The sequence below is a fragment of the Alteromonas sp. S005 genome (genome assembly GCF_036864475.1).
Classification (GTDB): domain Bacteria; phylum Pseudomonadota; class Gammaproteobacteria; order Enterobacterales; family Alteromonadaceae; genus Alteromonas.
This window is the reverse complement of sequence record NZ_JAZETN010000023.1, coordinates 1-44,427: the sequence shown is the minus strand read 5'-3', so window position 1 is coordinate 44,427 and position 44,427 is coordinate 1. Positions and strand designations below refer to the sequence as shown.

At 44.2% G+C, this 44,427-nt stretch carries 44 protein-coding genes, 1 tRNA gene and 1 pseudogene; 23 read left to right on the top strand and 23 right to left on the bottom strand.

What is annotated here, in order from left to right:
* The coding region (locus V7R55_RS18435; RefSeq protein WP_334060738.1) for an IS110 family transposase at positions 1 to 292 on the bottom strand (292 nt) is incomplete at its 3' end.
* 233 nt (positions 293 to 525) lie between these two features.
* Here V7R55_RS18435 and V7R55_RS18430 point away from each other — a divergent pair.
* From V7R55_RS18430 to V7R55_RS18390, 9 genes and pseudogenes are all read left to right on the top strand, one after another.
* Positions 526 to 759 (top strand): ribbon-helix-helix domain-containing protein, encoded by a 234-nt coding sequence (locus tag V7R55_RS18430; protein WP_012517122.1) that lies wholly within the window; start codon positions 526 to 528, stop codon positions 757 to 759.
* Positions 746 to 1,009, top strand: coding sequence for a type II toxin-antitoxin system RelE family toxin (locus V7R55_RS18425; RefSeq protein WP_012517121.1), 264 nt, complete (start codon positions 746 to 748; stop codon positions 1,007 to 1,009). The genes V7R55_RS18430 and V7R55_RS18425 overlap by 14 nt, the downstream gene beginning before the upstream one ends.
* Positions 1,010 to 1,130: 121 nt before the next feature.
* The gene (locus V7R55_RS18420) at positions 1,131 to 1,499 is read left to right on the top strand and encodes a hypothetical protein (protein WP_334060737.1); all 369 of its coding nucleotides are present in this window, start codon (positions 1,131 to 1,133) and stop codon (positions 1,497 to 1,499) included.
* 136 nt (positions 1,500 to 1,635) lie between these two features.
* Positions 1,636 to 1,959 (top strand): hypothetical protein, encoded by a 324-nt coding sequence (locus V7R55_RS18415; protein WP_334060735.1) that lies wholly within the window; start codon positions 1,636 to 1,638, stop codon positions 1,957 to 1,959.
* 106 nt (positions 1,960 to 2,065) lie between these two features.
* Positions 2,066 to 2,236, top strand: a complete 171-nt coding sequence (locus tag V7R55_RS18410; protein ID WP_334060733.1) for a hypothetical protein — start codon at positions 2,066 to 2,068, stop codon at positions 2,234 to 2,236.
* Positions 2,224 to 2,310 (top strand): annotated as a pseudogene (locus tag V7R55_RS18405) (type II toxin-antitoxin system YoeB family toxin); the annotation flags it as partial. The gene V7R55_RS18410 and the pseudogene V7R55_RS18405, both read left to right, overlap by 13 nt.
* Positions 2,311 to 2,396: 86 nt before the next feature.
* On the top strand, positions 2,397 to 2,834 hold the full coding sequence (locus tag V7R55_RS18400; RefSeq protein WP_334060731.1) for a hypothetical protein: 438 nt from the start codon (positions 2,397 to 2,399) through the stop codon (positions 2,832 to 2,834).
* A gap of 124 nt (positions 2,835 to 2,958) precedes the next feature.
* Positions 2,959 to 3,414: a GNAT family N-acetyltransferase gene (locus V7R55_RS18395; RefSeq protein WP_334060729.1), complete on the top strand. Its 456-nt coding sequence runs from the start codon at positions 2,959 to 2,961 to the stop codon at positions 3,412 to 3,414.
* Positions 3,415 to 3,438: 24 nt separating this feature from the next.
* Complete coding sequence (locus V7R55_RS18390; protein ID WP_334060728.1) at positions 3,439 to 3,768, top strand: zinc ribbon domain-containing protein YjdM; 330 nt, start codon at positions 3,439 to 3,441, stop codon at positions 3,766 to 3,768.
* A 17-nt stretch (positions 3,769 to 3,785) separates the two neighbouring features.
* Here V7R55_RS18390 and V7R55_RS18385 read toward each other — a convergent pair whose 3' ends face one another.
* On the bottom strand, positions 3,786 to 4,643 hold the full coding sequence (locus V7R55_RS18385; protein WP_334060726.1) for a LysR family transcriptional regulator: 858 nt from the start codon (positions 4,641 to 4,643) through the stop codon (positions 3,786 to 3,788).
* A 236-nt stretch (positions 4,644 to 4,879) separates the two neighbouring features.
* On the opposite strand from V7R55_RS18385, the gene glyA reads away from it, so the two are divergent.
* On the top strand, positions 4,880 to 6,136 hold the full coding sequence (gene glyA / locus V7R55_RS18380) for a serine hydroxymethyltransferase (RefSeq protein WP_334060723.1): 1,257 nt from the start codon (positions 4,880 to 4,882) through the stop codon (positions 6,134 to 6,136).
* Between the two features lie 74 nt (positions 6,137 to 6,210).
* Here glyA and V7R55_RS18375 read toward each other — a convergent pair whose 3' ends face one another.
* The 3 genes from V7R55_RS18375 to V7R55_RS18365 all read right to left on the bottom strand — a co-directional run bounded on the left by V7R55_RS18375 (position 6,211) and on the right by V7R55_RS18365 (position 9,596).
* Positions 6,211 to 7,482 (bottom strand): NRAMP family divalent metal transporter, encoded by a 1,272-nt coding sequence (locus tag V7R55_RS18375; protein WP_334060722.1) that lies wholly within the window; start codon positions 7,480 to 7,482, stop codon positions 6,211 to 6,213.
* A 181-nt stretch (positions 7,483 to 7,663) separates the two neighbouring features.
* On the bottom strand, positions 7,664 to 8,461 hold the full coding sequence (locus tag V7R55_RS18370) for a substrate-binding periplasmic protein (RefSeq protein WP_334060721.1): 798 nt from the start codon (positions 8,459 to 8,461) through the stop codon (positions 7,664 to 7,666).
* Positions 8,462 to 8,480: 19 nt separating this feature from the next.
* Positions 8,481 to 9,596, bottom strand: coding sequence for a porin (locus tag V7R55_RS18365; protein ID WP_334060719.1), 1,116 nt, complete (start codon positions 9,594 to 9,596; stop codon positions 8,481 to 8,483).
* Between the two features lie 353 nt (positions 9,597 to 9,949).
* On the opposite strand from V7R55_RS18365, the gene V7R55_RS18360 reads away from it, so the two are divergent.
* From V7R55_RS18360 to V7R55_RS18345, 4 genes are all read left to right on the top strand, one after another.
* On the top strand, positions 9,950 to 10,204 hold the full coding sequence (locus V7R55_RS18360) for a Rho-binding antiterminator (RefSeq protein WP_334060717.1): 255 nt from the start codon (positions 9,950 to 9,952) through the stop codon (positions 10,202 to 10,204).
* A gap of 44 nt (positions 10,205 to 10,248) precedes the next feature.
* The gene (locus V7R55_RS18355; RefSeq protein WP_334060715.1) at positions 10,249 to 10,635 is read left to right on the top strand and encodes a VOC family protein; all 387 of its coding nucleotides are present in this window, start codon (positions 10,249 to 10,251) and stop codon (positions 10,633 to 10,635) included.
* A gap of 100 nt (positions 10,636 to 10,735) precedes the next feature.
* Complete coding sequence (locus V7R55_RS18350; RefSeq protein WP_334060713.1) at positions 10,736 to 11,047, top strand: hypothetical protein; 312 nt, start codon at positions 10,736 to 10,738, stop codon at positions 11,045 to 11,047.
* Positions 11,048 to 11,281: 234 nt separating this feature from the next.
* Positions 11,282 to 11,974, top strand: coding sequence for a YitT family protein (locus V7R55_RS18345; RefSeq protein ID WP_334060712.1), 693 nt, complete (start codon positions 11,282 to 11,284; stop codon positions 11,972 to 11,974).
* 349 nt (positions 11,975 to 12,323) lie between these two features.
* Here V7R55_RS18345 and alr read toward each other — a convergent pair whose 3' ends face one another.
* Complete coding sequence (gene alr, locus V7R55_RS18340; RefSeq protein ID WP_334060708.1) at positions 12,324 to 13,400, bottom strand: alanine racemase; 1,077 nt, start codon at positions 13,398 to 13,400, stop codon at positions 12,324 to 12,326.
* Positions 13,401 to 13,588: 188 nt separating this feature from the next.
* Here alr and murQ point away from each other — a divergent pair, with 188 nt between their 5' ends.
* Positions 13,589 to 14,584, top strand: a complete 996-nt coding sequence (murQ, locus tag V7R55_RS18335) for an N-acetylmuramic acid 6-phosphate etherase (protein WP_334060706.1) — start codon at positions 13,589 to 13,591, stop codon at positions 14,582 to 14,584.
* A 55-nt stretch (positions 14,585 to 14,639) separates the two neighbouring features.
* Positions 14,640 to 16,070, top strand: coding sequence for an exo-beta-N-acetylmuramidase NamZ family protein (locus V7R55_RS18330; RefSeq protein WP_334060704.1), 1,431 nt, complete (start codon positions 14,640 to 14,642; stop codon positions 16,068 to 16,070).
* A gap of 158 nt (positions 16,071 to 16,228) precedes the next feature.
* On the opposite strand, the gene V7R55_RS18325 is transcribed toward V7R55_RS18330, so the two are convergent.
* Together V7R55_RS18325 and V7R55_RS18320 are read right to left on the bottom strand one after the other, a co-directional pair.
* On the bottom strand, positions 16,229 to 17,299 hold the full coding sequence (locus V7R55_RS18325) for a mechanosensitive ion channel family protein (RefSeq protein ID WP_334060702.1): 1,071 nt from the start codon (positions 17,297 to 17,299) through the stop codon (positions 16,229 to 16,231).
* Positions 17,300 to 17,417: 118 nt separating this feature from the next.
* Positions 17,418 to 19,391: a glycoside hydrolase family 3 N-terminal domain-containing protein gene (locus V7R55_RS18320; protein WP_334060701.1), complete on the bottom strand. Its 1,974-nt coding sequence runs from the start codon at positions 19,389 to 19,391 to the stop codon at positions 17,418 to 17,420.
* 220 nt (positions 19,392 to 19,611) lie between these two features.
* Here V7R55_RS18320 and V7R55_RS18315 point away from each other — a divergent pair, with 220 nt between their 5' ends.
* Together V7R55_RS18315 and ggt are read left to right on the top strand one after the other, a co-directional pair.
* Positions 19,612 to 20,988: a Na+/H+ antiporter NhaC family protein gene (locus V7R55_RS18315; protein ID WP_334060700.1), complete on the top strand. Its 1,377-nt coding sequence runs from the start codon at positions 19,612 to 19,614 to the stop codon at positions 20,986 to 20,988.
* Between the two features lie 76 nt (positions 20,989 to 21,064).
* Complete coding sequence (gene ggt, locus V7R55_RS18310) at positions 21,065 to 22,783, top strand: gamma-glutamyltransferase (RefSeq protein ID WP_334060698.1); 1,719 nt, start codon at positions 21,065 to 21,067, stop codon at positions 22,781 to 22,783.
* 128 nt (positions 22,784 to 22,911) lie between these two features.
* Here ggt and V7R55_RS18305 read toward each other — a convergent pair whose 3' ends face one another.
* Positions 22,912 to 23,382, bottom strand: a complete 471-nt coding sequence (locus V7R55_RS18305) for a LabA-like NYN domain-containing protein (protein WP_334060696.1) — start codon at positions 23,380 to 23,382, stop codon at positions 22,912 to 22,914.
* 164 nt (positions 23,383 to 23,546) lie between these two features.
* Between V7R55_RS18305 and V7R55_RS18300 the strand changes: the two genes are divergently transcribed.
* On the top strand, positions 23,547 to 24,167 hold the full coding sequence (locus tag V7R55_RS18300; RefSeq protein ID WP_438823608.1) for a PepSY domain-containing protein: 621 nt from the start codon (positions 23,547 to 23,549) through the stop codon (positions 24,165 to 24,167).
* A gap of 36 nt (positions 24,168 to 24,203) precedes the next feature.
* On the opposite strand, the gene V7R55_RS18295 is transcribed toward V7R55_RS18300, so the two are convergent.
* From V7R55_RS18295 to V7R55_RS18275, 5 genes are all read right to left on the bottom strand, one after another.
* Positions 24,204 to 24,623, bottom strand: a complete 420-nt coding sequence (locus V7R55_RS18295) for a VOC family protein (protein ID WP_334060692.1) — start codon at positions 24,621 to 24,623, stop codon at positions 24,204 to 24,206.
* An 11-nt stretch (positions 24,624 to 24,634) separates the two neighbouring features.
* Positions 24,635 to 26,041 (bottom strand): aldehyde dehydrogenase family protein, encoded by a 1,407-nt coding sequence (locus V7R55_RS18290; RefSeq protein WP_334060690.1) that lies wholly within the window; start codon positions 26,039 to 26,041, stop codon positions 24,635 to 24,637.
* Positions 26,042 to 26,355: 314 nt separating this feature from the next.
* Complete coding sequence (locus V7R55_RS18285) at positions 26,356 to 27,654, bottom strand: adenylosuccinate synthase (RefSeq protein ID WP_025256721.1); 1,299 nt, start codon at positions 27,652 to 27,654, stop codon at positions 26,356 to 26,358.
* A gap of 282 nt (positions 27,655 to 27,936) precedes the next feature.
* Positions 27,937 to 28,119 carry a DUF2065 domain-containing protein gene (locus V7R55_RS18280; RefSeq protein WP_071816877.1) on the bottom strand — a complete coding sequence of 61 codons (183 nt, stop codon included), beginning with the start codon at positions 28,117 to 28,119 and terminating at the stop codon, positions 27,937 to 27,939.
* A 96-nt stretch (positions 28,120 to 28,215) separates the two neighbouring features.
* Positions 28,216 to 29,394, bottom strand: a complete 1,179-nt coding sequence (locus V7R55_RS18275) for an aminotransferase class V-fold PLP-dependent enzyme (protein WP_334060689.1) — start codon at positions 29,392 to 29,394, stop codon at positions 28,216 to 28,218.
* 262 nt (positions 29,395 to 29,656) lie between these two features.
* Between V7R55_RS18275 and V7R55_RS18270 the strand changes: the two genes are divergently transcribed.
* The gene (locus tag V7R55_RS18270) at positions 29,657 to 30,076 is read left to right on the top strand and encodes a hypothetical protein (RefSeq protein ID WP_334060687.1); all 420 of its coding nucleotides are present in this window, start codon (positions 29,657 to 29,659) and stop codon (positions 30,074 to 30,076) included.
* Between the two features lie 152 nt (positions 30,077 to 30,228).
* On the opposite strand, the gene trxA is transcribed toward V7R55_RS18270, so the two are convergent.
* The gene (trxA, locus tag V7R55_RS18265) at positions 30,229 to 31,098 is read right to left on the bottom strand and encodes a thioredoxin (RefSeq protein ID WP_334060685.1); all 870 of its coding nucleotides are present in this window, start codon (positions 31,096 to 31,098) and stop codon (positions 30,229 to 30,231) included.
* 250 nt (positions 31,099 to 31,348) lie between these two features.
* Between trxA and V7R55_RS18260 the strand changes: the two genes are divergently transcribed.
* Both V7R55_RS18260 and V7R55_RS18255 read left to right on the top strand, forming a co-directional pair.
* Positions 31,349 to 31,681 (top strand): DUF962 domain-containing protein, encoded by a 333-nt coding sequence (locus V7R55_RS18260; protein ID WP_334060683.1) that lies wholly within the window; start codon positions 31,349 to 31,351, stop codon positions 31,679 to 31,681.
* A 305-nt stretch (positions 31,682 to 31,986) separates the two neighbouring features.
* The gene (locus V7R55_RS18255; RefSeq protein ID WP_334060681.1) at positions 31,987 to 34,098 is read left to right on the top strand and encodes a S9 family peptidase; all 2,112 of its coding nucleotides are present in this window, start codon (positions 31,987 to 31,989) and stop codon (positions 34,096 to 34,098) included.
* An 89-nt stretch (positions 34,099 to 34,187) separates the two neighbouring features.
* Here the strand turns inward: V7R55_RS18255 and V7R55_RS18250 are convergent, their stop codons facing one another.
* The 6 genes from V7R55_RS18250 to purE form a co-directional block, all read right to left on the bottom strand.
* Positions 34,188 to 35,369, bottom strand: a complete 1,182-nt coding sequence (locus V7R55_RS18250) for a PQQ-dependent sugar dehydrogenase (protein ID WP_334060679.1) — start codon at positions 35,367 to 35,369, stop codon at positions 34,188 to 34,190.
* 210 nt (positions 35,370 to 35,579) lie between these two features.
* Complete coding sequence (locus V7R55_RS18245; RefSeq protein ID WP_334060678.1) at positions 35,580 to 36,053, bottom strand: Dps family protein; 474 nt, start codon at positions 36,051 to 36,053, stop codon at positions 35,580 to 35,582.
* Positions 36,054 to 36,239: 186 nt separating this feature from the next.
* A complete protein-coding gene (locus V7R55_RS18240) occupies positions 36,240 to 36,785 on the bottom strand; it encodes a copper chaperone PCu(A)C (protein WP_334060676.1) in 546 nt (181 codons plus the stop codon).
* A 66-nt stretch (positions 36,786 to 36,851) separates the two neighbouring features.
* A tRNA-Thr gene (locus V7R55_RS18235) sits at positions 36,852 to 36,927 on the bottom strand.
* A 60-nt stretch (positions 36,928 to 36,987) separates the two neighbouring features.
* A complete protein-coding gene (locus tag V7R55_RS18230) occupies positions 36,988 to 38,124 on the bottom strand; it encodes a 5-(carboxyamino)imidazole ribonucleotide synthase (protein ID WP_334060675.1) in 1,137 nt (378 codons plus the stop codon).
* Positions 38,121 to 38,615: a 5-(carboxyamino)imidazole ribonucleotide mutase gene (purE, locus tag V7R55_RS18225; RefSeq protein WP_334060673.1), complete on the bottom strand. Its 495-nt coding sequence runs from the start codon at positions 38,613 to 38,615 to the stop codon at positions 38,121 to 38,123. The genes V7R55_RS18230 and purE overlap by 4 nt, the downstream gene beginning before the upstream one ends.
* A 275-nt stretch (positions 38,616 to 38,890) precedes the next feature.
* Between purE and nhaA the strand changes: the two genes are divergently transcribed.
* Positions 38,891 to 40,165 carry a Na+/H+ antiporter NhaA gene (nhaA, locus tag V7R55_RS18220; RefSeq protein WP_334060672.1) on the top strand — a complete coding sequence of 425 codons (1,275 nt, stop codon included), beginning with the start codon at positions 38,891 to 38,893 and terminating at the stop codon, positions 40,163 to 40,165.
* Here the strand turns inward: nhaA and V7R55_RS18215 are convergent.
* Together V7R55_RS18215 and V7R55_RS18210 are read right to left on the bottom strand one after the other, a co-directional pair.
* Positions 40,127 to 42,943, bottom strand: a complete 2,817-nt coding sequence (locus V7R55_RS18215) for an ATP-binding protein (protein WP_334060670.1) — start codon at positions 42,941 to 42,943, stop codon at positions 40,127 to 40,129. The two genes, nhaA and V7R55_RS18215, sit on opposite strands and share 39 nt — an antisense overlap.
* A 22-nt stretch (positions 42,944 to 42,965) precedes the next feature.
* Positions 42,966 to 44,264 carry an amidohydrolase gene (locus tag V7R55_RS18210; RefSeq protein WP_334060668.1) on the bottom strand — a complete coding sequence of 433 codons (1,299 nt, stop codon included), beginning with the start codon at positions 44,262 to 44,264 and terminating at the stop codon, positions 42,966 to 42,968.
* Between the last annotated feature and the right edge of the window lie 163 nt (positions 44,265 to 44,427).

Genomic DNA, 44,427 nt, shown 5'->3' with positions numbered 1-44,427 from the left:
TTTGTGCAATGGCCAATGCATCATTTTTATCCGTCTTTTGGTTCTGCCTAACAGCTTTGACCAATTTGGCACTAATCAGTCGAGCATCATGACCAGCTTTAATGGCCTGTTGATACCAATAATTTGAAGTAGAGCAAGCTTCAAAGGCTACAGTGACGGGTTTAGATTGAGCTAACCAAAGTGAAAACTCATCGGTACTCATCTCTACATTAGACGTAGCTTTCTTACCGTTTAATGTACAAACCTGAATTATATTTTTTGCTAAATCAACGCCGACTTTAGTACGATATATATTAAGGACTCTCCTTAATATATTTTGTGTGGTAACAAAAATATTACCCCAAACCCTCAGGTGCGGGGGAGTCCAATTATCTCGCTGGGACGCTAATACGCAGGGCCGCTTCGCTATTATGCCCTACGCGTTATCGCCCCTTATTTAAAAGTTAGGTACTCTTGAGTAAAAATTAGCCCAACTGACATTTTAACGCTATAATGTTTTAATGTTACTTAAATGGAGGCTTATTCATGAGTACTTTATCAAAACGATCAACCGTCTACTTCGAGCCAGCAATTCATAATGCTTTGAAACTGCGGGCGGCATCATCAGATACCTCAATATCAGAACTGATTGATGAAGCAGTAAGACTCCTTATGAAAGAAGATCAAGAAGATTTGGCTGCGGTAAGACAAAGGGCCAAAGAGCCCGAAATCTCCTATGAGGACTTGCTAAACACTTTGGAAGCTGATGGAAAAATATAGCGTCACTTTCAAGAAGTCAGTAGCAAAAGATTTTAGGGCAATTCCCAAGTCGGACGTTAAAAAGATCCTCGCCAAAATTGACTTATTAGCTGAAAACCCGCGAAGGGATGGAGCAATTAAACTTAGTGGACTCGACTTGTATCGTATCCGGCAAGGTCTTTATAGAATAATTTATGAAATCCGAGAAAACGAGCTTGTAGTACAGGTGATAAAAGTCGGGCATCGATCCGATGTTTATAAACGTACCTAACAACCCAGTCAACACTTTCACTTCGTTCGTTGGGACGCAAACATGCAGGGCGGCTTCGCCATTATGCCCCACATGCCTGCGCCCGTTACTGGAAAGTTATATGCTAATTGGTACTTAACTCATGGAAGAATTTTTCGCTGGTCTAAGAAAAATCAAGCTTCGTTCTGACAACGTACATGCTGCTCGCTGGCCATGCTTTTATTTAGTATCAATAGGTATCTTTCTTGGCTTATTATTTCCGCCACTAGGATTCATTGCCCCACTATTCATCTACCTTTTTCTCTTTTTATTGCTTCGACTGTCATTATCAACCTGCCCACGTTGTGGTAAACGCTTTTATTCCTTGTTAAACATCATATTCAACGGTAGTTTTTATTCAAAATCAGGTATGTGGGCTGTCTCATGTAATTCATGTGGCTTAAAGTTGAGCGAACTTCCAGAGGTCGACGAAGTTACAATCAAGTCACACAAAGACGAGTGGTTTAAATGAGAAACGCATACAACCCAATCAACTCACTCACTGCGATCGCTGGGACGCATACACGCGTGGCGGCTTAGTTATTATGCCCCACGCATTCGCGACCCATAGCTTAAAGTTATGTTTTTCGAGAAAAGTTTAAATTAATATGTGTCGTATCAAGTTTATCTTAGTTTTAGGTCTTTTTTGTTATGGATGTGCTAGCCCACAGACGAAAACCAATTGGGAGGCCACTCTTACTGATATAGATTTGCTGGCATCTAAAGCGACCCGTTGTCTGGATTCAAAGTCTCAAAAAAGTATATTTTGTAATGATTTTGCTTTTTCATACAAAAATGGAGGCTTAGAAAGCATAGAGGATTTCACCGATAGCCTCTCTAAAATCTATAAAGAAGATTTTGACGCTGGCGCTAAAGCAACCGAACAAATTTTAAAAATTATAGAAGCGTTTGTATTTTTGACACAAAAATAACAAACAACTCTAGCCATTCACTGGGACAATAACACAGGCTCTGGCGCTTCACTCGGTATTATAGCCTACGTATTTTTGCCCGGTATGCGGGCCGTTAGGTGTTTCTGTGATATCCGAATATTTTGATAATTGGGAAGTAAGAGAAGAGTTTTCTCAAGAATTCATTTCCTTATGGGATGGTTGGCTTGGTCAAAATGAGTGTTATAAACTTGATGAAGTAACCGAATATGAATGGGAAAGATTTAATCAACTAATAAGATTGCTTCATACAGAATAGATGACACTAACCGTTTGGTATATGCTGTAGACGATACAGCAATTACGATTATCTCATGTCGTTATCACTACTAGTAGCTGGCAGCTAACAGTCCAATAAACTCACTCGCTTCGCTATTTGACCTACGCGTTTGGGGTGTTATGTGCCAAAAGGAATTTGAATGCACAAGAATAATCAACTAATAATCGCTGGCAGTTTAAGCATCTTCGCTGCACTACTTCATATCAGTTGTATTTTTGGCGGTCCTGACTGGTATCTCTTTTTTGGTGCTGGTCAACGCATGGCTCAACTCGCTGCTCAGGGCGACCCTTACCCCACAACCGCAACTTTGGTTATTGCTTCAATTCTTACTGGCTGGGGCTTATATGCTTTTTCTGGTGCAGGCATCATCGTCAAATTACCACTCCTAAAAACCTGTTTATCTTTAATTACTGCCATTTACTTGTTGCGTGGTGTCGCAGGCTTAGTTGGACCCTTTTTAACTTCAGATCCTGTGGTGCACCAAAATTCAATAACCTTTTGGTTAGTCAGCTCAATTATATGCTGTATTTATGGTACGTTTTATTTATTGGGCACAGTAAAGTTATGGCAGCAGTAAAAAGTGTGCTGGCACATACACAAAATCAAGTACGCTCGCTTTTATAACATGGTTAAACCTTTAAGCATTTAACCACCAGGCTTTTATAGTCGCCTATTCCCAAAACATCTGAAGGACAAAGTACATGAAGATTATAATTGATGATCTTGACGGAGGAGATGTACTAGCGCTCTTGGAAGAGCATTTGTCAGATATGTATGCAACGTCGCCGCCAGAATGCGTGCACGCGCTAGATGTTAATGCACTAAAAGCACCTAACATTACTTTTTTTAGTGGTTGGAAGCAGCAACAGCTAGCAGGTTGTGTCGCTATTAAAGCTCTTGATGCGCAAAGCGCAGAGCTGAAATCTATGAGAACGGCAAAACCCTATAGAGGGTGTGGCGTGGCTTCTCAGTTATTACTTTTTGCCTTAGAACATGCGAAAATGAAAGGGTTTAGCTCGGTAAGTTTAGAAACGGGAACACAAGACTACTTTTTAGCGGCAAGAACGCTTTATAAAAAGTTCGGTTTTGTCGACTGCGGCCCTTTTGGTAGCTATTCGCTTAACCCTAACAGTCACTTTATGACCCGAGCGCTTTAATTTAGTATTTTAAGAGAATTCCACATGTCACTACCTCCTTGCCCGCATTGCCAGTCTGAATATGTATATGAAGACCAATCTTTACTTATTTGCCCCGAATGTGGCCACGAGTGGAACCCAAATGAGATTGAAGAGGAAGTCTCTGCAAAAGATTATAACGGTACGCCGTTAGTTGCTGGTGACAAGATAACACTGGCAAAAGATTTGAAAGTAAAAGGCAGCTCGCTTGTGCTTAAAATTGGTACCAAAGCGGTTATCCGTCATGTAAAAGATGCCAAAGACCACCAGCTAGACTGCAAGGTAGACGGTGCTGGTGAAATGATGCTTACCGCGCAGTTTGTTAAAAAGGCATAGACAAACAAGATATCACTTTAGAAGTTAGCAACCTCGTTAGTAATAGTTTCGGTCAGCAGGCTAATCGCTTTAGATGACACTTTTTGAGGGTTAACTAAGCAAACGCCTACATGTCCAAGTTCGGGTAAGTTTTCTGAATTAGATAAAATATGTAATCCTGACGGTACTGAGCTTTTTGCCAGTACCGTAATGCCTAGCCCTTCATTAATAGCAGTTTGAATACCGTTCAAATCTGCAATGGTGTATACCACCTGCCACGGCTTTTTAATTGCGGATAAAAGATTAGTGGCGCGCTTGCGATAAATACACGGTGAAGGGGCTGCAATAATAGGGAGTTTAGCAGGCACACTGTTAACAAAGCGCTGACTGCCTACCCATACCAGTTGATCTGAAATGATAAAGCCATCCTGCTGTGGATTTGGTGTTTCCTGTAGTGACAAAATTAAGTCGAACTGACTTTTTAACGGTTCGCTCAACAAATCTTTGCTTAGCGCGCAATGTACTTCCAGCGATATTTCCGGGTAAGTTTGTGTGAACCGTCGAATAATTTTAGGCATAAGCGTGGTGCTAAATTCACTGGGAATGCCTAACTTAATATTTCCAGTCACTTGAGGCTTACCGAACTCAGCCATAGCTTGGTCGTTAAGCGCTACTATTTTCTCACCATATGACAATAAGCGACTACCAGCGCCGGTAAGCGTTAAACGATTTTTGTCGCGAGAAAATAACTTCTCACCAATCATTTCCTCTAGTTTTTTAATTTGCAGGCTAATTGCAGGTTGAGTACGTTGCAGCTGCTCGGCACATTGTGTGTAGCTTCCCGTCTGTGCGATAAGCACAAACGAACGCAGGAAATCTATGGACAAGTTTTTCATTACTTTACCTTACACCTTCTTTATAGCGTCAACTAGACACTGACCTTTCACCAACGAATTTTAAAAGCTCACTCAGTCGGTCGCCCCACATCGGACAATACTCAAATAGGCAACACCGTGCCAAAAGCACAGCCCACACATTTAATAAAATTATAATGCCATATTATTTATTAATTTTATTTATTCATTTTGCACTTCTAGTATCGAACACACAACAACGAAAATTAGGAGGCAGCATGAATACGCTAAACCAAAACCTTAACCAGCAAGACCCAGATATCGCCCAATTTGTTGCACAAGAAAACGAACGCCAAGAGCATCACATTGAGCTAATCGCATCAGAGAACTACACCAGTAAAGCCGTTATGCAGGCTCAAGGTAGTCAATTAACGAATAAGTATGCAGAAGGCTATCCGGGTAAGCGCTATTACGGTGGCTGTGAAGCTGTGGATAAAGTTGAGCAGCTTGCTATCGACAGAGCCAAAGCCCTGTTTGAAGCTGATTATGTTAATGTTCAGCCCCATTCTGGTTCGCAAGCGAACACTGCGGTTTACATGGCACTGCTAAGCCCTGGCGATACCATACTCGGGTTAAGTCTTGATCACGGCGGTCACCTAACCCATGGTGCAAAACCCAATTTTTCAGGCAAGCTGTACAACGCCATTCAATATGGGCTAAACACCGAAACCGGTGAGATTGACTACGACCAAGTGGAAGCGTTAGCTAAAGAGCATAGCCCAAAGATGATCGTGGCAGGGTTTTCAGCTTACTCTCGCGTTGTCGACTGGCAAAAGTTTAGAGAGATTGCCGATAGTGTAGGCGCGTATTTGCTGGTAGATATGGCGCACGTAGCAGGTCTTGTCGCAGCGGGTGTTTACCCCTCGCCAATTAATGCTGCGCACGTGGTCACTACCACGACTCACAAAACATTACGTGGCCCTCGCGGCGGGCTTATTATGTGTAAGTCTAACCCTGAACTTGAAAAGAAGTTTAACTCACTTATTTTCCCGGGAATTCAAGGTGGCCCGCTTATGCACGTTATCGCGGCTAAAGCTGTAGCGTTCAAAGAAGCCATTACAGCAGAATTTAAAGCATATCAAAAGCAAGTGATTACTAATGCGCGCGCTATGGCGGACGTATTTATGAAGCGCGGATTTGATGTGGTATCTAACGGTACTGACAACCACATGTTTTTGCTCAGTCTGGTTAGTAAGGGAATGACCGGTAAAGAGGCAGACGCCATTTTAAATAGTGTAAACATTACCGTTAATAAGAATACTGTGCCTAACGATCCACAGTCGCCTTTTGTGACAAGTGGCATTCGAATAGGTACACCAGCGGTGACTTCTCGTAATTTTAGCGAAGACGATTGTGCTCAGTTAGCCAGCTGGATTTGCGATGTGCTATCAGCACCTGAAGACAATGACCTTATTCAGCAAGTTAAAGACAAGGTTGCTACGCTAACTGCTGCCCGCCCAGTTTATACTAAGTAAAACTTAGCGGTTAACAAAGAGCGAACTCGTGTGTTGCAGGTAGCTACCATCACCCGTCACACGAGTTTAGCTCGTTAGCTAAACCACTTCCACCAAACGAATATCAGAAGAAACCCAAACAGGTAGACCAGGCCTAGCAAACTAAGTAACTTTACTACTTTATTGGGCGCTGCATCAGGATGCAGCTTAGTTTGCGCCACTAGCTTATGATTTAACCAAGCAAACATGGGCGTGGTCACAAAAGCTAACGTCATCGCGAAGCCTAACATGGCTAATAGAGCAGACTTGAAAAAGAGCACAATGATAAAGCTGAATATTGCCATGAAGATTAATACTGGTGTCACAAGTGTATTGCGAGTTGCCTTATCTTTGTTAAACAGTAGCGCAATTGCTTCTGCAACCACTCGCGCATAGCCGTCATATACGGTTAGCGCCGAGCCGAAAATACATAAAAACGCTACCACCGCGATAAGCAGATGCGCCCACTCCCCGATGGTTGAGGAGTACATACTGATAAGCTGATGAGAGAAACCGATTCCGCTAGTACTGAGTTCTGTGCCGCTGCCATACAGGATTAACGCACCTAGCCCCAAAAACAACAGGGCAAGTAATACGGTTACCGTGTAGCCCAAGTTAAAATCGAAAAGGGCAGACTTCGGCGTCACCGCTTGACCCTTGCACTGTCGCTTTAACCAAAGAGAAGTAATAGACGATATTTCGATAGGTGCCGGCATCCATCCCATTGTTACCACCAAAAAGCCTAATGTGGCGAGCGTCCACGGCGAAGGTTGCCCTTCGGCAGGCAAGGCTGGCGCGGAATATTTATTAAGTGCAACGATAAACACTGCGATGGTTGCCACCACAAGCACGCCCATTATGCCTTTAGCAATATTGTCGAGCCCTTCAAAATGCCCTGCCAGTAAAATTAGTAATATTAGCGCTAGCACTACAGAGGCAGACACCGCTATAGCAATATCAAATGGAATAAAGTAAGACAACAAACTTGCTGCAAACAGTAACAGTGCCGCAGCATTAACTACCGACGCAATAGTGTTTAGGCACAAAGCAATGGCTAAATAGCGTTTACCCATTATTAGATACCCTTGCTGCAGGGTTTGTTTCGTGCTGATGGTGTAACTTACGCCAGCCCTGAAAAACGGGTATTTAAGTAGGTTTACCACTAATATGAGAAGCGCTAACTGCCATCCGAACTTCGCACCCGCCTGAGTTGAGGCCACTAAATGGCTTCCACCTACCGCCGCCGTTGCCATAAGCACACCAGGACCGAGTAATTTTAGCAAGGCGGTAACGCGGGCAAGGAAGGATGTTTCAGCTGAGTACGACAAGGCAACCTCTAAATGGGCATTAGAAAATAGCCGTTAACCATATCAGGTTACTAATCAGCAGAAAAGATACTAAGCGATGAGAAAGCAGCATGAATAAAGGTTGCGAACCACATTTGATTCGCAACCTCTTTTTCAACTTGAAAAGTCGTGGATTAGCACGCGTTTAAAACACGGCTGTGTGTTAGCGTCGGTCGAAATTCACCTTTCTCTGCGGATGCTGATAATAACCCTCTTTTAGCAGCCGCTTGAAGCGAGTTAATTTTCCTTCCAACGTTAGCTCTTCTAGTCCTTTATTAAATAAAGACAAAATAAGCTGGCTATCGCCTTGCCCCTTAGGTACTAACAAATGCGTAGTTACAGTGGAAATAAAGGGTTTAATAGGCATAACGTCACGACGGTCGCCACTGTTGAAGTCTCGCTGTAGCAAATACCAGCCGGAAAGCTCATCAATAGGAAAAACATCGATATCACCGTTTATCAAAGCTTCCAAGTTTGCTTTATCAGTCTCGCGCTCAACAACGTTTTTGTTATCTTTAATGAAGGCAGCAAGCTCATCATTATACAAATACCCTTCCGTCACACCCATTTTAAGGTCTTGCATATCGCTAAGGTCACTCCAACTATCGGGGCCTTTTTCGGCGTTAACATAGAACACCAAGCTTTCTGCGCTTATCGGGTTGCTGTGGAAAAATTCACTTTCTCGAGAACGTACAAAGTTGCCGTAAGAAACTGCATCATATTCGCCCTTTAAGGTAGCTTCTAAGGCTTCTTCCCATGGTAAGGATACGAACTCCACCACAACGCCCGTCTCTAAGAACGCATCGGCGATAATATGGTTTATGTAACCTTCGTGCTGCATTGCGGTTGACGTATAAGGCGCATATTCTGTGGTCGCTATGCGCAGTTTCATCCATGAATGGGCAAAACTTTGCATTGGAATTAGCGCTAGTATAAATGTCGCTATAAGTAATGATCGCATGTCAAAGTCCTGTTAGTGATTAGAAGTAAATGCCAAGGTTAATGTTCAAGCGGTGAGTAGTTTCTTGTCTACCGCCTAAGTCTAGCCCAACGCCTGGGCCTCCTGAAAACCACATGTTTTTTCCTTGAATGCTATCTACATATACAAACAATTTATCCCAGCCAAAGCTACAGCCATTTATCCACTGTGAAGAGTTTTTCCCCTCATTTCCTTCGCCTTTAGCCACACTGTATTCTGAATAGCAAGTGAGTGATTCTATGTGCGTAAACTTATATGGCACAGAATACACAAGGTTTGCTGAATAAGTTTTACCATCAGCAGCCGCCAGAAAGGGAAAGGTAAAGGAAGATAGCGCGATACGGTCGTCTGCCTGCCCTTCAGGTGCAGCCAAATCGTACTCGTAGTCGATATACTGTAACTCAACTTTCACGTCACCTTGGGTGTGACGCATATGAACGGCATAAGCATTCATATCACCATCGTCTAACGTATCTAAGTTTAGAATGTTACCGTACTGATACGACACACCGATATCGGTAGTCGCACCGCGAATAAAATTGGCTGAGTAATTAGCACGTAGATTGTACTGCCCATCTTCTTTATTTCGGTACTCTCCGTCATCTGCAACATCAAACGAGTAACGTCCAAACTCGGCAGCGTCATTGTACTCATCATTCATAAAGTAAGCGGCTTGAAAATCCCAATTGCTCCATTCATGATTTATTTTAACTCCAGCATCGTAGTCATCTTCGAAGCCTAGATAGTAGTTAACTGAAAACCAAAAGTTGTTGCTGGCAAAGGGCTGTAGGCCAAACGGGGTTTGTGTTATGCCTGCGGTAATTTGGGTTTGTTCATCAAAATGGTATGTAAGGTCAGCGAAGCGAACAGTATCGAAATCAGTATTTTCGTACCAACGGTATTCTGCTTTATAGCTAAACTGGTCCGACTCGCCCGCCACGCCAAGTTTGAATGATTCAAATTCGAAACCATCTCGAAACTCGGGGATTTGCCAGTCTTGATGACCGTAATTAACTCTAACGTGACCGCTTAAATTAAAGGGAAGCTCGTCGGCTTTTAAGACGCTCGAAGTGCATGCAATTGAAACTAAAGAAAATGCGGATAGTAGCTTGTTCATTACTGTTCCTGTATTGAATTTTTGGCGGGAACCCTTTGCTAAAAATTGCCTCTAATGAGCAGAGGGACGTCTAAGCGCTTAGGTATTTCGCGCACCAAAATAAATCCTTCAGTATTAACAATACTGAGCAAACCTTAAAAAAAGATCATTTGTTAAGATTTGACTTCTGTGGTTTTTAGCTGAGAAAGTTTGATGCCTTCAAAGGCGGCGGCATTTAAACATTGGTCGCTAAATGTTTAAAGCAAAGTGGAATGAACGTACGATAAATCAATAATTTTTTGCCGTGAACGCCAATACTAATTCAAAAATTGAGCACTGCCTCAAAAGCGATTATTCCAATATTAGGAAAGCCTGTGAATATAGCCTGTCAGCTTTATGACTATATAGAAATAGCCTGCATGTATAAACTTGAAGTGAGCGCAATTTTAAAAGATGGTGAAATGAAAAGCGGCCATGCACTGAACACTGCTATAGATAGACGCAGTGATGTGCCGATAGAATGCATACAAATGCGTATTAACGGTAATGTAGAAAACGTTGCCCTTAATGAAATCGCTCAGCTTCATGCAATAACTGATAACCCGCATTTCAGTTCGGTGAGCTTTTAGGTAGTATGCCGAGCACGCTAGCCTTTTTGAACTGAACCACATTTATGACACAACACCTTTCGGCTATTACATTCTTTGTAGACGATTACGACACCGCAATTGAGTACTTTACAAGGATTTTAAATTTTACCCTAACTGAAGACAAAGCGACCGGCGAAGATTCGCGTTTTGTATTAGTAACGCCGCCAACCAGTAAAACCAGCTTGTTACTAGCGCAAGCTAAAAATGACGTTGAACTAGCGCTTATTGGTAACCAAGCTGCTGACAAAGTATTTTTAATTTTAAATACCAATGATTTTTGGCGAGACTTTAACGAGATGAAAAATAAAGGGGTGGTGTTTTTAGAAACTCCCCGTGAAGAGGCCTATGGTACAGTAGCCATCTTTAAAGATAAGTTTGGCAATAAGTGGGATTTGATCCAAACCACTTAATAGCGCTTTATACATATGCGCCTTGCTAATACCGTCTTTGGCGCGTTCCGTGCAACAAGGTTTAATCACAGCCAGTAAAAACGTAGAGGAGAAGTAAAACGTGCAGGCCATGAAACGTTCTATTATTGCTGACGTTGTCGCAATAGCGGCAATAGCACTTTTGATCACTATTACGTTTTACTGGATTGAAGCAAGACGCGAAGTGATTATCCTCTGTGACAACTTTACACCAGGGGTGTCGAAGAAAAGCGTCGAACGCCAGCTAGGCACCGCAGATTTGTTACTTTGGGATACTGAGTTTATTGCAAATGGCAGCAAGATTGAAGCATATAGCCCACTGCATTTGGGCATAATGAAGTGCAGTGTAGAATTCAATAAACAAGATATTGTGGTGTTTTCTATCGTTGAGTAACCATCCACCCTTTAGATATGAGCTAGAACGCTGAATACTTTTAGCCATAAAGCTGAACCACCCTGGTGCAACGTTTACATCGCTGCAACACCCTATTCACCCGCACGCTAAAAGTCGTAAAGGCAAACTTACCTTCACACTTTTATCCTACTGACTTAACTTTTCATCTTGCTGTCACCAGGTGTGCTGTAAACGTATAATTACGCCGTGTCTTCTTAACGCAAAATCTCTCTTATGCAAAAAACAAAACACAGTGTCATCGAGGATGTTTTCGCCCTGATAAGCGCCGGCTTGTTTGTTGCTTTTGGCGTATATCTGTTTCAGTCTCAAGATCTAATGGTAGGCGGCGCTGCAGGTCTTGCGCTATTAGGTACTTATGCTTTTGACATGGACTTCGGCTTGTTATTCTTTTTGATTAACCTACCTTTTTATACCCTAGCATGGACGCAAATCAGCAAGCGTTTCACCATCAATACATTTATTTCTGTAACCACAGTTTCTGTGTTAACTGAACAAATTCCGGCATTTGTAGATATTAGCCACGTTAACCCGTTTTTTGCGGCGGTATTTGGCGGTATTTTAATTGGCGTTGGCATGCTGATGATGTTCCGTCACAGCTCTAGTTTAGGTGGCGTTGGCATTATGGCGTTCTACTTACAACAACGCTTTGATATTAGGGCAGGGACTTTCCAATTAACCGTTGATAGCTGCATATTGCTTAGCGCGCTGTTTTTTATCTCTTGGCCATTAGTGCTTATCTCGATACTCGCGGCAGTTTGTTTAAATATGGTTATTTCGCTTAACCATAGACCTGAGCGTTACTTCCCGGTGCCGGGCGAAGACAGTTCAAAAAAGGCTGACGCGAAGCGTGTAGAAAACAATGAACACAGCAGCTTAGACAGTGAGCTTCACGCCCAAAACGGCTGATATAAGTAGTCAATAAAAAGCCCGGTTAGGCGCAACCTAACCGGGCTTTATTGTATCTTTTATTTGTATTCTTTGACGCCTACAACAAACCTATTGCTTCTTTTGAACAGGTCTTGACGGTCGACTAACTACTCCACGATTCACTCTCGGACGAGAAAACGAAGTACGCATACAAACCTCACTTATGAGTTGATGCCTAGAACAGTTGGAGGCGAAATATTCACCGCAATCCTGAAACCAAGCCTTCACAGTATAGGCTTAAAGTGGGGGTAAAAGTCTCATTCTTTTAATGAATAGTGCTTCATTAAAACTTATATACAGTTTAGCCAAACTGGCACTGCGTTGATAACTAGAGGTATTTTACAATACGTGGCACACGCTGAGAAACGCGAGTCATTAATTCGTAGTCTATCGTGCCTGCATTTGCGGCAACTTCCTGAATAGACACATTCCGCCCCCACAGTTCTACTTCATCGCCCACAGCTACGTTGTCGATATGCGTCACATCAATGGTGATCATGTCCATAGATACACGGCCTACCAAGTAAGCGCGTTTACCCCTAACCATGACTGGCGTACCATTTTTACAATGTCTAGGGTAGCCGTCGGCATAACCAATACCCACGGTTGCAATTTTGCTGGGTTTACTCGCCACCCAGGTTTGTCCGTATCCAACACCCTCGCCTGCCGGTATTGTTCGCACAGCCAATACGCTTGAACGAAGGGTCATAGCTGGAGTAATTTCAACATCAATGTTTGGTGACGTCGAAACCGCTCCCCCGTAAACGCCAACTCCCAAACGGTTCCACGCATTTCGACTTTCGGGCCAATTTACCGTAGCCGGTGAGTTAGCCACGCTAGTAGACAAGCCCAGCTTTCCAACCACCTGATTAAACTCATCCATTTGAGCATTAGTGAAACTGTTATCCACGTCATCGGCACACGCAAAATGGGTAGCAATAACCGTGTTATCACTTAAAAGGTGACGATATTTAACGGAAATATCTTCGATATCTGAAAGCGCAAAGCCTAAGCGATGCATACCGCTATCTACTTTCAACCAAATGTGGGGCCGCTGCTGTTCAGGGCACTTTTCTAGCCATGCAAGCTGCTCTTCGCAATGCATAACCAAAATGCAGTTATGCTGAAACGCCATTTGGCACTCTTTTGCCTGATGAGCCCCTTCTAGAACAACTATTGGCGCGGTAATTCCCGCATCGCGAAGGGCAACAGCTTCTTCGATAATAGCTACGGCAAAACGCGAAGAAACATGCTGAAGGATGCGCGCCACATTTACGGCTCCATGACCATAGGCATCAGCTTTTACCACCGCCATAGACTGACTTGATGGCGCTAGCGCGGCAAGGGCTTTAAAATTATGGAGAATGGCATCAGCATGAATAATAGCTTGCGTTTGTCGGCTCACAGAAAAACACGTTCCTTAAATGTTTAATGGGGAAACATATAAAGTCGAAGTGTACCACGAGAAGCGCACTTGGGGCGCAGGATTAATATTGAAAAACCTGATGTATAACGCAAGGTTTCTTATGGTTTAAAATACCGTTATGCTTTGCGCTTGCTTATTATGATAATTTCGTAGCTTCAAGGTTCCTCATGTCTTCGCATCCTCATTCTACTTCTGCACCTTTCGCAAACGCCAGTATTAAAAATAACGCGGCAGGTGATAAGCCTACCGTCAACGAGTTAGCTCAGTCACTGAATAAAATTGTTTCAGAGGGCAGAAACCCAGACACTTTGGATATAGATACGCTAGGTACCGAAGGCATTCTTACCCGCCTTAACAACGAGGACGCGAAAGTCGCAAACGCGGTAGCACTTCAAATTCCCCTAATAGCAAAAGCGGTTGATGCCGCAACCATTAGTATTAAAAACGGTGGAAGGCTTATTTATATCGGTGCTGGGACCAGCGGGAGATTAGGCATTCTGGACGCTGTTGAGTGCCGCCCTACCTTTAGCGTGCCCGATGAAATGGTTGTGGGTGTAATAGCGGGCGGAGAAAAGGCCGTTCAGCACGCTGTTGAAGGCGCGGAGGATAATTTTGGTGCGGGTCGCACTGACCTTGAAAGTTTATCACTAACACAAACCGATACAGTTATTGGTATTTCAGCTAGCGGTCGCACGCCCTATGTAAGCGGAGCCTTAGAATATGCCCGTTCTCTTGGCTGTTTTACCGGCGCAATTGCGTGTAGTCCTAACGCTGCTATTTTTGAGAATGCTGACGCGGCCATATGCCCCGTTGTCGGCCCTGAAGCACTTACCGGCAGCACACGCATGAAGTCGGGTACGGCCCAAAAGCTTGTACTTAATATGATTAGCACAAGCACTATGATTAAGCTGGGAAAAACCTACCAAAATTTGATGGTAGATGTGAATGCTACTAACGAAAAACTAAAAGCTCGTGCCCTTCGCATTGTTATGCAGGCGACCGACTGTAGTGAAGATGCCGCTTTAGCAGCGCTTAGTGCATGCAACAACAAGGCAAAAGTCGCCATTTTAATGGTACTAACAGGGCAAACCGCAAAGCAGGCAGCCGCACAGCTAAGTGCTAACGATGGCTACTTACGTAAAGCCGTAGAAGAAAGCAAGTAGCTAAGGCGCTGCTCTTCAATAAGGGACTGCAATAAGGGATTCCGGTTTAACCAATATGAGTACAAATATTACACGTAATACCAAGAGCGCATTTATTATCTTGCTGGTCAGTTTTTCCTTCCTAACCTCATGTGCTCAAAACAGCTTATCTACTCATGTATATACAACCGATAGTGACAGTTTAAAAGCAAAACAGAGTGTGCTGACTAATGAAGATTCGAACGCTAACCAACTTGCTGTAGGTGCTGAGCGCTTTTCAAGATACCTCCCTGTGTTAGAAGGTAAGCGAGTTAGTTTGGTAGTGAACCAAAGCTCTTTAGTTAGAAATGATTTGGTTAGAGAAAATAACTTAACGGGTCATTTAGGGCCATCAAAAGCAAATCAACCTTATCAACATTTGGTCGATGCCTTATTGCAACGTAATGTTGACCTAGTAAGCATTATGTCGCCGGAGCACGGATTTAGAGGAGACAAAGGCGCAGGTGAAAAGGTTGGTAGCGATATTGATGCTAAGACGGGTTTACCTATTCATTCGCTTTACGGGTCAACCAAAAAGCCGACAAAGGCTATGCTGGAGGACACCGACGTAATTATTTTCGATATTCAGGATGTGGGCGTACGCTTCTACACTTACTTAAGTACCTTACACTATGTAATGGAAGCCGCCTTTGCCCAAGGCATTCAGGTTGTGGTGTTAGATAGACCAAACCCCAATGGTCGATATGTCGACGGCCCAGTGTTAAAGCCAGAATTCTCGTCGTTCATCGGTATGCACCCTATTCCCGTTTTGCACGGCATGACATTAGGTGAACTTGCTCGAATGATCGTGGGAGAACGCTGGTTAGATATTGGGGCAACAAGCTACAAGAACGCAAAACTTACCGTAGTACCGGTAGAAGATTATAAACGCACTGCGCGATATTCCCTGCCGGTGGCACCTAGCCCTAACTTGCCAAACGATTTATCTATCCAGCTATACCCCACGCTATGCTTTTTCGAGGGAACCGATGTCAGCATCGGTCGCGGCACTGATTTTCCTTTCCAGCTTATTGGCCACCCTGATGTTGTTTTCGGTGAGAACCAAATACCGGTAAAAGCAAATAGTGCTGCGCCTCATCCTAAACATGAGAATACCCTGCTTAATGCACACGTATTTACTTACGCTGATCCTAATATTTCTAAAAGCTATAGTCCTAAGCCAGTTATTAAAAACTACTCACCTAGTGATGGCTTAGTTATCGGTACCTTGATAGATGCCTTTTCTCGTTTTTCTGAATACAACAAGATGGTCAGCGCCAGTGGTGACCCTGAAGAAACCTTCTTTACTCGCCCAGATTTCTTCGACAAATTAGCGGGTACCGATGCGCTACGAATTCAAATTCAAGCCGGTAAAACGCCTACAGAAATTCGCCAAAGTTGGCAGAAAGATTTAAATAAATTTAGAGAAATACGAAAGGCCTATTTGCTTTACGACGACACGGATTGATCGACAGATAAACACCTTTAGCTTTGAGAATTTGAGGTATCATATCAAGGTAAATGTGGAAGAAGTGTTAGCGATAATAAACTTACCACATAATATGTAAGTAAATACTCACACCTACATAACCCCATATTTAATGGAAGCTAAAAAGTTAGTGAAAACTAACCTTCTTCATTTTTTGTTTTTACCAAAGCTGCGAGCTGAGCTTCAGCGGTGGCTTTTTGATGTTTAAGCTCATCTCTGTTTTCGCCGTCACTCTCAGCGATTTTTGCATCAATATCGGCGATCGTTTGCATCAGCGTTTCTTTACTTTTTTCTTTTTGCTCGGCCTCTTCAGCTTTGTCAAAAATCACGTCTTCAGGAGATGCTTCTTCTTGTTTAGTGTGGCCGGGTGATTTCGCTATCATCTTCAAACCGTCAGGCTGAGGGCGCTGATTCACAAAACTAGGAGAGACGATTTCAATATCGGCATTGTGCAAAGCGTCGAGTACAGCCTTGTGAAGTCGTGAACGCGCACTCAGCAAGCTTTTTACTTCGGTAAGGAGGCCTGAAACACGATAGCTTACTGAAAAGTCGCCTAACCCAACTACTTGTACAAAAGGCTCTGATAGCTGTGCATTTTCAGCTGCCACAAGTAAGTGCTTTTCAATAAAGCTGTGATGAATATCGTAACCTAAGCTAATATCGACATTAACAATTGCACCAGACGCTCGGGTCACTGAAACAGGCGAATTCACCATCAGCGTATTGGCAAAGGCAATCAGTTCTCTGCTCTCAGTTTGAATTTCAACATCGAGCAAGCCCATTTCGGTAACGCGACCGCTGTAGCCTTCCACCTTAATAAAGTCACCAACTCTGAAGGGTCTGTTTACCCGAAGCACTATTCCCGCCATCAGGTTGCCCACCATGGTGGTAGAAGAAAAGGCAATCACACCTGATATAAGAACGCCGATAAGTGCAATAACTTGATTTCTAGTACTCTCACTTACAGGGAGCGTCATCGCAATTACGACAGCGCCAATGATAGTAAGTACCAACATTCCTACTTGACGCGGTAACTTCTGCTCACTAGTAAGATGGCTTTGCTTGGCTAGCAGAAGGTAGTGCAGTGCGATGAGCGCGCCTATTACCAAAACAATAGCGAACAGGAGCGGAACAAAAGGGAACAACGCACTTAATACCGTATCGACTAATGAAGTTTGCGTAGCGCCTGATGTATTTGTTGTATTCACGGTATTTCCTTTTGAAATGGCTTTTGAAATGGCTTTTGAAATGACTTTTGGCTTGGCTCTTTGTTCGCACTTAAATGGGCAATATCTTTGGTTTTGGTCTCTGCTTTCGCGTGGCCACCTATTTCAACGAAACAGGTGAACGTCCCTCAGCAAGCGCGCTTCCAAGTAATACATCAACCAATGCATTAAGACTATAGCTCGTAACGTGCTGTTCTTCTTTGTTACTCTGCGGTGTAATGTTCACCGCATAACTAAATGTAGCAATAGCAACATCGGCTAGCTCTTTCACGTCATACGCTTTGTATGGCATGCGCAGTGGAGCAAAGACCACGGTTTTATTCTTTGCTTTCGCAGCAACCATTATTTTTTTGCTAAATGCCATCACCTCAGTTTCGCTTGCGCGTCGTTTTACATGCTCAGGTAAATCGACTCCTCCTAATTCATAGTTAGCATGGAGCGGGCTAATATTGCCAACCACCAGCACGTCAGCTTGTTTTAGTAGATTCATTGCTAATTGAGTTTTAGGTAACGCAGTTAACGGCAAACACGCAAACTCTAGAGGCCTATTGTTAACATTCGAACGAGCACGCGTAAGCGCGGCTTCAAATGCTAAACATCTTGCCGCATCTGGCATAAGCGCCAACCAGCGATTTGAAGTTAATGGCAACTCATCCTTCCCGAAGAGTACAGATACCGACGATTTAGAAAGCGCTTTCTCAATTTGAATCCCTCGGTTTTTCAAACTGTTAGGGTTATTCATTGAAGCATTCTCTTTCGCTTCACTGAGCCACCATGACATGGGCTTGGAAATAAAATTTTGCAAAGTAAAGCGCTGCTTTGCTTTAACAATACGATTATGAGACGTTTTCAAGAAAGCGCTTTCCAACATTCGATTTGCAGCATTATCCAAAAGTAACGCGAACTTTTTTATGTCGTCTTGGGTTCTTATGGTGAACGGCATAAGCGCAATATCAGCACCTGCGCTGAATGCACTGACTAGTGCTTCTTCATGGGAGAAAAACTGAGTAATACCTGCCATGTCTAACGCGTCAGTAACGATAAGTCCTTGATATCCTAATTGGTTGCGAAGCAAATTGCTTAATATCTTCTTCGACAAAGTAGCAGGAGCTATTTGTGACTTACCATGCTTATCAATAATTGTCGTATCATCTAAAGACGGGTACTGAATGTGTGCACTCATTACCATTGCAGGAGGCGTTGCACTATTAATAATATTTGCAAAAGGAAGGATGTCACCCGCCATAGCTTGCGCTTTGCTATGCACTACTTGCGGCAGGCCACTGTGGCTATCTACATGGGTATCACCATGGCCTGGAAAATGTTTGATAGCACTCATTACACCGTTACTTTGCATAGCACTGACAAATGTCTGCCCGAGTGCGGCTACCTGCTCTGGACTTTCCGAAAAGCTGCGTACGTTAATAACGGGGTTCTTCGGCTCGCTATTTACATCAACCGACGGCGCAAAATTGGTGTTTATTCCCAGCGGTAAAAGCGTTTGGCCAATATGCGATGCCACACTTTGCGCAAATGCGCTGCCTCGCTGATGAAAAGTGGCGCCAATGGCCATGTTACCCGCAAAGGGCGAGAGCATGTCTGAAGGCAACCTTGCTACTCTGCCCCCTTCTTGATCGACAGCAATAAATAACGGCTGACGACCTGCTTTTACCATATGCTGCTGCATGGTGTAATTGAGCGTAATTAACTGCTCAGTATTTTGAATGTTCTCTGAAAACAAAATAACACCGCCGATGTTGTGCGTACTGAGCACATTTAAGAGTGACGGTGGAATTACGGTCATGGGCGTACGGCAGCGCGAAGACGGCGTATTGTCTTCACAGAAATAGCGAAAATCCAAAATGATTTTTTGCCCTAGCATGTTTTTTACAGCGCGAATTGTTTCGGCATCAGCGCTGGGCTTAGGATTATTCGAAGCGTTAGCACTTCCAGATTGAGGGGTTGCGCTAGCAGTAAACAGTGAAGCACTTAATAAAATGAGTATGCCTGACAAAATAGCGCTAAGGCCCATCAACGAAGCACGTTTTTTACAAATAACTTGCTGGAATAACAATGTTTATCTAATCCTTGGTAACACGAAGCACAATACGGTACGCTAGCATAAATGAGAGAAGCATGTTCGCCAACTTTGAACTGTATTCACACCTTCTCTTACGCGTTAGTTTATATAATTTGCTACGTGAAAAGACATACCTGTAGGGCACGCTGAACTTTAGAAAAAGATCCAAAGCAGCAGGTCCTAAGCACACATAAATTTAAGTTTGGAAAGAAGTATGGATTGGATGTCAGTCATCCCCCCTCTTGTGGCTATTGCCGTCGTTTTTTGGAAAAAAGAAGTCATTTTAGCATTGGCGCTAGCCGTTCTGTCTGCCGAAGCCTTAATTCTAGTAAATGCTGATATCGCAACCAGCTACATGGCCCCGATTAATGCCATAGAGCGTGTAGTTGATACCGCTGCCAGCCCAGGTAACACGCGGGTGCTTATTTTTTCTGTACTAGTAGGCGCATTACTGGCTTTCATTCGTGATTCTGGTGGCGTAACGGCAACGGTCAATTTTCTGGTTAACAAAGGCGTGGCGAAAAGCCGCAAACAAGTAGGCGGTTTAACCATGTTTACTGGTATTGCCGTCTTCATAGAATCGAACTTAAGTGTGCTTACTGCTGGTATTTTCGCCCGAGGTCTGTTTGACCGTTTCGGCATGAGCCGCGCGCGCTTAGCTTATATTATAGATTCCACCAGTGCGCCCGTTTGTATTTTGATTTTATTGAACGGCTGGGGGGCATTTATACTAAGCCTACTCGACGCCTATGAGCTACCCGCTTCGTCAGCTTCCATTTTATGGGGCAGCGTATTTTTTAACTTTTACGCTATTTTCACCTTACTTATTGTGGCCTACACTATTTCCGCTGATAAAGTGCACGGCCCTATGGCTGAAGAAGAAAAAGCGCTGTCTCATGTTGAGGTAAATCACACAACTGAGCCTGCAACTAAAGCGCGATTTATGTTGGTCCCGCTGCTGGTAATGGTATTAAGTATGGTTGGTTTCATGTTCTGGACAGGTAACGGCGTTTTATCTGAAGGCAGCGGCAGCAAATCAGTTCTTTATGCTACAGCTCTTGCTACTGCTATCGCTTACGGCCTGCTTCTCGTTCATAAACGTTTTACTCATAAAGAAGCGGTAGACATAGGTTTTAAAGGGATGGGTGAACTACTTCCTCTAGTTACCATAGTGTTACTTTCATTAACCTTGGGCAATAGCCTTAAGGTGCTAGGTACAGGCGTATTTGTGGCGGGAATTGTGGGTGAATACCTTCCAATGGTGCTGATTATTCCTATGTTGTTTATTGCCGGCGGGATCATGTCTTTTACCACAGGCACGTCATGGGGTACGTTCGCCATCCTTATACCTATCGGTGTACCATTAATTCAGAGTTTAGGGTTGCCGCCTTCTCTAGTTATTGGCGCTATATTGGGTGGCGGTATATTTGGCGATCACTGTTCGCCTATTTCCGATACCACAGCCGTATCTTCGCTAGCTGCCGGAACTGACGTATTAACGCACGTTAAAACCCAGTTCCCTTACGCACTATTTGCCGGCGCACTTACGCTTATTGCCTATTTTGTAGCAAGCTTGATCATGCTTGGTTAATGCCGTTGATTAAAGGTTGCTGGAAGTCAGTTGCTAATCGCAAAGGTTTAGCAATGTCTGTAACAAGGAGTTTTTAATGAAAAAGCGGATAGCTAACATCGGGGTTATCTCGGTAATAGTGGCATTTATTTCAGTAGTGGCAGCGTGTTCCCATGCGCCAAATCCCCCTGTTGATAGTGCTAGCAATAACACAGTAGGGCTTAGCCAACAGGCGGTCGCCATGCCTGACAGCTATAGTGCCGATGCTGCAATGCAGGTACTCCAAGAAGGCGGCAACGCAATTGATGCTGCTATTACGGCACAGTTTGTCTTGGCTGTTACTCTACCTGAGGCGGGCAACGTAGGCGGTGGTGGCTTTATGACAATAAAGTTTGAAGATAACACCGACTTTCTTGATTACCGAGAAATGGCACCTGAAAATGCGCATCGCGATATGTATCTTGACGAGCAAGGTAACGTAAAACCCTATGAGTCTTTGTTTGGGGCTAAAGCGTCTGGCATTCCTGGTACCGTTGCTGGCATGTGGGCCGCGCACAAAAAATACGGCACATTGGATTGGGAGCGTCTACTTGCACCAGCCGTTGATTTGGCCGAGCAAGGTTTTGTGGTTCACGAGAAGCTGGCTAATAACATTGATCACTATATTGAGCGTACTAAAGAAGCAAGTATCAATAACAACTTTAGCGAGTATTTTGAACACGCTAAAGCAGGCACTACCTTCAAACAGCTAGAGCTAGCGAAAACGCTTAAATCTATTCAGCAACAGGGAAAGGATGGTTTTTATAAAGGCGATGTAGCAAAACATATTGTTGATTTTATGCAGCAAAATGGCGGCCTTATTACCTATGAAGATTTGCAGGCTTACAAAGCCGTGTGGCGCGAACCTCTTCACTTAAACTGGCAAGGTTATGAGTTGGTGACCGCACCCCCTCCAAGTTCAGGTGGCGTTGCCGTTGCCCAGTGGATTGGCATGCTAGAAGCCTATGACGCAACGCACGATTTGCCAGCGCAAAACAGCACTGAATACATTCACGTTATGTCAGAAATTGGTAAGCGTGTGTTTGCCGATCGCGCTGAATACATGGGCGACCCTGACTTTGTTAGTGTTCCTGTAGAAGCGCTCACTGACGCTGACTATATTACTCAACGCGCAGCAGATATTCAGCCTAACAGCATTTCTGATACCCCAAGCGTTCAGCCTGGCTTGAAAGAAAGCGAAGATACAACTCACTTCTCGATTATGGATAGATGGGGTAACGCGGTTGCCAATACAACGACCATCAACCTCACTTTTGGTAGCGGTGTTGTTGTGACTGGTGCTGGCTTTTTGTTGAATGATGAAATGGACGATTTTAGTGCTAAGCCTGGAGTGCCTAACTTCTTTGGCGCAGTGGGTGGCGAGGCGAATGCTATTGAACCTTACAAGCGCATGCTGTCTTCTATGACACCAACTTTGGTCACTAAAGATGACCAAGTGGTTTTGGTAACTGGCTCTCCTGGCGGCACTACCATTATTTCGTCAGTAACTCAGTCTTTACTGAATGCCCTGCTTTACGATATGAGCGCTGAAGAAGCCGTGAACTCACCACGTTTTCATCACCAGCTGTTGCCCAAAGACACTATTCGTATGCACGACGGGTTTACAGAGGCAGCGGTAAATGAGCTTAAAGCCATGGGCTATACCATTGATAACCGTCGCTTTGGAGATGTGCATTTAATTAAGCGCACTAAAGAGGGGGTAGAAGCCGCATCTGAAAAAAGCGGCCGGGGTAAAAGCCTAGTACAACCGTATTAGTACAACCGTATCAGCACAGGGCTCTTAGCTGGTCCTCAACAGTTGAGCCACATTAGCTGAGCACCATTAGTGGTGCTATAGAGGCTCAGCGTTAATAGTTTAACCTTGAACAAGGTACAAGCTGAAAACTACAGCAACAGCGTGGTGTCGATAGGCACATACTTAGACGCTACTTTTTGAATACTTTCAGCCGTTAATGTGGGAACGCCGTATACAGTTACGGTTTTCCCTTTTCCTTTAAGGGCGTTTACAAGAATATCGAAATCGCCGTCGCCAGACACCAGAATGATCTCATCAACATCGTCGGCGTGTTCAAGTGCATCTACCGTTATACCCACATCCCAGTCACCTTTTGCCGACCCGTCGGCGCGCTGAATGAAAGGCTTTAATTTTACTTCAAATCCAATAGCGCGAAGAATGTTTTGAAATTCACGCTGTTTGCTGTCGCCCCTGTCAATGGCGTATGCAAAAGCATGGGTTATATCAAGGTTATAGCTGAGTTCACGCCAAAACCGGTTGTAATTAAAGTTGCGTTTGTACGCCTGACGACAGGTGTAATATACGTTTTGTACGTCTACAAGCAATAAAGCTTTTTTCAAAACCACTCTCTTTATCGATTTACTCGGTTAATGTTTTCTGATGTTATAGCCTTTTGCCAGTAAAACCAAAAAACGTGATGATGAAGTTTATGCGCAAAGCGCACAATTACCTGGGCTTAATACTATTTGTACAAATAGGTCTATGGTTTTTAAGTGGCTTAGTCATGGCCTGGTTACCTATCGATGAGGTAAGGGGTAATCACTTAAAAAATAGCATCGCCACATCCTGGCACAAAGCTGCGATCTCCCCCTCAGATATATTAAGTGAGCACGGTCGCTCAGCGTCGCTTTCACTCACCTATCGCGTTAATACCTCACAATCCTCGCTCGATGCCATCCCTGTTTATTTTGTCGTGAATGGCGATAATACTTATCGCTATAGCGCGTTAACTGGTGAACGATTAGACGCATTGCAGGAAAGTGATGTGCGAAAAGCAGCTAAAGATCAATATGCAGGTAATGGTGACATTGTTGCGGTGCGGCGGTTAAGTGAGCTACCGCAAGAAGTACAAAACTTGTCAGCCCCTTTGTGGCAGGTTAGTTTTAACGACGAGCTCAATACTCGGTTTTATATCGACCCGAACACAGGCAGCGTCTCGCGCGTACGCACCGACACCTGGCGCCTATTTGATTTTATGTGGATGCTGCACATCATGGATTATAAAAACAGGAGCAACTTTAACACGCCTTGGCTTGTTGCTTTCTCTGGCAGTGCCTTCCTATTTACCCTCACAGGAATTGCGCTGTTATATCAGCACTTTAAACCTAAGCGGAAAACGCGCTAGCCTAAGGCCCGTATTTCTTTAGCATAAAGGCCCTAACTATTGCTGAGCAAACAGCTGATTAATATCTGCGAACGCTTTGAACTCTAGCGCGTTGCCGAAGGGGTCTTTGAAAAACATGGTGGCTTGTTCGCCCGGTTTTCCTTTAAAGCGAATATAAGGTGCGATAACAAACTCGGTATCGGCAGCCTCTAATTTACTTGCCAGTGCTTTCCAATCGTCCATGGTAAGCACAACACCAAAGTGCGGCACTGGCACGGCATGGTCATCTACCCCATTATACGAAGGCGGCGATGGCATGGCCTCTACACAATGGGTCACTAATTGATGACCGAAGAAGTTCCAGTCTATCCACTGAGTGTCACTACGGCCCTTTTCACAACCTAACAACTTACCGTAGAACGCTTCAGCATCAATTAAATTAGTGACCGGTATAGCAAGATGAAAAGGTTGAACCATGAAAACTCCTGTTATAAAAACTTCTTAAGCAACGACAGCTTAAACTTAGAAAACGGCGCATAACGAAAGAACACGTCAAGCGCGAAAGAACGTTTCATTACCGTTTTAATATGACTGAATGTATCAAAACCTGCTTGCCCATGATAGTTGCCCATGCCGCTATTTCCTACGCCGCCAAACGGCAACTCGGGGTTAGTCATAAACAGCATAGTGTCGTTAGTGCACACACTGCCTGAACTGGTTTTGCTGATAATATTATCAAGCACATCGTCCTTATCACTAAATGCATAAAGCGCAAGTGGCTTAGGCCTGCTGTTCACAAACTTAATGCCCGCCTCCATGTTGTCGACTGTGATAATAGGTAGAATAGGGCCGAATATCTCTTCTTTCATTAGCGGGCTATCTAGCGATGGCTCTAGCACAAGGGTAGGCGCCATTGCTGGACGAGATTCATCTAGCTCGCCGCCATACACCACATTGACGTTTTCGAGGTAACTTTCAAGACGCTTTAAGTGGCGATGATTAACGATGTTACCGTAATCTTGTGACGATAAAGGCGCTTTGCCGTATTGCTTTTTCAGCTCTTTCTTAACTGCATCAATAAGCTTTTGCTCAAAGCCCTTTTCTACAATGACATAGTCAGGCGCAATACAAGTTTGGCCAGCATTCATCCATTTACCCCACACTAAACGGCGCGCGGTAACAGCAAGGTTTGTGTTTTTATCAACAAAACAGGGACTCTTACCGCCTAGCTCAAGGGTTACTGGCGTTAAATGTTTGGCCGCGGCGCTCATGACAATTTTGCCCACCACTTCACCACCGGTGTAAAAAATATGGTCCCATTTGCAGGCAAGTAGCGCCGTCGCTTCATCTTTACCGCCTTCTATTACGGCAACGCAAGAATTATCCATATATTGGGGGATAAGCTTAGCCACCAGCGACGAGGTTTCTTGTGCTAGTTCGGAAGGTTTTAATACGGCACAGTTACCCGCTGCGATAGCAGCAATGTAAGGCGCAAGTAACAGCTGAAGCGGGTAATTCCACGCACCAATGATAAGCACGGTGCCAAGGGGCTCAGGCTTACGAAAGCTTTTACCTGGCCATGCCACCATGGGCGTAGATACCTTGCGCGGTTTCGTCCATTTGTCCAAGTGTTTAAGCGTATGCTTGATATCAGAAAGTAGAAAGCCTTGCTCAGCAACCATGGCCTCGGTCTTACATTTGCCTAAGTCATTTTTAAGGGCCTGTAAAATGTCGTGTTGGTTGTCTTTCAGTAGAGTTTCTAGTGCCTTCAGTTGGCTTTTACGCCATTCCAGAGACTGGGTTTTTCCGGTATCAAAACTGTCATTAAGTTTGTGAACAACATCAACGAAACACACACCTGTTTCCACTGCGTGAAGAGAAGGTCTATTTGGCATAAGAAGGCTCCGATAGCATAACACCCACTGCAACAATTCGATGACTCACTTCGACATTGTTGATGGGTAAAGCAGCGTAATAATTAACTGATACTATCTTATATTAATAGGGATGTTCGAAGACAACGCAACTAAATTGTTAATTAATGTTTAATGCGATGGCGGTTTAGGCCCTAAAAGTGAGACTTAAAGGCATAAAATGCAGTTGCTAAAAAGTGAGGCGTGATAAATACAAAAGAAAAAGAGGTAGCATTTGCGAGCAATAAAAAAGCCCAGTAAACACTGGGCTTTTAGAAGTATATAACGCGTTGCTATTACGCGTCGTAAGGGCTGCGCAAAACGATAGTTTCGTTTCTGTCAGGGCCTGTTGATACGATATCAACCGGCACACCTGTTAGCTCTTCAAGACGCTTAATGTAGTTTTTCGCCGCTTGTGGAAGCGCTTCAAACTCAGTTACGCCAAAGGTATTGTCTGTCCAACCTGGCATTTCTTCGTATACTGGCGTCACTTTCTCGTAACCATCAGCGGCCATAGGAGGAACGTCTTTCACGTTGCCGTCTGCATCTTTGTAACCAACACAAATTTGAAGGCTTTCAAGACCGTCAAGCACGTCTAGCTTAGTTAAGCAGAAACCGGTAATAGAGTTAATTTGCACTGCGCGCTTCATTGCAACTGCGTCGAACCAGCCAGTACGGCGTTTACGACCTGTAGTTGCGCCAAACTCATGGCCTTTAACACCTAAATGTTGGCCTACTTCGCAATCTAGTTCAGTAGGGAAAGGGCCTGAGCCTACACGCGTGGTGTATGCTTTAACGATACCCAATACATAATCCAGCTTCAGCGGGCCGAAACCAGCACCTGTTGCTACACCACCAACGGTAGTGTTTGACGACGTAACATAAGGATAAGTACCGTGATCGATGTCTAGAAGTGTACCTTGGGCACCTTCAAACATGATAGGCAAGCCAGCATTGTGCGCTTTGTCTAATTCGTCAGTTACATCAACAACCATTGCTTTAAGAATGTCAGCAACTTCCATTGCACCTTTCAAGGTCTCATCAAAGTCTACTGCTTCTTCGCCATAGTATTGCGTAAGTGTGAAGTTATGCACATCTAGCACTTCTTTCAGCTTTGCTGCGAAGTCTTCTGCATTAAACAAGTCGCCAACGCGTAATCCACGACGGGCTACTTTATCTTCATACGCTGGACCGATACCACGACCAGTTGTACCAATTGCTTTTGCGCCACGGGCTTTTTCGCGCGCTACGTCTAGTGCAATGTGATAAGGAAGAATTAGCGGACAAGCTTCACTAATCTTTAATCGCTCGCGTACTGGAACGCCACGCTCTTCAAGCATAGTCATTTCTTTCATTAGTGCGTCTGGGCTAAGCACAACACCATTACCAATAATACAGGTAACATTATCGCGTAGGATGCCTGATGGGATTAAGTGAAGTACGGTTTTTTCACCGTCGATTACTAGAGTGTGACCTGCATTGTGTCCGCCTTGGTAGCGAACAACATATTTTGCGCGATCAGTGAGTAGGTCTACGACCTTGCCTTTACCCTCGTCACCCCATTGAGTGCCGAGTACCACAACGTTCTTTGCCATGAATCATATGTGTAAGAAAATTAGGCGGGGATTCTACAAAATTCTAGAGCAAGGATCATCTCTTTTTCGAACAAAAATACGACTATTTAATTTTTATTTTTGAAATCACAAAGATGACTAACCGTCGCCAGCGCCTTTCTAAAATAAGGATTGGCTGAGTGTTTAATAAAACATATTTCTTAAAGCGCTAATTTTTATAGCATTCTAAAGATTAGCTAACTTAAAACCTGAACACGCGGTCAACCTTGAACTGCGCAACTCACAAAACAGCCCCTTCCTACATTAACTGAAATAAAAAAGCAGTAGCGCGCCAATTATCACAAGGGTACCGCCAATTTGACGCAACTGATTACTCGGTTGCTGACTAATTTGAAGCAAATAATTGCGCCACTTATTCGGAAAAAGCAGTGGCCCTATGCCCTCTATAATTAGTACCAAAGCGAAAGCGGGTAGTAGCCACTCCATAAATTTATCCTTAAAACCGTGTACTGTTAATGAGAGTGCCGTTAATGAGCGCGCAACATTTTGCGCTACCTTGCCTGCAACGAATTAAGTCGCCCTTTAAGATATTTCCGACAGCACACTCAAATCAATGTATTCGGGGGTATGGTATAAGCCAAAACCAAAGCGTAATCGGTTACCTCTGAAGTCAGTAAGAATATGATGTGCTTTAAGCTTTGAAGCAAGGGCTTTTGTCACATCGGCATTATCTAATTCAAAGGTAAGAAAATGACCACGATTCATTCCATTACTTACGGCTAAGTGTTTTTCATTAAGTAATGGATGATTGTAATCAGCAAGCTTTTGTAAAAATATTCGCTGCATACTCATTACGTAATCATTGATCGCTGCAACATCTAAATTATTTTCTTCAAACATGCGAAGTACAGCTCTTAACCTGTAGAGCGCTGTAAAATCCATAGTGGCACCGGCAAAGCGCATACCATCTAAACTATATTGCACGTTATTTTTACCGCCCGTCTCGCGGGGCTTGTCTAACTCGCCAAACTCGGCAAACCAGCCGGTATATGTGGGTCTTAAATTACAGCCCACCGGCACGTGGGCAAAGCATGCTCCCTCTCCCGCTTGTGCGTATTTGTAACTACCCGAAAGGTAAAAAATACGATGAGCGATATCGGCAAGGTCGGTAGGCTTTGCCATGAATCCGTGATAACCATCAACGACGACGAGGGTGTTGTCGTTAGCCACACTACCTACAATATCTGCAACGTCATTTACCACATAACCAGAATTGAAAAAGACCTGACTGAAGAAAACTAGCTCAGGGTTGTGTTCGGTAATAGCCGCCTTAAAGCGTGAAGAAAAAGTGTGATAAGGCTTGGTAGGTACGGTAATAAGTTCTATTGCACCCTGCTCTTCGAGTCTGGTCGCTTGGCGCTGGAAACTGTGAAACTCACTGTCTGTCGAGACAACTTTATAAGGTGCAGCACTATCGATGCAGCTCATAATACGATAAAGCAATTCATGCGTGTTTGGTGCAAAAACGATTTGCTGAGGCGCGCCAGTATTCAGTATTTTGCTAATACGCTGCTGCAGTTCCGGTACTAAAGTTTGGAAAAAATACCCCCACTTTTCGTCTACGTATTTAGCACTATCATCCCAGTAGTTAAGCATTGCTTCGCGTGTGCAGTCTGGCCAAAAATAATGGCTGTGACACGCATAATGCTGCTTATCTTTGTTAGCGTTGAGAAATCCCGTATAAAACTGCTGATATGCCATGCTTTATTGCCTAATATAAAAACCGCTTAAACCCTATCAAACTTCGATGTGTTTCGCATGAATCTGCGTCTCCAGCAAAACATTTATTTACAATTTAGGTGTAAATAGTTTTGCCCAAATCAACGTGCTTAATGATAATCCTTAAATACATACGCCGATGCAAAATTGAAAAGCTATGCTATATCCTATAGAGGTGAGGTGTTTTTTAGGTCTAGTTAATAAGCTCCATCTGTCCCACGCAGACACATATTAAAGGTACTTTATGCGTTTCCCTAAATACGGAAATTATTCATTGGATATCTCAGGAAACGTTCTTGAAGTGTTTGCTACGGGAGCGTGGAACCTTAAAACAACAGAGTTTTTTATTGAAGAAATGCATGTGCTTATTGATAGGTTCGACGATAAGCCTTGGGCTGCCTTAATGGACGGACGCCGTTGGGTATTATCTACGCCGGAATGTCAAACCCGATTGGCGGATGCAATAAAGGTGAATATTTCGAAAGGGCTTACTCGCTCAGCCTATGTGCTAGATAGCGGAATGGTTAAGCGTGCCCAGCTAGAACGTACCCACCCTTCCAAGCAACGTGACATTGAAACAGGCAACTATGAACGGGAGTATTTTGAAAAATACTTTGAGGCGCTTAACTGGCTACACAAGGAAGGGTTCTCACCTATTCGCTAGTTTTTAACGAAGACGACGATCGACTCGAAGATATCTTTATTTTCAAAAATATCGGGGTAGTTGTAAGAACCAGTTCGATTGACCATACAACAAACTTATAAGCCTAAGGCGACGGTTTTAGCGTTACGGTGAACGCTAAAACCCGAATAAGTTTAGTACAACAAGCTATATACTTTACGACGATACTCAGACTTAAGCGGATCGCCATCGGCTAGCGCGTTCATCATATCCATCATTAACTTTCTGGCATCGCCAAAGCCAAGCTCTTTCTTTAGTACGGTATAAAGAAGCTCAAGCGCGTCTTGTGCTTTGTTCGCTTGCTGCAATTGTACCGCCAAGTCCACCTTAAGCTGCAGGTCATCTGGATTCGCTTCTACTGCCGCTTGAAGCTGGCGAATTTCAGGCGTATCTGCCGCTTGTTCTGCAAGTTCAATTTTCCCCGCCAAACTCTTATAGCGAGAGTCTTGATCTACCAGCTTAATCTCTTCAAGCAATGCTTTAGCTGCATCAATAGAGCCAGTCTCAACGTAGCAATCAATAAGCATATACTTAGCGTTTACGTTATCAGGGTTAAGCGTTAAGGCTTCTTTTGCCGCAGGCAGTGCTTCGGCATAATCCCCTTGCTGAATCGCCTTGCCGGCAGTGGCAAGTAGATCATCTTCTGGATTTGGCAAATATTTAGCCAGCATTTCACGAATTTGCTGTTCAGGTTGTACACCGGCAAAGCCATCGACGGGCTGACCGTTTTGCACCACCATTACCGTTGGTAGGCTTCTAATACCAAACTGAGCAGCCACTTCTTGCTGTGCTTCACAGTCTACTTTGGCCAAAATCAAATGCTGACTATATTCACCTGCCAACTTTTCTAATATGGGCATTAGGTCTTTACACGGTTCGCACCAATCAGCCCAGAAATCGATAAGCACTAGTTTTTCTTGCGATGCTTCTACAATAATTTGCTGAAAGTTTTCTACCGTAATATCCACGATGGTTGCTTGGCTATTTGCAACGAGATTTTCCATAACGCAGGCCTTTAATTTCTTGTATTGAGAGGAATATGGGGCAGGCGTGATAAAATTACAAGGCTAAGGGGCGTTATCTTTAGCTTCGAAGCGAGCAGCATATTCTTTTTGCAAAAGCGGTCATTCCGCCTTTGTCGCTTTCACGACAATCTACACCCTCAATGAATGTTAATGTAGTGTAAAATTGCTCTATTGAGCTACGTTATTATCAAGCCACCCTACATCTTTAATATTTGGCCGAGAGGGTTTTATGACTACACAAACCAGCACAGACACTCAGTTTGCTTCATTCAAAGAATTTTACCCGTTTTATTTAAATGAGCATAAAGACGGCACATGCCGCACGCTTCATTTTATCGGCTCTTGGCTAGTACTCGGTGTTATCGCCCTGGCTGTATATATGGCAAGCTGGTCACTACTGTGGTTTATTCCACTAGTGGGTTACGGCTTTGCGTGGGTAGGACACTTCTTTTTTGAAAAAAATCGCCCCGCTACTTTTAAACACCCCCTTTATAGCCTGATGGGCGATTGGGTCATGTTTAAAGATATTCTCGTAGGCAAAATTAGTCTTAAAGGCGAATAAGGCTTGTGATAATTACATAAAGGCGATACCTGCGTTAATATCGAAAATACCCGCTGTTAGCGCCCTGCTGTTATACATTGCGTTATACGTTGCGTCATGTTTTGTAAGATATGCAGCGATACGCACTTTTAACGGACAATCCAGCCCCTTCACCGCACACCCTTTACATAATGGAAACGAAAGCGATATGGTTAAGTACAAGGTTCGCAGCTTACTAAATTAACCTTAGCATTAACGTTAACAGCATCACTGCGAACGCACTATCTATCGCGCTTAGCGCAAAAAGAATAACAAAAGGAACAAACATGTTTGTGTCTCGTTTCCCCCTTCGCCCTATGCGACAAGGCTTATTAGCTACTTCGACAGCATTATCATTATTGGTTTTAGGTACGAGCCAGGTCAGTGCATTACAAGATTCTGGTTCTGATACAGATAGCGTAAATGCGCTAACTTACGAAGATACCTTTAACTTAGAGTTTGTCACTAACCCTCAATTTCTTGATAAAGAAACCGTTATTTATTCCCGTCAAAGCATGGACATCATGACTGACGGTAGACAAAGCCGATTGTGGCAGGTAAACATTAAATCTGGTGAGCATCGTCCGTTTATTGGAGTAGACGAAAGCTTGTCTCAGGCTACTTTGTCGCCTAACGGTAAAATGGTGGCGTATACAAAATCGGTCAACGGCCGCGCACAAATCCATCTTTATTACTTAGATACCATGCAGTCTGTGCGTTTAACCAATACCAGTGAGACACCTCGCCAGTTAACCTGGTCTCATGACAGCAAAACCTTAGCCTTTACGCTGTTTACTGAAGAAAAACAAAAGCCATTATTTACCGGTATGCCGAGCAAACCTAAGGGAGCGAAGTGGGCTGATCAAGGTTCATATATTAACGCGGTCCAGTATAGAGGTGACGGCAGAGGCTACTTGCGTGAAGGCTTCGACCAAATTTTCGTTTTACCTGTTGAAGGCGGTACGCCGCGTCAATTAACAACGGGGAAATTCCCGAGTGGTGGCACTCTTGCCTTTTCTAGGGATAATGACTGGATTTATTTCGCCACACCGCAGCGAGAAGACTATGCGCTGCATCCTTTATTCAGCGATATCTACAAAGTGAAAGTAAGCACAGCGGTAGTTGAGCAGGTTACCAATATGGAGGGGCCTGAAGGTAGGCCAACCTTGAGTCCCGACGGTAAATACCTTGCGTTTACTCAGCTCAACGACAGAAAGCTTTCTTATCAGAATGGCGATCTAGTTGTACTTGAGCTTGAAAGTGGTGACATCACCCGTTTAACTGCGTCACTAGATAGAAGCTTAGGTAAATTCACGTGGCGTAAAGACAGCCGTGGAATCGTTTTCTCTTATCTTGATCATGGCAAGACTAAGCTTGCTACGGTGAACCTTAAAGGCGATGTGAAACCAATCGACGTTAGCATAGGTGGACAAGCGTTTGGACGCCCTTACACGTCAGGCGACTTCGCCGTTAGTGATAAAGGCGACATTGTTTATACCACTGCCAGCCGCACCATGCCTGGCGACTTAGCACTTTACAGAAAAGGTAAAGACGACACACTGCTTACCGATTTAAATAACGACGCACTTGGTCATAAGACGTTGGCAGAGGTACAAGACCTTTCCGTAGTATCAAGTGTGGACGAGCTACCTATCGACGCATGGATTGCTTTGCCACCAGGATCCGATAGCAGCAAAAAATACCCGCTGATATTAGAAATTCACGGTGGTCCTCATGCTGCCTACGGCCCTCATTTTGCCATGGAAATTCAGCTAATGGCCGCGCAAGGTTATGTCGTAGTATGGGCTAACCCAAGGGGCAGCAGCTCTTACGGTGAAGACTTTGGTAATTTGATCCACCATAACTACCCGTCAGAAGATTACAACGACTTGATGGACGTGGTAGACGCTGTCGTTAAGCAAGGCTATGTTGATTCAGAGAACTTGTTTATTACTGGTGGCTCAGGTGGCGGCACACTGACCGCGTGGTCTATTGGAAAAACTGACCGCTTTAGTGCAGCCGTCGTGGCAAAGCCGGTTATTAACTGGGTAAGCTTTTCATTAACTGCCGACGCATACCCGTATTTTAGCAATTATTGGATGGCTGACATGCCGTGGAATATCGCCGATAAGCTATGGCAGCGCAGCCCTTTGAGCTTAGTGGGCAACGTGGTAACACCCACTATGCTGCTAACCGGTGAAGCCGATCACCGTACGCCAATTAGCGAGACAGAGCAGTACTATCAAGCCTTGAAGTTACAGGGCGTAGATGCTGCAATGGTGCGGATTCCAGGGGCTTCACACGGCATTGCAAGCCGCCCTTCTCGCTTAATACAGAAAGTAGGAAATATTGTGGCGTGGTTTGAACGCTATAAGAAAGATAACGACAGCGAGAAATAAATACCAAGCCCGCTGTGTTTATGAATAAAAAAGGCGCTTACTTCACAATGAACAATGAAGTGGCGCCTTTTCTCATTCCACGTCTTAGGTTATTTAGTCAGCTTTAATACTTTGCCGTTAGGTGCATCGGTCAATAAGTAAATAGCACCATTTGGCCCCACTTCTACGTCGCGGATGCGGTCGTGATTGTCGCGAACATACTCGAACTGCTCATCGGGCTTTCCATCTTCTACCTTGATACGGCGAAGGTGCGTAAATTTCAACGAACCCACTAATATATCGCCGTTCCACTCCTTAAACATGTCACCCTGGTAGAAGGTTAGGCCGCTTGGTGCAATAGACGGGTCCCAGTACAACCAAGGCTGCTTCATACCATCCATATGGGTTTTGTCGCTGATAATGTCGCCGCTATAGTCAACGCCATAGGTAATCACAGGCCAACCGTAGTTTGCACCGCGCTCAAGGATATTAATTTCATCTCCGCCTTTCGGGCCGTGCTCCATTGCCCATACCGCACCAGTTTCAGGATGAATAGTAACGCCTTGCACGTTGCGGTGACCATAGCTGAATATTTCAGGGGCTTTGCCGTCTGTGAAAGGGTTATCTTCTACTGCACTGCCGTCACGGTTTATGCGTACAATTTTACCGAAGTGGTTATCGATGTTTTGCGCTTCTTTCATGTACTTATAACGGTCGCCCATGGTGACGTACAAGTGCTTTTCAGCATCGAACGCTAAACGACAGCCAAAGTGAAAGCCGTTATCGACAATAGAGTCGGCACTAAAGATAACGTCAACATTTTCAAGACCTGAATTAGTAAGCTTAGCCTTTGCAACACTACTGCTGCTGCCCTGTTTGCCTTCGACCTCACTCGCTTTACTGTAACAGAAGTAAATGGTGTTATTGCTGGCAAAATCCGGATCGATAGCGATGTCCAACATACCACCTTGGTTTTGCGCAACCACTTCAGGCACATTGTTTAAACGCCCTGATAACTTACCGTCTTTCGACAAGCGCTGAATGCCACCTTCACGTTCCGTAACTAGCAGATCGCCACTTGGCAAAAATGCCATTCCCCAAGGATGAACAAGCCCTTCAGCGAGCGTGGTTACGGTAATATCGCTGTCGGTGATTTCATGCGCTTCGCCATGTTTATGGTCTCCGTGAGCTAAAGCGGATTGGCTGATCGTAAGCGCCAATACACAAGTAAGTGACTGCGCTAGCGCGCTCACAGGTTTGAATGGTAAAGCTAAAATAGTTGATGGTTTCATCGCTAGGAGCCTCATTTTAAAAAGCCGTGTACGCGTTAACACAGGCTTCTTCTATTATTTTTAGTAGTAGGGAGTATACAAAAAAGGGCACAGCGCTGCTGTACCCTTTGTGATAGTTTTACTCGCTTATGCGATAAAAGCGACTCGCTTTAAGGCGCATGATGAACATCAGCCGATGCACTTATATACATGCTTCATTTATCACGCGATTTACTTCGGTAATGTTGCGCGAAGCATCCACGCAGTTTTTTCGTGAACGCGCATACGGTCGCCAATTAACGCTGCAGATGACTCATCGTCTGCGTCTTGCGCTAGCTTTAACGATTCACGGCAGGTTTTCACAACTTGCTCATGACCGTGAGTTAACAATCTCACCATTTCCGTCGCTTCAGGTACACCTTCCACTTCTTCAATTGAGCTAAGCTCAGCAAACGCCTTATATGTGCCCGGTGCAGCAACACCTAGAGTACGAATACGCTCTGCAATTTCGTCTACCGCTTCGGCAAGCTCTGTGTAATGCTCTTCAAACATTAGGTGTAATTCACGGAACTGCGGACCTTCTACGTTCCAGTGAAAATTATGCGTTTGAAGGTACAAAGTGTAAGAGTCGGCCAATAGCTTCTTAAGGCCTTCTGCTACTGCGTTACGATCGCTCTCAGAAATACCAATATCAATCTTGCTCATGTCACACTCCTTAACGTTAAAACCCTTGTTAGATTTACCTTCAGTCCATTTATCGGCGCTGAAAAATCTTGGTTTAAATAATATAAGCTAATAGTACTACAGAAATTTTGATTTAGATTAACGGTTTAGTTGATTGCATTCATCACATTAATCGATGACTTTATACATTCTGCCTCAGCCACTCTATTAATGGTGATGATGGTGGCTTTCGCCCGCTTCTTTTTTAACAGGTAGCGAAACCTGTAGTTCGCTCGCATCGCTAAATGTGAATGTTAGTGCTACTTCGCTGCCCTCTTCTAATCCTTTGGTCAGCCCCATCAACATGATATGACGGCCGCCTGATTCAAAAGAGACCATTTCGCCCGCTTTTATCTTAACGCCATCAGTTAACTCACGCATTTTCATCACGTCTTCCTCCATCACCGTTGTGTGGATTTGCGCTTCACTTGCTACATCGCTTGATACTGAAACAGACGTTAGTGTTTTATCGCTGTCACTATGGTTATGCAAAGTAAAGTACACTGCGCCGGTTTTCGCCAAGGCAAAGGTTGCTCTGGCGTAACCATTCATCACCATAACGTCAGTTTGCTTACTGGTTTGCTTGTGCAGCTCTTTTGGCTTGTGGTGGTTATCATGATCATTGCCATGGGCTGAAATAGTCCCAGACAAGCTTAAAGAAAATAAGCCAGTAACGATAACTAAAGGTTTAAGTGATTTGGAAAAAAATGACATACAGTCTGCTCCGAATGAATATTCGTTAGCAAGTGTACGTAAGTTTGGCATAGGAAAAAAGAGAAATGGTGCCGACTGCCGGAATCGAACTGGCGACCTACTGATTACAAGTCAGTTGCTCTACCAACTGAGCTAAGTCGGCACACTTTAAAAACCGCTGCCTAGACAGCGGATGCGTATTCTAGCGATAAACGCGTGGGTGTCAACCTTTTAATCGCGTTGCTTCACCAACTAATTTCGGGAAGTACTCAAGTGGTAAATATTTGCTCAACGCCATGAGCTTTTCACCCAAGCTTTCATAACTATTAGTGGTGACATTGATGTGCCCCATTTTGCGTTTTTCACGAACAGACTTTCCGTACCAATGCAGGTGACTTCCATCAATGCTTAGCAGGTCTCGTGAAAAGCTGCTGCAACCAATGATGTTAACCATAGCACTTGGCCCTATGGCTGCCGTATCGCCAAGAGGCAAACCGCAAACAGCACGCAGGTGATTCTCAAATTGGCTGGTTACAGCACCTGACTGGCTCCAATGCCCAGAGTTATGTACACGCGGAGCGAGTTCATTGACAAGCAGTTTATCGCCTACTTGAAACAACTCCACTGCCAACACGCCTATGTAGTCCATACCCTCAGCTAGTTTCACGAAAATATCGTGAGCTTGAGCCTGAAGAGCATCATCCACACTAGTTGCTGGCGCAACCGACACGTGAAGCTGACCTTGGTGATGCAGATTTTCAGCAAGTGGATAGGTTCTGACGTCGCCATTAGCGTTGCGTACACCAATTAATGATAGTTCTCTATCGAATGCCACCATTTTTTCTACCACTAATGGCACGTTTTCTAAGTCCAGGCCTTGTAGCGAGCTTTTTAGTGCTGGCAAATCAGCTTCATCACTTAAACGCCACTGTCCGTAACCGTCGTAGCCATCGCGACTCGCTTTAAGAATAAGTTTGTTACCGAGCTCTTTGACGCAGTCGTCTAATTGAGCAAGGTCAGTCACTATCTGGTGATCACAGTTTGCTACTTTCATGCTTTCAAGCAGCTTTTTCTCGCGTACGCGGTCGGCACCAACTAAAATACTGTCGATATTCGGCATCAACTTGTTTGTTTTAGCCGCTTCTTCAAGCAATCTTTCAGGTACATGCTCAAACTCTACCGTTAATGCATCGGCATCTTCTAGCGCTTGCGCTAGTGTTGTCTCAAGCGGGGTTTTGCTAACTGGATGTACAACGGTATCGTTGTTTACGTCCACAGCTTGAACCTCAATACCCAGCGGGCTTCCCGCTAGGTACATCATTTGAGCAAGTTGGCCTGCGCCGTAAACAACTACTCTCATTCATCTAGCTCCAGTGTGTTGCTTGAAGCAAGTACGGTCTCGGTTTGAGACTTTCTAAAAGCGATAACCGACTCGCGCACACTCTCGTCTTGCAGCGCCACGACTTGTGCCGCTAATAAACCCGCATTTGCAGCACCAGCTTCACCGATAGCCAGTGTGCCTACCGCTACGCCTTTAGGCATTTGAACGATAGAAAGCAGTGAGTCTAACCCGTTTAACGCTTTTGATTTAACCGGACAACCAAATACGGGTAAGTGTGTGTGAGCGGCAATCATACCAGGTAAGTGTGCTGCGCCACCGGCGCCAGCAATAATTGCGCTGAAACCTTCATCGGCAGCGCCTTCCGCAAACTCTACTAACAAGTTAGGTGTACGATGTGCCGACACCACCTTCGCTTCAAATTCAACACCAAACGACTTCAGCATTTTTGCGGCCTGCTGCATGGTGGGCCAGTCTGAAGTTGAACCCATTACAATCGCGACTTTTGCCATCTAGAGATCCTCGGGGTAGGTAAAATGGACAACCTTGGAAAGGCCGCGATTGTAGCTTAAAACCGTTCAAAATCCCACCGTAAATGGCGTTAAATATGGTCTCTTAAAAGATAGATGTGTAAAAGTTCGCTTCCTTTAAGTGGTGATCTATATGATTGTTTTGCTCCGTATTAACTAAAATTAATTTAAGTAGATTAGCCCTGTAAACACGGATGCATCACCGCAGTTATTCAATCTTTGCGGTACTGCTAGTTAAATGGCGCAAGAGGTTATAGATGACAGATAAGCATGAACCCGACGTACTCGATGAAGTAATAGAAGAAGTACAAGACGTGGTCTCTGACTTCTTAAATCGCGAAGCCGCTCCCGGTATTTTGCTGATGGCAGCAACGGTGCTCGCACTCATTATTGCTAATTCACCATTAGATACCCTTTACGACCAATTAATCAGCATGCCAGTTCAAGTATCTGCTGGGTCATTGGCTATTGATAAACCTTTGCTGTTGTGGATTAACGATGGCTTGATGGCGGTTTTCTTCTTTCACGTAGGATTAGAGCTAAAACGAGAAGTTTGTGAAGGTGAGTTATCAAACCCTAAGGATATTATTTTACCCGCTGCAGGCGCTGTGGGCGGTATGGTGCTCCCAGCCTTAATTTATGTAGGTATCAACTGGGATAACCCCGTGGCTGTTGCAGGCTGGGCAATCCCTGCTGCCACAGACATCGCTTTTGCACTGGGTATTTTAGCGTTGCTGGGTAGTCGAGTACCTACCAGCCTTAAAGTATTTTTAGTTACGCTAGCGATTATTGACGATATCGGCGCCATCGTAATTATAGCTCTGTTTTACACTGACAACATTACGGCAGGCGCACTATATGTCGCAGCAGGCTGTTTGTTATTGCTGTGGCAAATGAATAAGCGAAATGTGGTCGACATCCCAGCTTATGTTTTTGTGGGCATCGTTTTATGGGTGGCTATGCTGAAGTCCGGCGTTCACGCCACATTGGCCGGTGTGGTACTGGCTAGTTTTATTCCTATGCGGGACCAAAAAGATGCGTCGTACTCCCCTGTTACTCGTCTTGAACACGGCTTGAATGGCTCTGTGAGTTTTGCAATTTTACCTTTGTTCGCCTTTGCTAATGCGGGCATAAGTTTTGGCAATATTAGTCCAGAGGGTATTTTCCACCCTGTGACTTTTGGTATTTTCCTTGGCTTGGTTATGGGTAAACAGATAGGTGTATTTGGGTTCTGCTTTCTAATGGTGAAGCTAAAATTAGCTAAGTTACCTGAAGATCTTAATTTCAAGCATATTTATGGCTGTGCGCTACTGTGTGGCGTAGGTTTTACGATGAGTTTATTCATAGGAGGTCTTGCCTTTGAACAAACCGGCATTAATCAAATATTTGATGAGCGTGTGGGAATTTTAGCGGGTTCGCTAGTGTCCGCATGTTTAGGCTATGTCATATTGCGACTCGTTAGTGATGCACCAAATGATGACACCGACGTAGCCTCAAACGCTAGCAAGCTCACGGGCAATACAGTCAAATAGCACTTGCTTGCGAATTGGCTTACTTAAATGTGCATTCATGCCTGCTACTAAGCAGGCATTTTTATCTTCAATAAATGCGTTGGCCGTTAGCGCTATAATCTTAATTTTGTCTTTGTTCCTGCCTTCTTTGCGGATAATGGAGGATGCAGCAATCCCATCCATGATGGGCATCTGACAGTCCATCAGCACAAGGTCAAAATCATGTTTCTTCTCTGCTTGTACAGCATCCTTACCATTTTTAGTCCGAATACATTTAATATTCGCTGATTTAAGCATATCCATAACGATGTCAGCGTTAATATCGTTATCTTCTGCAAGCAAAATTCGTAAGCCTTCAGGCAGTGAAAGTTGTTGCTCCGGCTTCTCTTGATGATCGCCTTCGCTCACTGTAGCAGGTATATGGAAGGTAAAATTAGTTCCCTTGCCCAGCTCGCTTTCAACGTAAAGTTCGCCACCAATCAATTCAATTAGCCCTTTTGAGATAGCTAAGCCAAGACCGGTCCCACCAAAGTGTCGCGTGGTTGATGCATCAGCTTGCTCAAACTTTTCGAAAATAAGGTGTATTTTATCGGGAGCGATACCAATGCCGCTATCCTGTATTGAAACTTTAAGCCCTTGATGTGCGTAACTAACGTTAACTGAAACCTCACCTTCACTCGTAAATTTAATGGCGTTACTTAGAAGATTATTAACAACTTGAGCTACTTTTCCAGCATCAATGTTTAAGGCTTCAGGAACATCATCGCTAATATCAAGCGCAATGTCGTAACCCTTCACATGCGCTGCATGGCGATACAGTTCACAGGAAGCACCAAGCAACTCGCGAATGTCAGAACGCTGAATATCAAGGAGCATTTTTCCCGATTCAATTTTCGACCAATCTAAAATACTGTCCAAGATAATCAGTAGATTAGTAGCTGAACGAGAAATCGTTTTTGCTCTTACTGCAATATGTTCAGGGATGTCGTTGTCTAACATCAACTCGCAAGAGCCAACGATACCGTTCATTGGCGTTCTTATCTCGTGACTCATATTGGCAAGAAATTGCGTTTTGGCAACGTTAGCGGCTTCAGCCTCTTTTAGCGCTAGTGCTAAATGCTCAGTTTTTTCCTCTATGCGCTTTTCCAAAGACTGGTTTAACTCATTGAGTTCTACGTTTAGCCCTTGTTCCACTTCCCTTGCCTTTTTTAGCTCACCAAAGGCTCCCTGCAAGCGAGTTTCTAAGGTCTTGAACTCATCGCTAAGTGAAGACAGCTCTTGGATGTGAAGAGCTCTTTGCGGTGGCTTTTGTTCGTCAATTTTATTGGGATCGAAATTAGCAATATAGCCCACAAGACGACGAATTGGTGCCCCTACCATTTTCGCTACAACCACCCCCGTAAATGTTCCGAATGCAGATAATAACAGCAGCAACAGCAAGTCTTTTAGCAGATAATTAGTCATTGATGCCAGCAACAGCCGCTTGTTGAAATAATAGCTGACCTTCCAATTAGCAAATGAGATATTTTCGGTAAACCTCAACCAAGTTTTACCTTGAGGCCCATTTTTAACTTCAACGGCACAATCCGGTTCACAAGGGTAATAAGGTGCTTTAGTTAGTGGTGCCATTCCTAAACTATCAGAAGCATAAATCACCTCTCCTTTTTGATCTTCAATAAGCATTGAGAAACCGTTAAGGCTCAGGCTATTGATTGCATTGAAGCTCTTTAGAGATAATGAGCCTTCTACAATGCCCTTAGGTGCTCCCTTATTATCTAATATAGGCGCTGATAGCGCGACAATTGGGTCGTTACCAAAGCCGCGGCCTTGGAACACGTTCGATAAGAATGGCGCACCAGTTTGCATAACTTCATAAAAATAAGGCCGATAAGACACGTTGGGCAGGCCGTTTTGCTTCGCCTTTTCCAGCATGCTTGGCGGATAGGCATGTGTAATGTCACCATCTGCATTTGCCACTAGGAAGGTCAGAAACTCAGAATTATGAGAGGCCACAATTTGTAAATTTTCACCGGCAGCTTTTTCTAGGCCACTTTCACTTTCGCTGTTAGAAAGTACTTGCGCTACGCTGATGATGGCACTTTGATGTTGGCGTATAAAGTTTGAAAGCTGAAACTCCAGCACTTTCGCATGCTGAGCCATATAGCTATGAATTTGTTTTTCTTGCTGATATTGAAACAAGTTCACTGATAAATATATTACCGCCATAGAGGCGACAAAAAAGCACCCAGAAAAAAAGTACCCAAAAAGGAAGTGTAGCGTGACCCGCTCAGATTTATTCGACGTCTGCCGCTTCAGACCATATATGGCTAAGTAAGCAAAATGGCCTGTGATCAAACCAAACACACCGCTTACCCAGGTCACCAACACACCCGAGAACAGCATATTCACGTTGTCATTATCGAACAGAGAGTGCTCTAACAGTAAAATGGGTAAAAAAACGATAGACCAGAACCCTGCGCCCACTTTAATCACTTGTTTTAGCGATTTATCGTAGCCGAAAAAGCTCAGTACTATCGGCAAAAGTGTGAGACTTTCTTTACCTACTATGCTGCCTTCACTTAGCCACAATGGAAGGCTAATAATTAAGGCTGTGGGAATTGAAATTAAAGGGGTAAAGCGAAGGGAAGCGAAAACTGCAGCACCTATCCCAAAAGTGGCTATCCCAGTGCTGTCAAAAGGTGGATTGAGTGCATTTAGCCCAGCGCCTAGCGCACATACAATTAATACTTGGAGGGCCAGAGACCATGAAAAGGAAAATGAGGTACTGCCAATTTTCAACGCATGTCTCCAGCCGTTAACGTTAGTGTTGCGCCATATAATCTAAAGTAAAGTTAGTAAGCAGCTTCACACCCAACTTCATGCCTTCATCGTCGACATAGAATTCCGGCGTGTGATGAGCGGGACTGTCCTCTTCAGATACGTCTAACGGCTTACCGCCCACCCAAACGTACAAACCTGGAATTTGCTCTTGGAAAAATGAAAAATCTTCCGCTCCTGTCACAGGTTTAGAAAGTAATGTGTTCTCGACGCCAGCCGTACGCTGCATAGTAGGTAACATGGCTTTAGTGAGCTCTGGGTCGTTGTATGTTATTGGGTAATAGTAGTCCAAAGGTAGCGTGAGTTCTGCCTCTGCCCCCATACTCTCTGCAATCGCTTTTACTTTGCGTGGAAGCGACTCGTAAATATGATCGCGCGCGGCTTCATTTAGTGTACGGATAGTGCCAACCATTTCCACTTCGTTTGGAATGATATTAGAGCGGTTACCACCATGGATAGAGCCAATTGACACCACCGCTGCATCGTCAATAAGTTTTAATTCACGACTGACAATAGTCTGAATAGACATGATCATTTGCGCAGCGGTAACCACTGGATCAACACTCTTCCAAGGATAAGCGCCGTGGGCTTGCTTACCGTGTATGACAATTTTAAATGGGTCTACTGCGGCCATGGTGCCACCCGCGTTATAGCGCACTTTGCCCACATCGGTATTGGCATTGATATGCAAACCGAAAATGGCGTCTACATCAGGGTTCTTAAGTACACCTTCAGCGACCATAACTTCCGCACCGCCCTTTTCTCCAGCGGGTGCGCCCTCTTCTGCAGGTTGAAAGATAAATTTCACCTTACCTTTTAGGTCGCCTTTAATTTCGGTAAGAATTTTTGCCGCGCCCATTAGCATTGCCATGTGAGTATCGTGACCACATGCGTGCATAACCGGCACTTCTTTTCCGTTGTATTCGCCCATCTGCTTTGAGCGGTAGGCCAAATCATTTTGTTCTTTTACAGGAAGGCCGTCCATGTCTGCACGTAATGCAACCACAGGACCTGGTTTGCCCGAGTCTAAAATAGCTACTACACCCGTTTTTGCCACACCAGTTTTCACTTCTAAACCTAGGCTTTCTAGGTAATCAGCAACATACTCAGCGGTTTTAAATTCACGATTCGATAGTTCAGGAAACTCATGAAAGTGATGACGCCATTTAATTACATCAGGTTCTACTTTATTGGCTAATTCATCAACATTGATTTGAGTAGCATTAGCAGCAGACACAGAGGCCAGTCCTGCAAACGCAAGTGACAGCAATTTCTGGTACATAACAATTATTTCCTTTGGTGTTTTTAGACAGAGTAAATCATCTTGGAAGAGAACACACCACTGAACTAACGTTTGCTTTTAAAAATCAACAACTAGGTGAAAATACCCCATTCAAAAGCCAGTGAATATTAGACGGAAGTATAAGGAAGGCAGTTGAGCACAA

Excerpts from the sequence above, each read along its gene's own strand:
- ggt (WP_334060698.1), top strand. The coding sequence starts at position 21,065 with ATGAAAAAGCGGATAGCTAACATCGGGGTTATCTCGGTAATAGTGGCA.
- V7R55_RS18370 (WP_334060721.1), bottom strand. The coding sequence starts at position 8,461 with ATGCGATCATTACTTATAGCGACATTTATACTAGCGCTAATTCCAATG.
- V7R55_RS18250 (WP_334060679.1), bottom strand. The coding sequence starts at position 35,369 with ATGAAACCATCAACTATTTTAGCTTTACCATTCAAACCTGTGAGCGCG.
- V7R55_RS18345 (WP_334060712.1), top strand. The coding sequence starts at position 11,282 with ATGCAAAAAACAAAACACAGTGTCATCGAGGATGTTTTCGCCCTGATA.
- V7R55_RS18315 (WP_334060700.1), top strand. The coding sequence starts at position 19,612 with ATGGATTGGATGTCAGTCATCCCCCCTCTTGTGGCTATTGCCGTCGTT.
- murQ (WP_334060706.1), top strand. The coding sequence starts at position 13,589 with ATGTCTTCGCATCCTCATTCTACTTCTGCACCTTTCGCAAACGCCAGT.
- V7R55_RS18395 (WP_334060729.1), top strand. The coding sequence starts at position 2,959 with ATGAAGATTATAATTGATGATCTTGACGGAGGAGATGTACTAGCGCTC.
- V7R55_RS18270 (WP_334060687.1), top strand. The coding sequence starts at position 29,657 with ATGCGTTTCCCTAAATACGGAAATTATTCATTGGATATCTCAGGAAAC.
- V7R55_RS18290 (WP_334060690.1), bottom strand. The coding sequence starts at position 26,041 with ATGCCAAATAGACCTTCTCTTCACGCAGTGGAAACAGGTGTGTGTTTC.
- V7R55_RS18330 (WP_334060704.1), top strand. The coding sequence starts at position 14,640 with ATGAGTACAAATATTACACGTAATACCAAGAGCGCATTTATTATCTTG.
- V7R55_RS18365 (WP_334060719.1), bottom strand. The coding sequence starts at position 9,596 with ATGAACAAGCTACTATCCGCATTTTCTTTAGTTTCAATTGCATGCACT.
- V7R55_RS18285 (WP_025256721.1), bottom strand. The coding sequence starts at position 27,654 with ATGGCAAAGAACGTTGTGGTACTCGGCACTCAATGGGGTGACGAGGGT.
- V7R55_RS18240 (WP_334060676.1), bottom strand. The coding sequence starts at position 36,785 with ATGTCATTTTTTTCCAAATCACTTAAACCTTTAGTTATCGTTACTGGC.
- trxA (WP_334060685.1), bottom strand. The coding sequence starts at position 31,098 with ATGGAAAATCTCGTTGCAAATAGCCAAGCAACCATCGTGGATATTACG.
- V7R55_RS18425 (WP_012517121.1), top strand. The coding sequence starts at position 746 with ATGGAAAAATATAGCGTCACTTTCAAGAAGTCAGTAGCAAAAGATTTT.
- V7R55_RS18295 (WP_334060692.1), bottom strand. The coding sequence starts at position 24,623 with ATGGTTCAACCTTTTCATCTTGCTATACCGGTCACTAATTTAATTGAT.
- purE (WP_334060673.1), bottom strand. The coding sequence starts at position 38,615 with ATGGCAAAAGTCGCGATTGTAATGGGTTCAACTTCAGACTGGCCCACC.
- V7R55_RS18275 (WP_334060689.1), bottom strand. The coding sequence starts at position 29,394 with ATGGCATATCAGCAGTTTTATACGGGATTTCTCAACGCTAACAAAGAT.
- V7R55_RS18300 (WP_438823608.1), top strand. The coding sequence starts at position 23,547 with ATGGCCTGGTTACCTATCGATGAGGTAAGGGGTAATCACTTAAAAAAT.
- V7R55_RS18230 (WP_334060675.1), bottom strand. The coding sequence starts at position 38,124 with ATGAGAGTAGTTGTTTACGGCGCAGGCCAACTTGCTCAAATGATGTAC.
- V7R55_RS18355 (WP_334060715.1), top strand. The coding sequence starts at position 10,249 with ATGACACAACACCTTTCGGCTATTACATTCTTTGTAGACGATTACGAC.
- V7R55_RS18385 (WP_334060726.1), bottom strand. The coding sequence starts at position 4,643 with ATGAAAAACTTGTCCATAGATTTCCTGCGTTCGTTTGTGCTTATCGCA.
- V7R55_RS18430 (WP_012517122.1), top strand. The coding sequence starts at position 526 with ATGAGTACTTTATCAAAACGATCAACCGTCTACTTCGAGCCAGCAATT.
- V7R55_RS18390 (WP_334060728.1), top strand. The coding sequence starts at position 3,439 with ATGTCACTACCTCCTTGCCCGCATTGCCAGTCTGAATATGTATATGAA.
- V7R55_RS18420 (WP_334060737.1), top strand. The coding sequence starts at position 1,131 with ATGGAAGAATTTTTCGCTGGTCTAAGAAAAATCAAGCTTCGTTCTGAC.
- V7R55_RS18210 (WP_334060668.1), bottom strand. The coding sequence starts at position 44,264 with ATGTACCAGAAATTGCTGTCACTTGCGTTTGCAGGACTGGCCTCTGTG.
- V7R55_RS18245 (WP_334060678.1), bottom strand. The coding sequence starts at position 36,053 with ATGAGCAAGATTGATATTGGTATTTCTGAGAGCGATCGTAACGCAGTA.
- V7R55_RS18260 (WP_334060683.1), top strand. The coding sequence starts at position 31,349 with ATGACTACACAAACCAGCACAGACACTCAGTTTGCTTCATTCAAAGAA.
- V7R55_RS18415 (WP_334060735.1), top strand. The coding sequence starts at position 1,636 with ATGTGTCGTATCAAGTTTATCTTAGTTTTAGGTCTTTTTTGTTATGGA.
- glyA (WP_334060723.1), top strand. The coding sequence starts at position 4,880 with ATGAATACGCTAAACCAAAACCTTAACCAGCAAGACCCAGATATCGCC.
- V7R55_RS18255 (WP_334060681.1), top strand. The coding sequence starts at position 31,987 with ATGTTTGTGTCTCGTTTCCCCCTTCGCCCTATGCGACAAGGCTTATTA.
- V7R55_RS18400 (WP_334060731.1), top strand. The coding sequence starts at position 2,397 with ATGCACAAGAATAATCAACTAATAATCGCTGGCAGTTTAAGCATCTTC.
- V7R55_RS18280 (WP_071816877.1), bottom strand. The coding sequence starts at position 28,119 with ATGGAGTGGCTACTACCCGCTTTCGCTTTGGTACTAATTATAGAGGGC.
- nhaA (WP_334060672.1), top strand. The coding sequence starts at position 38,891 with ATGACAGATAAGCATGAACCCGACGTACTCGATGAAGTAATAGAAGAA.